Source organism: Niallia nealsonii (assembly GCF_002835805.1).
GTDB classification, from domain to species: Bacteria; Bacillota; Bacilli; order Bacillales; family Cytobacillaceae; genus Niallia; species Niallia nealsonii.
This window is the reverse complement of record NZ_PISE01000012.1, coordinates 1-56,945: the sequence shown is the minus strand read 5'-3', so window position 1 is coordinate 56,945 and position 56,945 is coordinate 1. Positions and strand designations below refer to the sequence as shown.

At 36.6% G+C, this 56,945-nt stretch carries 71 protein-coding genes and 2 other annotated features (1 of these 73 running past the window's edge); of the genes, 2 read left to right on the top strand and 69 right to left on the bottom strand.

Going from position 1 to position 56,945, the window contains the following annotated elements; genetic code table 11:
- Both pdaB and gerD read left to right on the top strand, forming a co-directional pair.
- A protein-coding gene (gene pdaB / locus CWS01_RS06305) for a polysaccharide deacetylase family sporulation protein PdaB (RefSeq protein ID WP_101176346.1) crosses the window boundary here: on the top strand, positions 1-587 show its 3' portion. 163 nt of this gene lie to the left of the window's left edge; 587 of the gene's 750 nt are visible here — the last part of the coding sequence; its start codon lies off the left edge, out of view; its stop codon occupies positions 585-587.
- Between the two features lie 128 nt (positions 588-715).
- Positions 716-1,291: a spore germination lipoprotein GerD gene (gerD, locus tag CWS01_RS06300; protein WP_235851988.1), complete on the top strand. Its 576-nt coding sequence runs from the start codon at positions 716-718 to the stop codon at positions 1,289-1,291.
- Positions 1,292-1,341: 50 nt separating this feature from the next.
- Here the strand turns inward: gerD and CWS01_RS06295 are convergent, their stop codons facing one another.
- The 69 genes from CWS01_RS06295 to CWS01_RS05955 form a co-directional block, all read right to left on the bottom strand.
- Positions 1,342-2,370 (bottom strand): Mrp/NBP35 family ATP-binding protein, encoded by a 1,029-nt coding sequence (locus CWS01_RS06295; protein ID WP_101176344.1) that lies wholly within the window; start codon positions 2,368-2,370, stop codon positions 1,342-1,344.
- Positions 2,371-2,528: 158 nt separating this feature from the next.
- Positions 2,529-3,248 (bottom strand): N-acetylmuramoyl-L-alanine amidase CwlD, encoded by a 720-nt coding sequence (gene cwlD / locus CWS01_RS06290; RefSeq protein ID WP_168714362.1) that lies wholly within the window; start codon positions 3,246-3,248, stop codon positions 2,529-2,531.
- Between the two features lie 138 nt (positions 3,249-3,386).
- Positions 3,387-3,827: a DUF2521 family protein gene (locus tag CWS01_RS06285; protein WP_101176342.1), complete on the bottom strand. Its 441-nt coding sequence runs from the start codon at positions 3,825-3,827 to the stop codon at positions 3,387-3,389.
- 374 nt (positions 3,828-4,201) lie between these two features.
- Complete coding sequence (locus tag CWS01_RS06280) at positions 4,202-4,357, bottom strand: hypothetical protein (RefSeq protein ID WP_157827576.1); 156 nt, start codon at positions 4,355-4,357, stop codon at positions 4,202-4,204.
- Positions 4,358-4,537: 180 nt separating this feature from the next.
- Entirely contained in the window at positions 4,538-4,930 is a 393-nt protein-coding gene (gene rpsI, locus CWS01_RS06275; protein ID WP_101176340.1) for a 30S ribosomal protein S9, read from the bottom strand.
- 21 nt (positions 4,931-4,951) lie between these two features.
- Positions 4,952-5,389, bottom strand: a complete 438-nt coding sequence (rplM, locus tag CWS01_RS06270; protein ID WP_101176339.1) for a 50S ribosomal protein L13 — start codon at positions 5,387-5,389, stop codon at positions 4,952-4,954.
- A gap of 216 nt (positions 5,390-5,605) precedes the next feature.
- Positions 5,606-6,343: a tRNA pseudouridine(38-40) synthase TruA gene (gene truA, locus CWS01_RS06265; protein WP_101176348.1), complete on the bottom strand. Its 738-nt coding sequence runs from the start codon at positions 6,341-6,343 to the stop codon at positions 5,606-5,608.
- 11 nt (positions 6,344-6,354) lie between these two features.
- The gene (locus CWS01_RS06260; protein WP_101176338.1) at positions 6,355-7,152 is read right to left on the bottom strand and encodes an energy-coupling factor transporter transmembrane component T family protein; all 798 of its coding nucleotides are present in this window, start codon (positions 7,150-7,152) and stop codon (positions 6,355-6,357) included.
- Positions 7,149-8,021: an energy-coupling factor ABC transporter ATP-binding protein gene (locus tag CWS01_RS06255; RefSeq protein ID WP_101176337.1), complete on the bottom strand. Its 873-nt coding sequence runs from the start codon at positions 8,019-8,021 to the stop codon at positions 7,149-7,151. The genes CWS01_RS06260 and CWS01_RS06255 overlap by 4 nt, the downstream gene beginning before the upstream one ends.
- A complete protein-coding gene (locus tag CWS01_RS06250) occupies positions 7,997-8,836 on the bottom strand; it encodes an energy-coupling factor ABC transporter ATP-binding protein (RefSeq protein ID WP_101176336.1) in 840 nt (279 codons plus the stop codon). The genes CWS01_RS06255 and CWS01_RS06250 overlap by 25 nt, the downstream gene beginning before the upstream one ends.
- Positions 8,837-9,244: 408 nt before the next feature.
- Positions 9,245-9,607 carry a 50S ribosomal protein L17 gene (rplQ, locus tag CWS01_RS06245; protein WP_101176335.1) on the bottom strand — a complete coding sequence of 121 codons (363 nt, stop codon included), beginning with the start codon at positions 9,605-9,607 and terminating at the stop codon, positions 9,245-9,247.
- Positions 9,608-9,664: 57 nt separating this feature from the next.
- A complete protein-coding gene (locus CWS01_RS06240) occupies positions 9,665-10,609 on the bottom strand; it encodes a DNA-directed RNA polymerase subunit alpha (protein ID WP_101176334.1) in 945 nt (314 codons plus the stop codon).
- A 172-nt stretch (positions 10,610-10,781) separates the two neighbouring features.
- Positions 10,782-11,171: a 30S ribosomal protein S11 gene (gene rpsK, locus CWS01_RS06235; protein WP_101176333.1), complete on the bottom strand. Its 390-nt coding sequence runs from the start codon at positions 11,169-11,171 to the stop codon at positions 10,782-10,784.
- A 21-nt stretch (positions 11,172-11,192) separates the two neighbouring features.
- Positions 11,193-11,558, bottom strand: a complete 366-nt coding sequence (rpsM, locus tag CWS01_RS06230) for a 30S ribosomal protein S13 (RefSeq protein WP_101176332.1) — start codon at positions 11,556-11,558, stop codon at positions 11,193-11,195.
- Positions 11,559-11,580: 22 nt separating this feature from the next.
- Complete coding sequence (gene rpmJ, locus CWS01_RS06225) at positions 11,581-11,694, bottom strand: 50S ribosomal protein L36 (RefSeq protein ID WP_000868344.1); 114 nt, start codon at positions 11,692-11,694, stop codon at positions 11,581-11,583.
- A gap of 37 nt (positions 11,695-11,731) precedes the next feature.
- Positions 11,732-11,950: a translation initiation factor IF-1 gene (infA, locus tag CWS01_RS06220; protein ID WP_016204578.1), complete on the bottom strand. Its 219-nt coding sequence runs from the start codon at positions 11,948-11,950 to the stop codon at positions 11,732-11,734.
- A gap of 881 nt (positions 11,951-12,831) precedes the next feature.
- The gene (locus CWS01_RS06215) at positions 12,832-13,482 is read right to left on the bottom strand and encodes an adenylate kinase (protein WP_101176331.1); all 651 of its coding nucleotides are present in this window, start codon (positions 13,480-13,482) and stop codon (positions 12,832-12,834) included.
- A 60-nt stretch (positions 13,483-13,542) separates the two neighbouring features.
- A complete protein-coding gene (gene secY / locus CWS01_RS06210; RefSeq protein ID WP_101176330.1) occupies positions 13,543-14,838 on the bottom strand; it encodes a preprotein translocase subunit SecY in 1,296 nt (431 codons plus the stop codon).
- Positions 14,838-15,278 (bottom strand): 50S ribosomal protein L15, encoded by a 441-nt coding sequence (gene rplO, locus CWS01_RS06205; protein ID WP_101176329.1) that lies wholly within the window; start codon positions 15,276-15,278, stop codon positions 14,838-14,840. The genes secY and rplO overlap by 1 nt, the downstream gene beginning before the upstream one ends.
- 32 nt (positions 15,279-15,310) lie before the next feature.
- Positions 15,311-15,493: a 50S ribosomal protein L30 gene (gene rpmD / locus CWS01_RS06200; RefSeq protein ID WP_101176328.1), complete on the bottom strand. Its 183-nt coding sequence runs from the start codon at positions 15,491-15,493 to the stop codon at positions 15,311-15,313.
- 13 nt (positions 15,494-15,506) lie between these two features.
- On the bottom strand, positions 15,507-16,007 hold the full coding sequence (rpsE, locus tag CWS01_RS06195) for a 30S ribosomal protein S5 (RefSeq protein ID WP_101176327.1): 501 nt from the start codon (positions 16,005-16,007) through the stop codon (positions 15,507-15,509).
- A 24-nt stretch (positions 16,008-16,031) separates the two neighbouring features.
- On the bottom strand, positions 16,032-16,394 hold the full coding sequence (rplR, locus tag CWS01_RS06190; RefSeq protein ID WP_101176326.1) for a 50S ribosomal protein L18: 363 nt from the start codon (positions 16,392-16,394) through the stop codon (positions 16,032-16,034).
- Between the two features lie 32 nt (positions 16,395-16,426).
- A complete protein-coding gene (gene rplF, locus CWS01_RS06185) occupies positions 16,427-16,963 on the bottom strand; it encodes a 50S ribosomal protein L6 (RefSeq protein ID WP_101176325.1) in 537 nt (178 codons plus the stop codon).
- A 31-nt stretch (positions 16,964-16,994) separates the two neighbouring features.
- A complete protein-coding gene (rpsH, locus tag CWS01_RS06180; RefSeq protein WP_101176324.1) occupies positions 16,995-17,393 on the bottom strand; it encodes a 30S ribosomal protein S8 in 399 nt (132 codons plus the stop codon).
- 29 nt (positions 17,394-17,422) lie between these two features.
- Entirely contained in the window at positions 17,423-17,608 is a 186-nt protein-coding gene (rpsN, locus tag CWS01_RS06175; protein WP_009499044.1) for a 30S ribosomal protein S14, read from the bottom strand.
- A gap of 25 nt (positions 17,609-17,633) precedes the next feature.
- Positions 17,634-18,173, bottom strand: coding sequence for a 50S ribosomal protein L5 (rplE, locus tag CWS01_RS06170; protein ID WP_101176323.1), 540 nt, complete (start codon positions 18,171-18,173; stop codon positions 17,634-17,636).
- 26 nt (positions 18,174-18,199) lie between these two features.
- Positions 18,200-18,511 (bottom strand): 50S ribosomal protein L24, encoded by a 312-nt coding sequence (gene rplX, locus CWS01_RS06165; RefSeq protein WP_101176322.1) that lies wholly within the window; start codon positions 18,509-18,511, stop codon positions 18,200-18,202.
- A gap of 35 nt (positions 18,512-18,546) precedes the next feature.
- Complete coding sequence (gene rplN, locus CWS01_RS06160) at positions 18,547-18,915, bottom strand: 50S ribosomal protein L14 (RefSeq protein ID WP_101176321.1); 369 nt, start codon at positions 18,913-18,915, stop codon at positions 18,547-18,549.
- A gap of 41 nt (positions 18,916-18,956) precedes the next feature.
- Complete coding sequence (gene rpsQ, locus CWS01_RS06155) at positions 18,957-19,220, bottom strand: 30S ribosomal protein S17 (protein WP_101176320.1); 264 nt, start codon at positions 19,218-19,220, stop codon at positions 18,957-18,959.
- 20 nt (positions 19,221-19,240) lie between these two features.
- Positions 19,241-19,444, bottom strand: a complete 204-nt coding sequence (gene rpmC, locus CWS01_RS06150) for a 50S ribosomal protein L29 (RefSeq protein ID WP_003351417.1) — start codon at positions 19,442-19,444, stop codon at positions 19,241-19,243.
- Positions 19,434-19,868, bottom strand: a complete 435-nt coding sequence (gene rplP / locus CWS01_RS06145; protein ID WP_101176319.1) for a 50S ribosomal protein L16 — start codon at positions 19,866-19,868, stop codon at positions 19,434-19,436. The genes rpmC and rplP overlap by 11 nt, the downstream gene beginning before the upstream one ends.
- Before the next feature lies 1 nt (position 19,869).
- Positions 19,870-20,526, bottom strand: a complete 657-nt coding sequence (gene rpsC / locus CWS01_RS06140; protein ID WP_101176318.1) for a 30S ribosomal protein S3 — start codon at positions 20,524-20,526, stop codon at positions 19,870-19,872.
- Between the two features lie 3 nt (positions 20,527-20,529).
- Positions 20,530-20,871: a 50S ribosomal protein L22 gene (rplV, locus tag CWS01_RS06135; protein ID WP_101176317.1), complete on the bottom strand. Its 342-nt coding sequence runs from the start codon at positions 20,869-20,871 to the stop codon at positions 20,530-20,532.
- Positions 20,872-20,889: 18 nt separating this feature from the next.
- Entirely contained in the window at positions 20,890-21,168 is a 279-nt protein-coding gene (gene rpsS, locus CWS01_RS06130; RefSeq protein ID WP_101176316.1) for a 30S ribosomal protein S19, read from the bottom strand.
- A 60-nt stretch (positions 21,169-21,228) separates the two neighbouring features.
- Positions 21,229-22,059, bottom strand: a complete 831-nt coding sequence (rplB, locus tag CWS01_RS06125; RefSeq protein WP_101176315.1) for a 50S ribosomal protein L2 — start codon at positions 22,057-22,059, stop codon at positions 21,229-21,231.
- Positions 22,060-22,087: 28 nt separating this feature from the next.
- On the bottom strand, positions 22,088-22,372 hold the full coding sequence (gene rplW / locus CWS01_RS06120) for a 50S ribosomal protein L23 (RefSeq protein ID WP_101176314.1): 285 nt from the start codon (positions 22,370-22,372) through the stop codon (positions 22,088-22,090).
- Positions 22,372-22,995, bottom strand: a complete 624-nt coding sequence (rplD, locus tag CWS01_RS06115; RefSeq protein WP_101176313.1) for a 50S ribosomal protein L4 — start codon at positions 22,993-22,995, stop codon at positions 22,372-22,374. The genes rplW and rplD overlap by 1 nt, the downstream gene beginning before the upstream one ends.
- Before the next feature lie 25 nt (positions 22,996-23,020).
- Positions 23,021-23,650: a 50S ribosomal protein L3 gene (rplC, locus tag CWS01_RS06110; RefSeq protein ID WP_101176312.1), complete on the bottom strand. Its 630-nt coding sequence runs from the start codon at positions 23,648-23,650 to the stop codon at positions 23,021-23,023.
- Positions 23,651-23,690: 40 nt separating this feature from the next.
- Positions 23,691-23,999 carry a 30S ribosomal protein S10 gene (gene rpsJ, locus CWS01_RS06105; RefSeq protein ID WP_009336571.1) on the bottom strand — a complete coding sequence of 103 codons (309 nt, stop codon included), beginning with the start codon at positions 23,997-23,999 and terminating at the stop codon, positions 23,691-23,693.
- A gap of 479 nt (positions 24,000-24,478) precedes the next feature.
- Positions 24,479-25,666 carry an elongation factor Tu gene (gene tuf, locus CWS01_RS06100; RefSeq protein WP_101176311.1) on the bottom strand — a complete coding sequence of 396 codons (1,188 nt, stop codon included), beginning with the start codon at positions 25,664-25,666 and terminating at the stop codon, positions 24,479-24,481.
- Positions 25,667-25,780: 114 nt separating this feature from the next.
- Positions 25,781-27,856 carry an elongation factor G gene (gene fusA, locus CWS01_RS06095; protein WP_101176310.1) on the bottom strand — a complete coding sequence of 692 codons (2,076 nt, stop codon included), beginning with the start codon at positions 27,854-27,856 and terminating at the stop codon, positions 25,781-25,783.
- Positions 27,857-27,904: 48 nt separating this feature from the next.
- Positions 27,905-28,375 (bottom strand): 30S ribosomal protein S7, encoded by a 471-nt coding sequence (rpsG, locus tag CWS01_RS06090; RefSeq protein WP_101176309.1) that lies wholly within the window; start codon positions 28,373-28,375, stop codon positions 27,905-27,907.
- Between the two features lie 37 nt (positions 28,376-28,412).
- Complete coding sequence (rpsL, locus tag CWS01_RS06085) at positions 28,413-28,835, bottom strand: 30S ribosomal protein S12 (RefSeq protein WP_101176308.1); 423 nt, start codon at positions 28,833-28,835, stop codon at positions 28,413-28,415.
- Between the two features lie 99 nt (positions 28,836-28,934).
- Positions 28,935-29,183, bottom strand: a complete 249-nt coding sequence (locus tag CWS01_RS06080; RefSeq protein ID WP_101176307.1) for a 50S ribosomal protein L7ae-like protein — start codon at positions 29,181-29,183, stop codon at positions 28,935-28,937.
- A gap of 158 nt (positions 29,184-29,341) precedes the next feature.
- Positions 29,342-32,941, bottom strand: coding sequence for a DNA-directed RNA polymerase subunit beta' (gene rpoC / locus CWS01_RS06075; protein ID WP_101176306.1), 3,600 nt, complete (start codon positions 32,939-32,941; stop codon positions 29,342-29,344).
- Positions 32,942-33,068: 127 nt separating this feature from the next.
- The gene (rpoB, locus tag CWS01_RS06070; RefSeq protein WP_101176305.1) at positions 33,069-36,626 is read right to left on the bottom strand and encodes a DNA-directed RNA polymerase subunit beta; all 3,558 of its coding nucleotides are present in this window, start codon (positions 36,624-36,626) and stop codon (positions 33,069-33,071) included.
- Positions 36,627-36,876: 250 nt separating this feature from the next.
- Complete coding sequence (locus CWS01_RS06065) at positions 36,877-37,479, bottom strand: class I SAM-dependent methyltransferase (RefSeq protein WP_101176304.1); 603 nt, start codon at positions 37,477-37,479, stop codon at positions 36,877-36,879.
- 117 nt (positions 37,480-37,596) lie between these two features.
- Complete coding sequence (rplL, locus tag CWS01_RS06060) at positions 37,597-37,959, bottom strand: 50S ribosomal protein L7/L12 (RefSeq protein ID WP_101176303.1); 363 nt, start codon at positions 37,957-37,959, stop codon at positions 37,597-37,599.
- 60 nt (positions 37,960-38,019) lie between these two features.
- Positions 38,020-38,517 carry a 50S ribosomal protein L10 gene (rplJ, locus tag CWS01_RS06055; protein WP_101176302.1) on the bottom strand — a complete coding sequence of 166 codons (498 nt, stop codon included), beginning with the start codon at positions 38,515-38,517 and terminating at the stop codon, positions 38,020-38,022.
- 30 nt (positions 38,518-38,547) lie between these two features.
- Positions 38,548-38,699: a sequence feature (ribosomal protein L10 leader region), on the bottom strand.
- 55 nt (positions 38,700-38,754) lie between these two features.
- A complete protein-coding gene (gene rplA, locus CWS01_RS06050; RefSeq protein WP_101176301.1) occupies positions 38,755-39,444 on the bottom strand; it encodes a 50S ribosomal protein L1 in 690 nt (229 codons plus the stop codon).
- Positions 39,445-39,556: 112 nt separating this feature from the next.
- Entirely contained in the window at positions 39,557-39,982 is a 426-nt protein-coding gene (rplK, locus tag CWS01_RS06045; RefSeq protein ID WP_141434103.1) for a 50S ribosomal protein L11, read from the bottom strand.
- 170 nt (positions 39,983-40,152) lie between these two features.
- On the bottom strand, positions 40,153-40,686 hold the full coding sequence (gene nusG / locus CWS01_RS06040; protein ID WP_101176299.1) for a transcription termination/antitermination protein NusG: 534 nt from the start codon (positions 40,684-40,686) through the stop codon (positions 40,153-40,155).
- A gap of 231 nt (positions 40,687-40,917) precedes the next feature.
- A complete protein-coding gene (secE, locus tag CWS01_RS06035; RefSeq protein WP_101176298.1) occupies positions 40,918-41,100 on the bottom strand; it encodes a preprotein translocase subunit SecE in 183 nt (60 codons plus the stop codon).
- 53 nt (positions 41,101-41,153) lie between these two features.
- Entirely contained in the window at positions 41,154-41,297 is a 144-nt protein-coding gene (gene rpmG, locus CWS01_RS06030) for a 50S ribosomal protein L33 (RefSeq protein WP_101176297.1), read from the bottom strand.
- Between the two features lie 109 nt (positions 41,298-41,406).
- Complete coding sequence (gene sigH / locus CWS01_RS06025; protein ID WP_101176296.1) at positions 41,407-42,066, bottom strand: RNA polymerase sporulation sigma factor SigH; 660 nt, start codon at positions 42,064-42,066, stop codon at positions 41,407-41,409.
- A gap of 70 nt (positions 42,067-42,136) precedes the next feature.
- The gene (locus tag CWS01_RS06020; protein WP_101176295.1) at positions 42,137-42,646 is read right to left on the bottom strand and encodes an NYN domain-containing protein; all 510 of its coding nucleotides are present in this window, start codon (positions 42,644-42,646) and stop codon (positions 42,137-42,139) included.
- 2 nt (positions 42,647-42,648) lie between these two features.
- Entirely contained in the window at positions 42,649-43,392 is a 744-nt protein-coding gene (gene rlmB / locus CWS01_RS06015; protein ID WP_101176294.1) for a 23S rRNA (guanosine(2251)-2'-O)-methyltransferase RlmB, read from the bottom strand.
- A complete protein-coding gene (locus CWS01_RS06010; RefSeq protein ID WP_101176293.1) occupies positions 43,389-43,811 on the bottom strand; it encodes a Mini-ribonuclease 3 in 423 nt (140 codons plus the stop codon). The genes rlmB and CWS01_RS06010 overlap by 4 nt, the downstream gene beginning before the upstream one ends.
- Before the next feature lie 3 nt (positions 43,812-43,814).
- The gene (gene cysS / locus CWS01_RS06005; RefSeq protein WP_101176292.1) at positions 43,815-45,215 is read right to left on the bottom strand and encodes a cysteine--tRNA ligase; all 1,401 of its coding nucleotides are present in this window, start codon (positions 45,213-45,215) and stop codon (positions 43,815-43,817) included.
- On the bottom strand, positions 45,215-45,865 hold the full coding sequence (gene cysE / locus CWS01_RS06000) for a serine O-acetyltransferase (protein ID WP_101176291.1): 651 nt from the start codon (positions 45,863-45,865) through the stop codon (positions 45,215-45,217). Before cysE ends, cysS begins: the two co-directional genes overlap by 1 nt.
- 226 nt (positions 45,866-46,091) lie before the next feature.
- Positions 46,092-46,382 (bottom strand) — a binding site (T-box leader).
- Positions 46,383-46,421: 39 nt separating this feature from the next.
- Positions 46,422-47,879, bottom strand: coding sequence for a glutamate--tRNA ligase (gene gltX / locus CWS01_RS05995; RefSeq protein ID WP_101176290.1), 1,458 nt, complete (start codon positions 47,877-47,879; stop codon positions 46,422-46,424).
- Between the two features lie 79 nt (positions 47,880-47,958).
- Positions 47,959-48,441 (bottom strand): 2-C-methyl-D-erythritol 2,4-cyclodiphosphate synthase, encoded by a 483-nt coding sequence (ispF, locus tag CWS01_RS05990; RefSeq protein WP_101176289.1) that lies wholly within the window; start codon positions 48,439-48,441, stop codon positions 47,959-47,961.
- 5 nt (positions 48,442-48,446) lie between these two features.
- Positions 48,447-49,145, bottom strand: coding sequence for a 2-C-methyl-D-erythritol 4-phosphate cytidylyltransferase (ispD, locus tag CWS01_RS05985; RefSeq protein WP_101176288.1), 699 nt, complete (start codon positions 49,143-49,145; stop codon positions 48,447-48,449).
- Between the two features lie 17 nt (positions 49,146-49,162).
- Complete coding sequence (locus CWS01_RS05980) at positions 49,163-50,242, bottom strand: PIN/TRAM domain-containing protein (protein ID WP_101176287.1); 1,080 nt, start codon at positions 50,240-50,242, stop codon at positions 49,163-49,165.
- 262 nt (positions 50,243-50,504) lie between these two features.
- The gene (radA, locus tag CWS01_RS05975) at positions 50,505-51,884 is read right to left on the bottom strand and encodes a DNA repair protein RadA (RefSeq protein ID WP_101176286.1); all 1,380 of its coding nucleotides are present in this window, start codon (positions 51,882-51,884) and stop codon (positions 50,505-50,507) included.
- Positions 51,885-51,975: 91 nt separating this feature from the next.
- Positions 51,976-54,429 (bottom strand): ATP-dependent protease ATP-binding subunit ClpC, encoded by a 2,454-nt coding sequence (gene clpC, locus CWS01_RS05970; RefSeq protein WP_101176285.1) that lies wholly within the window; start codon positions 54,427-54,429, stop codon positions 51,976-51,978.
- Between the two features lie 26 nt (positions 54,430-54,455).
- Positions 54,456-55,520: a protein arginine kinase gene (locus tag CWS01_RS05965; protein WP_101176284.1), complete on the bottom strand. Its 1,065-nt coding sequence runs from the start codon at positions 55,518-55,520 to the stop codon at positions 54,456-54,458.
- A gap of 3 nt (positions 55,521-55,523) precedes the next feature.
- The gene (locus CWS01_RS05960) at positions 55,524-56,072 is read right to left on the bottom strand and encodes a UvrB/UvrC motif-containing protein (protein WP_101176283.1); all 549 of its coding nucleotides are present in this window, start codon (positions 56,070-56,072) and stop codon (positions 55,524-55,526) included.
- A 24-nt stretch (positions 56,073-56,096) separates the two neighbouring features.
- Entirely contained in the window at positions 56,097-56,558 is a 462-nt protein-coding gene (locus CWS01_RS05955) for a CtsR family transcriptional regulator (protein ID WP_101176282.1), read from the bottom strand.
- Between the last annotated feature and the right edge of the window lie 387 nt (positions 56,559-56,945).

Genomic DNA, 56,945 nt, shown 5'->3' with positions numbered 1-56,945 from the left:
ACATCGCACTTACTTTTAACATTGGCTGGGGTGATGAAAAAGCGGAACCTATCCTTAATATTCTTAAAAAAGAGAAGGTTAGTGCTACGTTCTTTCTTGCGGGCTCTTGGGCAGAAATACATCCAGATATAGTCAACAGAATTGTAAAAGAGGGACACGAAATTGGTATTCTTGGTTATGACTACATTGACTACTCAGAAATAAAAAAGGAAAAAGTTGCTCAAGATCTTTCTAAAGCCAAAACAGCCTTTGACAAATTAAATATAAAAGATATATCTCTTGTTAGAGCACCAACCGGTCACTTCAACCAAGAAACTTTAGATATAGCTAATCAATACAACTATACACTTGTCCATTGGAGCATTGATTCTAAAGATTGGACAAATCCAGGCAAAAAGAAAATCATTAAAAACTTATCCCACACAAAAAAAGGAGACATCATACTTCTGCACGCTTCCGATTCTGCTAAACAAACAGCAAGTGCACTTCCGACCATCATCGAAAATCTGAAAGATAAACATTTAAATTTTGTAACTGTTTCTTCGATGATATCAAATGCACATTCAAAATCTAAAGAAATTAATTAATAGGATAAAACATGCGAAAAGTTAGCTCGACTAAACTTTTCGCATGTTTTATTTTTTTATGTGAAATACTATAGATAATTAGCAGGCATAATACATCTAGGATATATATATCACGAAAGGGGCAGTTAATGATGTTAAAAAAAGGAGTGGTAATTCTTCTTTTACTGATCGGAATTTTAAGTGGATGTTCTGATAGTGATTCCTCTTCTCAAATGGATTATGATCAAACAAAAAAAATGATCGTTGATATATTAAAAACAGACGATGGAAAAAAAGCTATTCGTGACGTTATTAGTGATGAAGAAATAAAACAAAACTTAGTTATGAATGAAAAAACAATAAATGAAACGATTGAAAAAACTTTAACTTCAGATAAAGCAGCTGAATTTTGGAAAGAGAATTTTAAAGATCCAGAATTTGCCGAAACAATGGCTAAAAGTATGAAAACGGAAAATGAAAAGTTACTGAAAAACTTAATGAAAGACTCGGAATATAGAAAAATGATGGTAGAGCTTTTGCAAGATCCATCAATAGAATCCGAAATAAAAAAAGTATTAAAGAGTACAGAGTACCGGGAACATTTAGAAAAAATCATGCAAGAAACAATGGATACCCCCACTTTTAAAAGTAAGTTTCAAGAACTTTTAGATAAAGCAGCAAAAGAAGCAGCGTCTAACCAAGACACTACAAACAGCAAATCTTAGCAGAAACAAAAAGGAACTTCTATAAAATAAGCAGTTCCTTTTTGTTTCTATCATTTCAGTACATTGATTATATGCTCTGCTATTTCTTTATATTTTTCACCTAACATGTGGTTCTCTTGATAAACTGATGGAGCAAAATCTTCTGTATTCCAGTCCGGTTGTGCTAATGGAAGCTGTCCTAAAAGTGGAACTTCTAAATCCTCTGCTAGTTTAATTCCTCCACCCTTACCAAATACATATTCTTTTTCACCAGTAACTTTGCTTTCAAAATAAGACATATTTTCAATGACACCCAATATATCATGTTCTGTCTTTAAGGCCATCGCCCCCGCTCTTGCCGCAACAAAAGCAGCAGTCGGATGTGGTGTGGTTACAATAACCTCTTTACTCGCAGGGAGCATTGTATGGACGTCTAAAGCGACATCTCCTGTTCCTGGAGGCAAGTCTAAAATGAGATAATCTAACTCTCCCCATTGTACTTCCTCTAGAAAACTAGTTAACATTTTACCAAGCATTGGCCCTCTCCATATAATCGGGGCATTATCCTCTACAAAGAAACCCATTGAAATTACTTTTACTCCAAAACGTTCCACCGGTATAATTTTTTCATTTTCGACAAGAGGACGCTTAGAGATTCCCATCATATCTGGAACACTAAATCCGTATATATCAGCATCCATTATTCCAACCTTTTTCCCTAATCTCGCAAGGGCTACTGCAAGGTTTACAGAAACAGTTGATTTTCCCACTCCTCCTTTTCCACTTGCAATAGCTATATACACAGGGTTTCCACTATCTTTCTTATTCTCAAGCATTTCATTTACTAATCCACTTGGTAGCTCGCTAAATCGCAACCCCACACTCTCTACACCATTTCCTTTCAAAAGGGAAACGATATTTTCTTGTAACTCCAATTGAGCTTGCGTGCCTAACTGTGCAACCGCAATCTTTATACTGACATGTTTTTTCTCTTCATCCCATTTTAAATCTTTAATGGAATTTAATTCTAATAATGTCTTATGTAAAAAAGGATCTATCATACTCTCTACTAGATTTTCTATTTCATCTTTTGTTATCATGACAATCCCCCTCATTTTACCAAATATTATAGCATATATTTTTATAACGTTTACATTAAAGACTTCACTAAACCGCAAAACTATTCTTCACAATATATCTACATAGAAAAAAAGAGAGTATTCTATCTCTCTTAGCTCACCCTATCATTCTCAATCATTTAATCCTCGACTTTAATTTCTTCTTCATTTGTGAAATAACGATTAATTCCTTTATAAACAGAAGCAGCTACTTTATTTTGATAACTCTCATCCATTAGATTTAACTTTTCAGTCCGATTAGATAAAAAACCAATTTCTACAAGAGCTCCTGGCTTTTCAGCATATTTTAATATATACACACTTCCGAGAGGCTTTGCTTTTCTCGTTGTATTTTCTAAATTTTCTATTAACTCATCTTGAATAAATTTAGCAGCTACTTCATTTTCTTTAATATGCGGAGCATAGAACGTTTGTGCCCCGCTCCACTTAGAGGAAGGAATTGCATTTAAATGAACACTTAAAAAGAAATCCGCGTCCGATTTGTTAATGATATTCAATCTTTCTTTTAAATCTTCCACTTTACGATTACGATAGCCCCTTGTATTTTCGCTCGCTAAATCCTTATCCTCTTCCCTAGTCATAATAACTAGTGCCCCTTGTTCCTGTAAATAATCTCTTATTTTCAAAGACACATTTAAGGCAACATCCTTTTCTAAAACATCTTTATCTCCTGCTCCGCCATCTGGGCCACCATGACCTGGGTCAATGACAATAATCTTTCCAGTTAAAGGTAGATTCCACGCATCCCATGAATCATCATTTGAAAAGTCATATTGCAAAATAAAAAACAGGAGCATCAATCCTATTGTAAATATACTTATTTTCATTTTCTTATTCACGACTCTAGTCAATCCTCCCTACCTGCTCGTCCTTAACAATACTATATGGGACAAGGAAATCGTTTAGAACTGAAAGTACAACTAAATAGGCAGCCAGCTCGCTAACTTTACGTTAGAAAACCAACTGCCCTATTACACTTAATGAAGTTTTAATTTTCTTCTTTTATTCGCCTTCTCAAACCCTTCATTCCACCACTCGTCCACAAATTGCTCACATAAATAAAGAAGAGATTCATTTTTGCTGCTTTCTTTGCTTCCCCAATATAATAAAAAATGAAATAAAGTATCCTTCAGATGTCTATCTTCATTTATACATCTCTGCTTTACCTCTTGTTCACTTTCACCATACATATTGAATTTGCTAAAATTTGCTCCAAGTAAAAATGCTTCAATCGCTACATCATAACAAGCCTCTTCAATTCCCGAGGTCATAATCATACTAGAAGTTAAATTAGAAGATCCAAAGCACCTTGCTACTTTTTCTTTTAAGTCCTTAATAGAAATGTCCCGTAGTATAGATCTTTCATATTTAATTTGTTTTTCTCTTTTTTTTAAATCAAAATTTGTAATAACTGTCACTATGTGTCTCACCCCTTAATTTAGTTTTTTCTAAGATTAACGAGTGATACTAACACCTTTAAAATTTCCATATCCAATATATATGATTATTGCTAAGAATGGAGAAATTTACTTATCCTGCTTCTCATACCACCATTGAAATCCATAAATAATAATACTTACAGTCAACATGATAAGCAATGTTGCAAAAGGCTTTATTATTGCTGAGGATACCAACCATAAACATAAAAACTATCTAGTAAAGCATTTAAACAATATAGCTTAAAACGTCTAAACGTATACGTAAAAATCCAAATAGTCGCAATCGGATAAGCAACAAACACCCAGTGTATAGGAATTATATTATCCTAATTAAAAAGCCCAATTTCCCTCCATCAATTATAATGCCACGGGGCCAAGTACATAATTGAATTTATAATTGTAACAAAAAGAGAAACAGATAAATATTTTCTAAACGCTCCTTTTTGCAGAAAAAACAAAGAAATAATAGGAATTATTAGCATAGCCCATTCAATTATTTCTTGAAACACTATCATTACTCCTTTTATAAATACTATCCAATAGTAGGCAGACTTTATTCTCACCAACTTATGCATTATTTTTCCTTCTTCTCACAAAATGATATATAAAGAAACTAAAAGAGTATCATATCTGGAATATAAAAAAGACCCCCAAGCAAAAAGCTTGAGAGCCTTCGAAACGTATAATAATTAACGTTTTGAGAACTGAGGTGCACGACGAGCGCCTTTAAGACCGTATTTTTTACGTTCTTTCATACGAGCGTCACGAGTTAATAATCCTGCACGTTTTAATGTTGGACGGAATTCAGGATCTGCTTGAAGTAAAGCACGAGCGATACCATGACGGATAGCTCCAGCTTGACCAGTATATCCTCCACCGCTAACATTTACTAGAATATCGTAGCTTCCAGTTGTTTCAGTAGCTACTAATGGTTGTTTAACAACTTCACGTAAAGCTGCAAACGGAATATAAGTTTCGATTTCACGACCATTGATGATGATTTTACCGTCGCCTGGAACTAAACGAACACGTGCAACGGAGCTTTTACGACGACCAGTACCGATATATTGAACCTGTGCCATTTCTTTTACCTCCCTTAATAATTATCCGCGAAGTTCGTAAACTTCTGGTTGTTGTGCTTGGTGCGGATGCTCGCTACCAGCGTATACATGTAATTTTTTAAACATTTGACGACCAAGAGAATTTTTAGGAAGCATGCCTTTAATAGCAAGTTCCAACATTTTCTCAGGGTAGTTTGTGCGCATTTCTAATGCTGTTCTTGATTTTAATCCACCTGGGTGCATTGTATGACGGTAGTAAATTTTGTCAGTTAATTTTTTACCAGTCAATTCGATTTTTGAAGCATTTAAGATAATAACATTATCACCAGTGTCCACATGTGGTGTGAAAGTTGGTTTATGTTTACCACGTAGTATTGATGCCACTTCACTAGAAAGACGACCTAAAGTTTTGCCTTCAGCATCAATAACGTACCATTTACGATCAACAGTATTTGAATTAGCCATAAACGTTGTACGCATTAGTTTTCCCTCCTGAAATTGAAATTTTTTCAATAAATTAATTTAAGTTTTATTACGTCTATATGTTCACACAATTAAGTTCCGGGGCTTAATGTGGGGTTAAAATACATACCATATTATGATATATCCTAGAATTGTATATGTCAAGGAAATGTTACACCAGGATTAGTTGTTATGAGTTTTTTTTTGAAAAACAAAAAAACTCTATTCTTTTCTCTAATAATGCACTTTCCATAAATACAAACCATTAGCAGAAGCCGTTTTACCAGCAAGTTTTCGATCTTTTCCTGCAATGATAGCAGGGATAGAATCGGGACGTTTTTTCCCTCTTCCAACATCTAAAAGAGTGCCAATAATAATACGTACCATATTATACAAAAAACCATTTCCTTTAAAGCTAAATATTAACATATTCTCTTCTTCTATTAACTCCATGGAGGTAATTTTTCTTATTTTATCTTCTTTATCCGTTTTTGCTGAACAAAAACTGGTGAAATCAAATTCTCCAACAAAATAATTCATTGCCTCTCTCATGGCATCAAGATTTAATGGATATGGATAATAATAAGCATAATTACGTTTAAAGGGATCTCTTCTTTCGCCTAGCTGAATAAAATAGCGATATTCCTTACCAGTAACATTATATCTAGCATGAAAATTATTACTAACAGCTTCTGTTTTAGCTACCACAATCTCATGCGGCAAAAGCGTATTTAACGCTAGCTCCCATTTTCCTATAGGAATATCTAAATCTGAATCAAAATGAATAACTTGTCCCACTGCATGTACGCCTGCATCCGTTCGCCCAGAGGCTTGGATTTTAACATCTACGCCTTTATGCAGCTTCTTTAATGCTCTTTCTATCTCTCCTTGTACAGTTCGGTCTTTCGGTTGAATTTGAAAGCCACAATAAGCAGAGCCATCGTAGATTATTTCACATTTATATCGTTGCATATTTTTCTCCATTATCCTCTTAATAACAGAAGGAATGCAGTAACTAGAAGCAATATAATAATCATTACAGTATCTGTCATTTGCCATGTTAGCTGCCTATACTTAGTGCGTCCTTCTCCACCCTGGTATCCCCTAGCTTCCATTGCAATAGCCAATTCTTCAGCTCGTTTAAATGAATTAACAAACAACGGGATAAAAAGAGGGACAATTGCCTTTATACGATTCTTTATTGGCCCACTAGAGAATTCTACACCCCTTGCAATTTGAGCTTTCATAATTTTTTCTGTTTCATCCATCAAGGTAGGAATGAACCTCAGTGAGATGGACATCATTAAAGCAAGCTCATGAACAGGAAATTTCACCTTTTTTAATGGTGCTAATAAAGTTTCAATAGCATCCGTCAATTCAATCGGCGTTGTAGTTAAAGTGAGTAGCGATGTCATAATAATAAGCAAAAAGAACCGAATCGATATAAGAATACCCATTCGTACCCCTTCTTCATATATACTAATCCAGCCATAATGAAAGAACAAATCTCCTTCTTTAGTAAAAAAAAGATGAAGAAAAAAAGTAAATAGTATTAACCATAATACTGGCTTCAATCCAATATATATATATTTAATAGGCACTTTGGAAAGAATCGTCATAAAAAGTACATATGCTATTAAAAGCAAATAGCCCCAACTGTTCGTTGCAAAAAAAACAATACAGATAAATAAAAAAACTACAATTAGTTTGGCTCGTGGATCCATACGGTGCAAAGTTGAATCAAGAGGCACAAATCGGCCAATCAGCATTTTCCCCATCATGTGCTTTCTACGCCCTCTCTCAAATAACTTACAAACTCTAATATAAAACTTTCCATATTTAAATGAACTTGTTTCATCTTTCTTCCAAATCTAGCTTCTATCTTTTGTTGAAAACGCACAACCTCCGGAAGATTCAATCCAATTTCTTGCAATTCATCAGCTTTAGAAAATATTTGTTCTGGTGTTCCACTTTTATATACTTTTCCCTTATTCATAATCACTATTTTCTCCGCATATAAAGCAGCATCTTCCATACTATGTGTAACAAGCACAGTTGTTAGGTTTCTTTTTTTATGCAGGTCATAAAACATATCCATGATTTCTTTTCGGCCTTTTGGATCAAGGCCAGCTGTAGGTTCATCAAGGACTAGCACATCTGGTTCCATAGCTAACACCCCAGCAATCGCCACTCTTCGCATTTGTCCTCCTGATAGGTCAAAAGGAGACTTTTGAAGCACGTCCTCTGATAGACCAACCTCAGCTAACGCTTTTTTAGCACGCAGTTTTGCATCATTTTCTGAAATCCCAAAATTCAAGGGACCAAAACATATATCTTTTTCTACCGTTTCTTCAAATAACTGTTGTTCCGGAAATTGAAAGACAATCCCTACTTTTTGACGAATAGTCCGCAAGTTTTTATGCCTTTTTTTAGCTTCAAGTCTTCTATCACCGATAATAACTATACCTTCAGAGGGAATCAATAGTCCATTTAAATGCTGTAATACGGTAGACTTCCCTGAACCTGTATGTCCAATAATCGCCATATATATTCCTTTTGATATATCTATATCTACATTTTGAATAGCTAATCTTTCAAAAGGCGTATTAACTTGATAACGATAATCTACTTTTTGAAGTGAGATGTCCATAATTCTGTCACCAACTCTTCTTCTGATAAATATACATTCATAAGATTTATTCCTTTATTAGCTAATTCACTTTTTAACTTAATTGTAAAAGGAATATCTAAGCCTATCTCTATTAGTTCTTTATCTAATTGAAATATTTCCGCTGGCGTTCCTACTGCATATACTTTTCCTTTATTCATTACAATAATTTTATCAGCTTTGGATGCCTCATCTAAATCATGAGTGATCGAAATAACGGTCATTTTCTGTTCTCTCAATTCTTTAATAAGCTGCAATACTTCTTCTCTACCTTGTGGATCTAACATAGATGTAGCTTCATCTAAAACGATGACAGCAGGTTTTAGTGCTATAACGCCTGCAATTGCAACCCTTTGTTTTTGCCCCCCCGATAGATGGTGCGGCTCTTGATCGAGAAAAGATAACATCTTTACTTTACTTAAAGCATACTCCACTCTTTTTATCATGTCTTCTCTTGGAATCCCATTATTTTCTAAACCAAAAGCCACATCATCCTTTACAGTTGTGCCGACAAACTGATTATCAGGATTCTGAAAAACCATCCCTATTTTTTTTCTCGTTTCCCATACAGAATCCTCTGATAATACATTATGATCAATTATAATAGAACCCTCATTAGGAAAATACAAACCATTTAATAACTTAGCAAGAGTAGATTTTCCAGAGCCATTATGACCGACAATGGCCACCCATTCCCCTTCTTTGACCTGAAAAGAAACGTCATCCAAAGCCTTATCCCCTTCTTCATTATATCGGAAGGATACATTTTCAACAGATACCAGTACTTTTTGGTTCATCTATTTTCCTCCACGTCTTTTTAAATAAAAAGAAAACCCGCCAATTGGGCGAGCTTTGAATTGGTTTAACATAAGATTATTGAGTGATAATCCCCATTATACTTCTCTACATTATTCTACCTAAGGTTAATCTGTTTTCTCTTATGCTATCCATCTCGTAGCACCCAGCAAAGTTCATTAAAAAATACAAAAAAGCCCGCACCTCTATTTATAATATTAATATAAATGAGGTGCACGAGCTAGACGAGTCATTAACATTATTTTATTTCTTCTTTCATTAACGCTCATCGTAACACTCTATAGGTGGCCTGTTAATAATAGTTTAATCCAATTAAAGAAAAAGGGTACTCGAACAAGTTTCATATCAATATAAACTGTCCCGCACCCTTGTTGTCTTTTAAGTGTCTATTAAACTAACTCGATGATTACCATTGGTGCTCCGTCTCCACGACGAGGTCCCAATTTCATAATGCGTGTGTATCCGCCTTGGCGTTCATTGTAACGACCAGCAACATCACTGAATAGTTTTTGAACTGCATCTTGGTTTGTTTCAGCATTAGCAACTTCATGACGAATGTATGCAGCAGCTTGACGACGAGCATGAAGATCTCCACGCTTACCAAGTGTAATCATTTTTTCTACAACAGAACGAAGTTCTTTTGCACGAGCTTCAGTTGTTTCAATTCGCTCATTGATGATTAAGTCTGTTGCTAAGTCGCGTAACATAGCTTTACGTTGTGCACTAGTACGTCCTAACTTTCTGTAACCCATGTGAGATTCCCTCCTTTTGTTGAAATTCTAAGATGACTGTTATCATTAAATGTTCAATCAGTCGTCTTTTCTTAGGCCTAAGCCAAGTTCTTCTAACTTATGTTTAACTTCTTCAAGAGATTTTCTACCTAGATTTCGAACTTTCATCATATCTTCTTCTGTTTTATTAGCTAGCTCTTGTACTGTATTAATACCAGCACGTTTTAAGCAGTTATAAGAACGAACAGATAAATCCAATTCTTCAATCGTCATCTCAAGAACTTTTTCTTTTTGATCTTCTTCTTTTTCAACCATAATCTCAGCATTTTGCGCTTCATCAGTTAAACCAACAAAGATATTCAAATGCTCCGTTAAGATCTTTGCACCAAGTGCAATTGCATCTTGAGGACCTGTACTACCGTCAGTCCAAACGTCAAACGTTAATTTATCATAATTAGTCAATTGACCAACACGAGTATTCTCAACTTGATAAGATACTCTAGATACAGGTGTATAAATAGAGTCAATAGGAATTACACCAATAGGCTGATCCTCACGCTTATTTTGTTCAGCAGGAATATAACCACGTCCGCGCTTAGCTGTTAAACGCATACGCATATTCCCATTTGAACCTAATGTAGCAATATAAAGATCCGGATTTAAAATTTCTACGTCACTATCATGTGTAATATCAGCTGCTGTAACTACACCTTCACCTTGAATATCTATTTCTAAAGTTTTCTCATCATCAGAATAGATTTTCAATGCTAGTTTTTTGATGTTTAATATGATAGATGTTACATCTTCTACGACGCCTTCAATTGTTGAGAACTCATGAAGTACCCCATCAATTTGAATGGATGTGATAGCGGCACCAGGGAGTGAGGATAATAGAATACGACGTAAGGAGTTACCCAAAGTAGTACCATATCCGCGCTCAAGTGGCTCTACGACGAATTTGCCGTATTTGGCCTCATCGTTGATCTCAACCGTTTCGATTTTTGGTTTTTCTATTTCGATCATCAAAATATACCCTCCTTCAAAACGTCGAAACCTCAGCTAAATTATTAGCCGAAATTCCCCATGTTTACGTTCCCGCATTGTGCACAACAACTGGAAAAATTTTTCTGTAATCATTTAAAAAGCTTCAGTCATATCCCATTATAGACAAGGATATAAATTTTATACAGAAAAATTAAACTCGGCGACGTTTTGGTGGTCGGCAGCCATTATGAGGAACTGGAGTTACATCTCTAATTGCCGTAACTTCTAGACCTGCAGCTTGAAGAGCACGAATTGCAGCTTCACGGCCAGCACCTGGTCCTTTAACTGTTACTTCAAGAGTTTTCATACCATGTTCCATAGAAGTTTTTGCAGCAGTTTCTGCAGCCATTTGTGCAGCAAATGGAGTAGATTTACGAGAACCTCTAAATCCAAGAGCTCCAGCACTTGACCAAGAAAGAGCATTTCCATGAACATCAGTAATTGTAACTATTGTATTGTTGAATGTTGAACGAATGTGAGCAATACCTGCTTCTATATTCTTTTTAACACGACGTTTACGTGTATTAGTTTTACGTGCCATTTATAGTACCTCCTTTACTGATTATTTTTTCTTGTTAGCTACAGTCTTACGAGGACCTTTGCGTGTACGAGCGTTGTTTTTCGTATTTTGTCCACGAACCGGTAAACCGCGACGGTGACGAAGACCACGATAACATCCAATCTCCATTAAACGTTTAATGTTTAAAGAGATTTCACGACGAAGATCACCTTCAACTTTTAATTTGTCAATGATATTACGGATTTTGTTTAATTCATCTTCCGTTAAATCACGCACACGAGTATCTTCAGAAACTCCTGCTTCAGCTAAAACTTTTTGTGCAGTATTTTTTCCAATACCATAAATGTATGTTAATGAAATTACTACACGCTTTTCACGTGGAATATCCACACCAGCAATACGTGCCATCTATATGCGCACCTCCTTTTTATTAACCTTGTTTTTGTTTATGTTTAGGGTTTTCACAGATAACCATAACTTTCCCACGTCTGCGGATAACCTTACACTTTTCGCAGATTGGTTTTACAGATGGTCTAACTTTCATTATCCTAACCTCCTTGATAGTACGGAGTGCAATCAGATTATTTAAAGCGGTAAGTAATTCTTCCGCGAGTTAAGTCATATGGAGATAACTCAACCGTTACTTTATCACCAGGTAAAATACGAATAAAATGCATACGAATTTTACCAGAAACGTGAGCCAATACAGTATGACCATTTTCTAATTCTACTTTAAACATGGCGTTCGGCAAAGTTTCAGTTATTGTGCCTTCTATTTCGATTACATCGTCTTTAGCCATCGAATATGTCTCCCTTCCTTATTTAAATACGAAATCACGTTTATCTTACTATAGTAAAGTGCAACTTTTCGCTTAAAACACGATCCGTTTACATCAAACTAATCTGAACTCTTCTTATAATATAATGAATTGCCATTTGACAGCAACCAAATAATTATAACATATAATAAGCAATTTCGTCCGCTATAATTTACAATATTATTGTAAAAGTTTACGAAATATTATTCAGAATTAATTAATGCTACCGCATTACTATAGGCATTAGTTAGAAACTTTGTTGTAGATAGTATGTCAGAGAACTAACATTATACTTTCTTCCAGCAATATTCTATCATTAGCTAGTGTAATATCTTACCGAATCTTTTAATAACATTCCAGTATTATGTGCAGATAGAAAATAACCATTAAAGGATAATCTTCCCTTAGAGTGTATCCCTATTTTTATAAGCACATACCTTATACACTCAAAAAAGTCACTTAGATTCCGCATCTAATATAATAAATAGGAGTTATCAATAGCGCACACCTGGTACAATACCGTATGTCCATAATAGAAAGAATAATAGTTACATTACCTTCTTCACTACTAGATAAAAAAGCAAGTCAAGCGGAGCTACCATGAAATCCAAAATACTCTGCACCAATTATCTAAATTGATTAATCTTTTAAACGAAGATAAACATGTTTAAACAACATGGTTATACTTTATTTGTTACAGATATAACCATAAAAATTATTATACCTTTTGAAAAAAGGAAATGCATCATGTTTAGGAATAAACTCCTTAGCCATTTCATCCCAATTCTTCTATTTGTTAACTCTGATTTAAGTCCATGCTAGATTCAGATTAGTCTAAGCAAAAGTATGGAATAAACGATTGTTTATTTTAAAGTACTTAGCAAAACATCAAGATCTAAAAATACTTTTTGAATATCTTGTTGGCCATCAACATCTTTTAGATAACCTTTTGCTCCATAGAAATCAAGTAATGGCTGAGATTGTTTAATATTAACCTCTAAACGATTATTAACAGTTGCTTCATTATCATCAGCACGTTGATATAACTCGCCACCACAACGATCACATACATCAGATTGTGCTGGTGGGTTAAATACTAAATGATATGTTGCCCCGCAACTTTTGCAAATGCGGCGACCTGTTAATCTTTCCATTAAAATATCTTTATCTACTTGAACATTGATAACATAATCTAGTTTCTTTCCTAAATCAAACAAGATACCCTCTAAAGCATCAGCTTGTGGTACTGTACGTGGGAATCCATCAAGAAGAAAACCTCTCTTGCAGTCTTCCTTACTAAGTCTTTCGTGAACAATACCAATTGTAACTTCATCTGGTACTAATTCACCTTTATCCATAAATGATTTTGCCTTTAGCCCAAGCTCTGTTTCATCTTTCATTGCAGCACGAAACATATCACCAGTTGAGATATGAGGGATGCCATATTTATCGACAATCTTCTCGGCTTGTGTACCTTTACCTGCGCCAGGGAGTCCCATTAAGACCAAATTCATGCGTATTCCCCCTAAAGTCTTTAACATATAATTCAAGGGACATATGTCCCCTAAATTACTCTATTTAATAAAACCTTTATAGTGACGTTTAACTAGTTGCGTCTCTAATTGCTTCATTGTTTCTAAAGCGACACCGACTACAATTAGTATACTTGTTCCACCAATTTGAGCAGATTGTGGTAAATCTGCTATCTTAATGAAGAAAACAGGTAAAATTGCAATAGCGGATAAGAAGAGTGCACCTACTAATGTTAAACGAGATAGAACACGTGTTAAATATTCTTGCGTATTTTTACCTGGTCTTATACCTGGAATATATCCACCTTGTTTATTTAAGTTCTCTGCCAATTGTTCTGGGTTAACTTGAATAAACGCATAAAAATAGGTAAATGCAAAAATAAGTACTGTATATATAATCATTCCAATTGGATGAGTATAATCAAATACATTTTGAATCCAAGTTGTTACATCATTTTGCTCAAAGAATGAAGCAATCGTTCTTGGAGTTACAAGAAACGAAACTGCAAAGATAACTGGAATAACACCAGCAGAGTTTACTTTCAACGGCAAATGCGTTGATTGTCCACCAGCTGCGCTATTGCCATTAACCATTCTTTTAGCATACTGGATAGGTATTTTTCTAAGTGCTTGTTGTATAAATATAACTCCTACAACAATTGCAACAATTGCCACTAAAAGTAGAAGCATTGTTGCTATGCGCAAGAAAAGTTGATCACCAGGATTATCAAATTGCTGAGCATAAATTTGGTTAGCAATAGATGGAATTCCTGCTGCGATACCTGCAAAGATAATAATCGAGATACCATTTCCTACCCCTTTTGCTGTGATTAGTTCACCTAACCACATAAGAAAAGAAGTTCCAGCTGTTAATACAACAGCTATAACCAAGTAAGAAGTTATACCCGATTTTGTTATCAATGCTCCACCTGCAAGATTATTAAAGCCATATGACATTCCAAAAGCTTGTATGAACCCTAAAACAATTGTAAAGTAGCGTGTAAACTGCGTTAATTTACGGCGGCCAACCTCACCTTGTTTAGACCATTCTGTGAACTTCGGAACAACATCCATTTGCAATAAGCTTACGATAATAGATGCTGTAATATATGGCATAATCCCCATTGCAAGAATGGAAAAGTTCTTCAATGCACCGCCGCCAAAGGTATTTAAAATCCCAAAGGCACTAAATGCATCTTGTGACTGTAAGTAATCCGCATTAACGTATGGAACCGGTATAAAGGTTCCAATACGAAATATAATCAACATTAATAGGGTGAATATGATTTTACGTCTTATTTCACCCACGCGCATAAAATTGGAGATTGTCTGAAACATTAGATCACCTCAGTTTGACCGCCGGCAGCTTCAATAGCTTCCTTTGCAGCAGAGGAGAATTTATGTGCTTTGACTGTAAGCTTTTTCTCTACTTTGCCTCTTGCAAGAATTTTGATTCCTGCTTTTTCGTTACTAACGATTCCTGTTTCGATAAGAAGTTCTGGAGTAACTTCTGCTCCATCTTCAAAACGATTTAGAACGTCAAGGTTAACAACTGCATATTCTTTACGGTTGATGTTTGTAAAACCACGTTTTGGTAAACGACGGAATAAAGGAGTTTGACCACCTTCGAATCCTGGTCTTACACCTCCACCCGAACGTGCGTTTTGACCTTTATGACCTTTACCAGCAGTTTTACCATTACCTGAACCGATACCGCGTCCTTTGCGTTTACGTTCTTGACGAGACCCTTCTGCAGGTTTTAATTCATGAAGTTTCATATTGGCACCTCCTTCTTGAAGAAGAATGAATTTTAGTTTTCTTTAACACTTACAAGATGAGAAACTTTATTGATCATGCCACGGATTGCAGCATTATCTTGTTGCTCAACTGTTTGGTTTACTTTACGTAACCCTAAAGCTTTAACTGTTTCGCGTTGGTCTTGCGGACGACCAATTACGCTTTTAGTGAGGGTAATTTCCAATTTGTTTGCCATTTAATTTCCCTCCTTATCCTAACAGTTCTTCCACTGATTTACCACGTAACTTAGCTACGTCTTCAGCACGTTTTAATTGTTTTAAACCGTCTAAAGTTGCACGAACCATGTTAATTGGTGTGTTAGAACCTAAAGATTTAGATAGAATATCAGCTACACCAGCTAATTCAAGTACAGCACGCACTGGACCACCAGCGATAACACCAGTACCTTCAGAAGCAGGCTTTAATAAAATTTCACCAGCACCAAAATGTCCGATTACTTGGTGTGGTATTGTAGTGCTAACCATAGGCACTTCAATTAGATTTTTCTTCGCATCTTCAACCGCTTTGCGAATTGCATCAGGTACTTCTTGTGCTTTACCAGTACCAAAACCAACGTTACCATTTTTGTCCCCAACTACTACTAGAGCAGAGAAACGAAAACGACGTCCACCTTTAACAACTTTCGCTACACGGTTAACTGTAACTACGCGTTCTTCTAGTTCAAGTTTGTTTGGATCAATACGACGCATCTTTTTATGTCCCTCCTTTATCTATTAAAATTCTAGGCCGTTCTCACGAGCAGCATCAGCTAAAGCTTTTACGCGACCATGGTATAAATACCCTCCGCGATCAAAAACAACTGCTTTAACACCTTTTTCTACTGCACGTTTAGCTACTAATTCACCGATCTTAACAGCAGCATCTAAGTTGCTAGCAGAATCTAAGTTCAGTTCTTTATCTAATGTAGAAGCGTTAGCAATTGTAACGCCGTTTACATCATCGATAAGCTGAGCGTAAATGTGTTTATTTGAACGGAACACGTTTAAACGAGGACGAGCTTGAGTACCGCTAAGTTTAGAACGCACACGTGCATGTCTTTTTCTGCGGACTTGATTTTTATCAGCCTTTATAATCATTTAGGTCACTCCTTTCGTTTACCTATGCGGCATTACTTACCTGTTTTACCTTCTTTTCTACGTACAAATTCGCCTTCATAACGAATACCTTTGCCTTTATAAGGTTCTGGTGGACGAACATCACGAATGTTAGCAGCAAGAGCACCAACACGTTCTTTATTTGTACCTCTTACAACTATTTTAGTTGCTGATGGTACTTCGATTTCAAGACCAGCTTCTGGTTCGATTTCAACTGGGTGAGAGTAACCTACGTTCAAGACAAGTTTAGTTCCTTGTTTTTGAGCACGATAACCAACCCCGATTAATTCAAGACCTCTTTCGAAACCTTTTGATACTCCCTCCACCATGTTTGCTAACAAAGCACGAGTTGTACCGTGTAGAGCACGATGCTCCTTTGCGTCAGATGGACGAGAAATATTAATCACGTTACCCTCTAATTCGATTGCAATATCTGAATTAAAAGTACGAGTTAATTCACCTTTAGGACCTTTAACCGTTACAGTACTTTTATCAATAGTAACTGTAACGTCTGCTGGTACTTCAATTGGTTTTTTACCTACGCGAGACATTTAGTTGCACCTCCATTCAATTAAAACTATATTACCAAACGTATGCTAAAACTTCTCCGCCAACTTGTTTAGCGCGAGCTTCTTTATCAGTAATTACTCCTTGAGAAGTAGAAACTAATGCAATACCAAGACCGTTTAATACACGTGGCACTTCTGTAGCTTTCGCATAAACACGAAGTCCAGGTTTACTAATACGTTTAAGTCCAGTAATTACACGCTCGTTGCTAGAACCGTATTTTAGGAAAATGCGGATAATTCCTTGTTTGTTATCTTCAATATATTCAACATCACGCACGAAACCTTCACGCTTTAAAATTTCAGCGATTTCTTTTTTCATGTTAGAAGCAGGTACTTCTAATTTTTCGTGACGAACCATATTCGCATTACGGATTCTTGTAAGCAAATCTGCAATTGGATCTGTCATAACCATTGTTTTAACCTCCTTCCCAAAATGGGGTTTTACCAGCTAGCTTTTTTCACACCAGGAATTTGTCCCTTATATGCTAATTCACGGAAACAAATACGGCAAAGCTTAAATTTACGGTACACAGAATGTGGACGTCCACAACGTTCGCAACGTGTATATTCTTGTACTTTGTATTTAGGCGTGCGTTTTTGTTTCGCAATCATTGACTTCTTAGCCACATCTTCGCCTCCCTCTAATTAGAGATTACTTTTGGAACGGCATTCCAAATTGAGTTAAAAGTTCACGAGCTTCTTCATCAGTATTTGCAGTTGTAACAATAACAATATCCATTCCTCTTACTTTGTTTACTTTATCGTAATCAATTTCAGGGAAAATTAATTGTTCTTTTACACCTAAAGTGTAGTTACCACGACCATCAAACGATTTTTTAGATATACCACGGAAGTCACGTACACGTGGAAGAGATACAGATACTAATTTATCAAAAAATTCATACATGCGTTCTCCACGAAGTGTAACTTTTGCACCGATTGGCATTCCCTCACGTAGACGGAAACCTGCAATAGATTTTTTTGCGCGAGTAATTACTGGTTTTTGACCAGTTATTATTGATAATTCTTCAACAGCAACGTCTAGAGCTTTTGCATTTGCAACAGCATCGCCAACACCCATGTTGATTACGATTTTTTCAAGTTTCGGAACTTGCATTACTGATTTATAATTGAACTTGCTCATAAGAGCAGGAGTAGTTTCTTTAACAAATTTTTCTTTTAGGCGGTTCATTCATTGTACCTCCCTTCTTCATTGAACTATTTATCTAGAATTTCACCGGATTTTTTCGCTACGCGTACTTTTTTACCATCAACCGTTTTTGTACCTACACGAGTAGGAGTACCAGTTTTAGGGTCGATAGGCATAACGTTGGATACATGAATAGCTGCTTCCTGGTCATTGATTCCACCTTGTGGATTCAATTGGGATGGCTTAGAGTGTTTTTTTACAATGTTGATTCCTTCAACAACCACACGGTTTTTCTTAGGAAACGCTGCAATAACAACACCAGTTTTGCCTTTATCCTTACCAGAGATGACCATTACTTTGTCACCTTTTTTTACATGCATCTTTTCGCACCTCCTTAAAGGCAATTAGATTTATATTATAGTACTTCTGGAGCTAATGATACAATTTTCATAAAGTTGTTATCGCGAAGTTCACGTGCAACTGGTCCAAAGATACGTGTTCCACGTGGACTTTTATCGTCACGGATAATTACACATGCGTTTTCATCGAAACGAATGTAAGTACCGTCTTTACGACGAACACCACTTTTAGTTCTTACAACTACTGCTTTAACAACGTCACCTTTTTTAACAACGCCACCTGGTGTTGCTTGCTTTACAGTAACAACGATAACATCACCGATGTTTGCAGTTTTGCGGCCTGAACCACCAAGAACTTTAATTGTAAGTACTTCACGAGCACCAGAGTTGTCAGCAACTTTCAAACGTGATTCTTGTTGAATCATGTGTGTAACCTCCCTTCGGGATGAAGCTTATTTCCGAACAATTAGATAATAACTGCTTTTTCTACTACTTCTACAAGACGGAAACGTTTTGTAGCGGATAATGGACGAGTTTCCATAATACGGACTACATCGCCGATTTTTGCTGCGTTTTGCTCATCGTGAGCTTTATACTTCTTAGAGTATTTCACGCGCTTGCCGTATAATGAATGTTTTTTATATGTTTCAACAACAACAGCTATTGTCTTATCCATTTTGTCTGAAACAACACGTCCAGTATAGACTTTGCGTTGATTGCGTTCGCTCATTGTACGAACCTCCTCTCACGTTATCGATTGTTGACGCCGATTTCTCTTTCACGAATGACTGTTTTCATTCGAGCAATCGCTTTGCGTACTTCACGAATGCGAGCTGTATTTTCAAGTTGTCCAGTCGCTAATTGAAAGCGAAGGTTGAAAAGCTCTTCTTTTAAGGATTTAACTTTTTGTTCAATTTCTGCAGTGGTAAGGTCACGAATTTCATTAGCTTTCATTAGTTTCACCACCAATTTCTTCACGTTTTACAAACTTACATTTAACTGGAAGTTTGTGCGCTGCAAGACGAAGTGCTTCACGAGCGATCTCTTCAGATACACCAGCAACTTCAAACATTATTTTACCAGGCTTAACAACTGCTACCCAACCTTCTGGAGCACCCTTACCGGAACCCATGCGGACTTCAAGAGGCTTTGCAGTGTAAGGCTTATGTGGGAATATTTTAATCCAAACTTTACCGCCACGTTTCATATAACGAGTCATCGCAATACGAGCTGATTCAATTTGTCGGTTTGTAATCCAAGATGCTTCTAAAGATTGTAAACCATATTCACCGAAAGTAACTTCAGTACCGCCTTTTGCTTGACCGCGCATTTTCCCACGGTGTACACGACGATATTTTACACGTTTAGGTAGTAACATATTATTTGCCTCCTTCCACAGTTTTCTTCTTAGCTGGAAGGATCTCTCCACGATAGATCCATACTTTAACGCCTAATTTACCATAAGTAGTATCGGCTTCTGCAGCAGCATAATCGATATCTGCGCGTAAAGTATGAAGAGGAACTGTACCCTCACTGTAAGACTCTGAACGAGCGATATCTGCTCCGCCTAAGCGACCTGATACCATTGTTTTAATACCTTTAGCACCAACACGCATTGAACGTTGGATAGCTTGTTTTTGTGCACGACGGAATGAAACACGGTTTTCTAATTGACGAGCAATATTCTCAGCAACTAGTTTTGCATCCATATCCGCTTTTTTAATTTCAAGAATATTGATGTGTACACGTTTGCCAGTAAGTGAGTTTAAAGCTTTACGTAAAGCTTCAACTTCAGTACCACCTTTACCAATTACCATACCAGGTTTAGCAGTGTGGATTGTAACATTTAAACGATTAGCTGCACGCTCGATTTCTACTTTAGAAACAGATGCATCGTTTAAACGTTTAGTGATATACTCACGAACTTTAAGGTCTTCGTGTAAAAGATCAGCATAGTCTTTACCTGCGTACCATTTTGATTCCCAATCACGAATGATTCCGACACGCAAACCGACTGGATTTACTTTTTGACCCACTGATTATCCCTCCTTCTTTTCTGATACAACGATAGTGATGTGACTAGTACGTTTGTTGATTTGACTTGCACGTCCCATCGCACGAGGACGGAAACGTTTAAGTGTTGGTCCTTCATTTACGTATGCTTGTTCAACCACTAAGTTATTAATATCCATTTCGTAGTTATGCTCTGCGTTAGCGATAGCAGATTTTAATACTTTTTCTATGATTGGTGAAGCAGCCTTTGGAGTTAGCTTTAAAATTGATACTGCTTCGCCTACTTGCTTACCTCGAATTAAATCTACGACTAAACGAGCTTTACGAGGAGCAATACGAACTGTATTAGCAACAGCTTTTGCTTGCATTGGAATGCCCTCCTCTCATTAACGTCTTGTTTTCTTATCGTCACTTGCATGACCTTTATAAGTACGTGTTGGAGCAAATTCTCCAAGTTTGTGACCTACCATATCTTCAGTGACATAAACCGGTACATGTTTGCGACCATCATAAACAGCGATTGTTTGACCGATGAATTGTGGGAAGATTGTAGAACGGCGAGACCAAGTTTTAACAACCTGTCTTTTTTCCGTTTCGCTTAACTTCTCGATCTTTGATAATAAATGATCATCAACAAAAGGTCCTTTTTTTAAGCTACGACCCATGATTGAACCTCCCTTCGTGATTGTTCTACGGTTCTTACGATGAACCGTAGTTCAACCCCGTTATTTTTTACGGCTACGTACAATGAATTTATCTGATTTGTTTTTCTTGCTACGAGTTTTGTATCCAAGAGTTGGTTTACCCCATGGAGACATTGGTGATTTACGTCCGATAGGTGAACGTCCCTCACCACCACCGTGTGGATGGTCATTAGGGTTCATTACAGAACCACGAACTGTTGGGCGTTTACCTAACCAACGAGAACGACCAGCTTTACCGATGTTGATAAGTTCATGTTGTTCATTACCTACTTGACCGATAGAAGCACGGCAAGTTGCAAGAATTAAACGAACTTCACCAGAGTTTAAACGTACAAGTACATATTTGCCCTCTTTACCAAGTACCTGTGCAGATGTACCTGCAGAACGAACTAATTGTCCGCCTTTTCCTGGTTTTAACTCGATATTATGGATAACTGTACCTACTGGAATGTTTGCTAAAGGAAGTGCATTACCTGGTTTAATATCAGCCTCAGGTCCTGACATAACTTCTAAGCCAACTTCTAGATTTTTTGGTGCAAGAATGTAGCGTTTTTCTCCGTCTACATAATTAATTAACGCGATGTTTGCAGATCTGTTTGGATCATACTCGATTGTAGCAACGCGTCCTGGAATGCCATCTTTATCACGTTTAAAATCGATGATACGATATTGACGTTTATGACCTCCACCTTGATGACGAACTGTTAACTTACCTTGGTTATTACGGCCACCTTTACGTGTTAAAGGAGCAAGCAATGATTTTTCTGGTGTACTTGTAGTGATCTCACTAAAGTCAGAAGAAGTCATGTTGCGTCGACCGTTGGAGGTAGGTTTATACTTCTTAATCGCCATATCTGTTCCCTCCTCTTTTTTCTATATTTTATGCTTCAAAGAATTCAATTTCTTTGCTTTCAGCAGTTAATTTAACAATTGCTTTACGACGTTTGTTTGTGTATCCTCCGAAACGTCCTACACGTTTGAACTTACCTTTGTAGTTCATGATGTTAACTTTTTCAACTTTAACGCCAAAGATTTCTTCTACAGCATCTTTAACTTGAGTTTTATTCGCTCTTACATCAACTTCAAACGTATATTTTTTGTCAGCCATTAAATCAGTAGAACGTTCAGTGATAACGGGGCGCTTAATCGTTTCGCGTGCATCCATTATGCAAGCACCTCCTCTACTTTTTCAACCGCTGCTTTCGTCATGATTAATTTATCATGATTTAAAACATCTAAAACTGTGATGCCAGAAGCAGTAATAACTGTTACACCTGGGATGTTACGAGCAGATAATGCTACGTTTTCATCTAAGTCAGCAGTAACGATTAATGCTTTTTTCTCAACAGATAGATTTCCTAAGAACCCTTTGAAATCTTTTGTTTTAGGTGCTTCGAAAGCAAGGCTTTCAATTACTAAGATATTTTCTTCTAATACTTTAGAAGATAATGCAGATTTGATTGCTAATCTACGAACTTTTTTAGGAAGTTTATAGCTGTAGCTGCGAGGAACCGGTCCGAAAACTGTTCCACCACCACGCCATTGTGGAGATCTGATAGATCCCTGACGAGCACGTCCTGTACCTTTTTGGCGCCATGGCTTACGTCCACCACCAGCAACCTCAGAACGAATTTTAGTTTTATGTGTTCCTTGACGCAAAGAAGCTCTTTGCATAACAACTGCTTCAAATAGAACGTGGTTGTTAGGCTCAATACCGAATACTGTTTCTTTTAATTCGATATCTCCAGCTTGAGTACCGTCTTGGTTGAATAATGCAACTTTAGGCATTCTTATTTCCTCCTTTCTAGATTAATTACTTCGCCTTAACAGCAGTTTTAATTTTTAATAATGCTTTTTTAGATCCAGGAACATTCCCTTTAATTAATAGAAGGTTACGTTCTACATCTACTTTTACGATTTCTAAGTTTTGAACAGTAACTTGTTCTCCACCCATGCGTCCCGGTAATGCTTTACCTTTGAATACGCGGTTTGGTGCTACAGGTCCCATTGAACCTGGGCGACGATGATAACGAGATCCATGGGCCATTGGTCCACGAGATTGTCCATGGCGTTTAATTGAACCTTGGAAACCTTTACCTTTAGAGATTCCTGTTACATCTACAATATCGCCTTCAGCGAATACATTTACTTTGACTTCTTGACCAACTTCATACTCTTCTAAGCTTACCTCTCTCAATTCACGAACGAAGCGCTTAGGAGCAGTGTTTGCTTTTGCAACATGTCCTTTTTCAGGTTTGTTAGCCAACTTTTCACGTTTATCTTCAAAACCGATTTGAACAGCTTCATAACCGTCTGTTTCAACAGATTTCTTTTGAAGAACTACGTTTTGAGCAGCTTCAACTACTGTTACTGGTATCAAGTTACCATTTTCAGCAAAAACTTGAGTCATACCTACTTTTCTTCCTAAGATTCCTTTGGTCATTTCAGTCACACCTCCTGATAATCTTAATATTTATTAAAAATTATAATTTAATTTCAATATCTACACCTGATGGTAAGTCTAAACGCATTAATGAATCAACTGTTTGTGGAGTTGGATTAACGATATCGATTAGACGTTTATGCGTACGCATTTCAAATTGTTCACGAGAATCTTTATATTTATGAACTGCACGTAAGATAGTGTAAATTGATTTCTCTGTCGGTAATGGAATCGGACCAGAAACAGCTGCACCAGAACGTTTTGCAGTTTCAACAATTTTCTCAGCAGATTGATCAAGAATTCTATGATCATACGCTTTTAAACGGATACGAATTTTTTGTTTTGCCATTATTTTCCCTCCTTTTCGCCTATTTTAAAATAGACATTCTCCGCGGAAATTTCCCACACACTCGCCATGGCAAAGCGGCCGGGTGTGTCAGCAACCTTCCACATCATCGCAGTCAAAGACCAACATTGTCTATTATACATAAACATTATAAGAAAAGCAACACTTTTATTATTTTTCTTTTAAGTTGTTTTTGTACACTCAAATTATTATACATACATTATATCAGGATTACAAGTCGTTAAGTAATAATCAAAAAATTTACTTCACTTATCAATGTTTTAAAATAGAAATGCTTATTTATTAATTACTCTTCTTATATTAATGCTCTTTCATCATAACTACAACATCTCAAATACTGGTAAAAAAATATAAGTTACAACAAGTTTTATAATCTGTTATGAAGCACTCTTATTCTACTTTATTGAAAACAAAAAAAAGAACAGACCAGTAATTGGCCTGTTCTTTTTCAAGCATTATTATTACTCAACGATTGTAGCAACTACTCCAGCGCCTACAGTACGTCCACCTTCACGGATAGAGAACTTTGTACCTTCTTCAATAGCGATTGAAGAAATAAGTTCAACGTCCATTTCGATGTTATCTCCAGGCATTACCATTTCAACGCCTTCTGGAAGGTTACAAATACCAGTTACATCAGTTGTACGGAAGTAGAACTGAGGACGGTAGTTTGTGAAGAATGGAGTATGACGTCCACCTTCTTCTTTTGATAATACGTAAACTTCAGCTTTGAATTTTACGTGTGGAGTGATAGTACCTGGTTTAGCTAATACTTGTCCACGTTGGATATCTTCACGAGCAACCCCACGAAGAAGTGCACCAATGTTGTCACCAGCTTCAGCATAGTCAAGTAATTTACGGAACATTTCAACACCAGTTACAGTAGTTGATTTTTTCTCTTCAGCTAAACCGATGATGTCTATAACGTCACCAACTTTAACTTGTCCACGCTCAACGCGTCCTGTAGCAACTGTTCCACGTCCAGTGATTGAGAAAACATCCTCAACAGGCATCATGAAAGGTTTTTCAGTGTCACGTGCTGGAGTTGGGATATACTCATCTACCGCAGCCATAAGTTCAGTGATTTTTTCTTCCCATTCTGCTTCGCCTTCTAGAGCTTTAAGAGCAGAACCTTTGATTACAGGAATATCGTCACCAGGGAACTCATATTCAGAAAGAAGGTCACGAACTTCCATTTCTACTAATTCTAATAATTCTTCGTCGTCTACCATATCACATTTGTTTAAGAAAACAACTAAGTGAGGTACACCAACTTGACGTGATAAAAGAATGTGCTCACGAGTTTGTGGCATTGGACCATCAGTTGCAGAAACAACTAGGATACCGCCGTCCATTTGAGCAGCACCAGTGATCATGTTTTTAACATAGTCAGCATGTCCTGGGCAGTCAACGTGTGCATAGTGACGAGTTTCAGTTTCATACTCAACGTGTGCAGTTGAGATAGTGATTCCACGCTCACGCTCTTCTGGAGCAGCGTCGATTTGATCATAACCGCGAGCTTCAGCTCCACCTGCTTTAGCAAGTACAGTTGTGATAGCAGCTGTTAAAGTAGTTTTACCATGGTCAACGTGACCAATTGTTCCAATATTTACGTGTGGCTTTGAACGATCGTATTTAGCTTTTGCCATTAGGAAAATCCTCCTTTTATTTGAAAAAATTAAGTATTTGGAGCTGTGATTATATATCACAGCTTTTAAGCCTACATAGTAAGTTATACTCGATTAAAAAGGTAAAATCAACAATTACCCTTTATTTTTTTTGATGATCTCTTCAGAGATTGATTTTGGTACTTCTTCGTAGTGATCAAACGTCATAGAGAATACTCCACGACCTTGAGTACTTGAACGTAAAGTAGTTGCATATCCAAACATTTCTGAAAGTGGAACCATCGCACGAACAACTTGAGCATTACCACGAGCTTCCATACCTTCTACACGTCCACGACGAGAAGTGATGTTACCCATGATATCACCCATGTATTCTTCAGGAATGATAACTTCTACTTTCATAACAGGTTCAAGGATTACAGGACTACATTTTGAAGCAGCATTTTTTAGTGCCATAGAAGCAGCAATTTTAAACGCCATTTCAGATGAATCAACATCATGGTATGATCCATCAAATAATTTAGCTTTGATGTCAACAAGAGGGTAACCAGCAAGTACTCCTCTGTTCAATGCATCTTCAAGTCCAGCTTGAACAGGAGCGATATATTCACGAGGAACAACCCCACCTACGATACCATTTTCAAATTCAAAACCTTTACCTTCTTCGTTTGGTGAGAATTCAATCCAAACATGACCATACTGACCACGTCCACCAGATTGACGTGAGAACTTACCTTCTACTGATGCAGAAGAACGGAATGTTTCACGGTAAGCAACCTGTGGCGCACCAACATTAGCCTCAACCTTAAATTCACGACGCATGCGGTCTACTAAAATGTCTAAGTGAAGCTCACCCATACCTGCAATAATTACTTGGCCAGTTTCTTGGTTAGTATGTGCACGGAATGTTGGATCTTCTTCTTGTAATTTTTGAAGAGCAGTAGTCATTTTATCTTGGTCAGCTTTAGATTTAGGTTCAATAGATAACTCAATAACCGGCTCAGGGAAGTCCATAGATTCTAGTATAACTAGATTTTTGTCATCGCATAGAGTATCTCCAGTTGTAGTATCTTTTAAACCTACTGCTGCAGCGATATCCCCCGCATGTACTTCTGAAATCTCTTCACGGCTGTTTGCATGCATTTGTAGAATACGCCCTACACGCTCACGCTTACCTTTAGTAGAGTTTTGCACGTAAGAACCTGAACTTAACGTACCAGAATATACACGGAAGAATGTTAATTTACCAACATAAGGGTCTGTCATAACTTTAAATGCAAGTGCAGCAAATGGTTCTTCATCACTAGATGGTCTTGTTATTTCTTCATCTGAATCAGGAACAGTACCTTTAATAGATGGTACATCTAATGGAGATGGCAAGTAATCAATAACAGCATCTAACATTAATTGAACACCTTTGTTTTTAAATGCAGAACCACAGATAACTGGATAGAATTCAACATTCACTGTACCTTTACGGATAGCAGCTTTTAATTCATCAGTAGTGATTTCTTCACCACCAAGATATTTTTCCATTAAGTCTTCATCAAGCTCTGCTACTGCTTCTACTAACTTCTCGCGGTATTCATCTGCAAGATCTTGATACTCTTCTGGAATTTCACGTTCTTGAATATCTGTTCCAAGGTCATTTCCGTAGAAAGTTGCTTTCATTTCAACTAAATCGATGATTCCTTCAAATTGATCTTCAGCACCAATAGGAAGTTGAATTGCATGAGCATTAGCTTGTAGACGGTCATGTAACGTACCTAATGAATAAAGGAAATCTGCTCCTATTTTATCCATTTTATTAACAAATACTACACGAGGTACACCGTAAGTTGTCGCTTGACGCCAAACAGTTTCTGTTTGTGGCTCAACACCAGATTGTGCATCAAGTACAGCTACAGCACCATCAAGTACACGCAATGAACGTTCAACTTCAACTGTGAAGTCTACGTGTCCTGGGGTATCGATGATGTTTACACGGTTACCTTTCCATTGTGCAGTCGTTGCAGCTGATGTGATCGTAATACCACGCTCTTGTTCTTGCTCCATCCAGTCCATTTGTGATGCACCTTCATGAGTTTCACCAATTTTGTGGATACGACCAGTGTAGTAAAGTACACGCTCAGTTGTAGTCGTTTTACCTGCATCAATATGTGCCATGATACCGATATTACGAGTGTTTTCCAAGGAGAACTCTCTAGCCATTTGGTATTTCTCCTTCCATAAGAAAGTATTTTTATTAGATAGCTAATCCTACCAACGGTAGTGAGCAAACGCTTTGTTCGCTTCAGCCATTTTATGAGTATCTTCACGTTTTTTCACAGATGCACCAGTATTGTTAGCTGCATCTAGGATTTCGTTAGCTAATCTTTCTTCCATAGTTTTTTCTCCACGAAGACGAGAATAGTTAACTAACCAACGTAGACCAAGTGTAGTACGTCTATCTGGACGAACCTCCACTGGAACTTGATAGTTAGAACCACCAACACGGCGAGCTTTAACTTCTAGAACTGGCATAATGTTCTTTAATGCTTGATCGAAAATTTCGATAGCATCCTTTCCAGAACGTTCTGCAACGATTTCAAAAGCTGAATATAAGATAGCTTGAGATTTACCTCTCTTGCCATCGATCATCATTTTATTAATTAAACGTGAAACAAGTTTAGAATTATAAATTGGATCTGGTAAAACGTCTCTTTTTGCTACAGGACCTTTACGTGGCATTTGATTTCCTCCTTTCAATCATGCTGTTAATTTATTTTTATTTTTTTGCTGCTTTTGGTCTTTTTGTACCGTATTTTGAACGACCTTGCATACGGTTGTTAACACCAGCTGTATCAAGTGCACCACGAACAATGTGATAACGTACTCCTGGTAAGTCTTTTACACGTCCTCCACGGATTAGAACAACACTATGTTCTTGCAAGTTATGTCCAATACCAGGAATGTATGCAGTAACCTCAATTCCATTCGTCAAACGTACACGAGCATATTTACGTAACGCTGAGTTTGGTTTTTTTGGAGTCATTGTACCAACACGAGTACATACACCACGTTTTTGAGGTGAAGATACGTCTGTTTGTGTTTTTTTGAAGCTGTTATAACCTTTGTTTAACGCAGGTGACTTCGACTTTTCTTTTTCAGAACGACGAGGTTTGCGTACTAATTGGTTAATTGTAGGCATTTCTTTTTCCTCCCTTCTTTTATGTTTAAAGCCCACACATCCAGGTGGTTCATATTAGGGCAAAAACAAAGTTTTTATGGTTAATTCCATAAAAACAATTTAATTAATTATGGCAACAGTTGCTGCGCCTACTTCTATTCCACATGATTGGCCAAGCTTCCTCATGGATTCAACAAGTATAAAAGGTACATTAACTTCTCTAGCTGCTTCAATTACCTTTCCAATTATAACTGGATCTGCATCTTTTGCAACTATTATTTCCGTTACGCTACCCGATTTTAACGCTTTGACTGTTTGCTTTGTTCCTACTACAAAATTATTAGCCTGTATTACTTTATCATAAGACATGTTATATCCTCCAAAGCAACAGGTGAATAGTAGCACCTTTGATATAGTAACATCTTAAAATATTAATGTCAAATACTTTCACAAAAACTTTTTTATATTTACGAATCTATCTCTAATCCCAAAAATGGATTAGAGATAGATTCAGTATTCATTTATTGCTATTCTACCGTTACTGATTCCTCTGACAATTCATCTACTGTTATAGGCTCTGCATGACGATATCTCGGCATACCTGTTCCTGCTGGTACAAGTTTACCTATGATAACATTCTCTTTTAATCCTAGCAATTCGTCACGTTTACCCTTGATCGCTGCATCAGTTAGAACTCTCGTTGTTTCTTGGAATGATGCTGCCGATAAGAATGAATCAGTTTCAAGAGAAGCTTTTGTAATACCTAATAATACAGGTCTTCCAGTTGCCGGCAATCTCCCTGCTTTTAGTGCTTTTGCATTTGCATCAGTGAATTGGTGGATATCAAGTAATGTACCTGGTAATACATCTGTCTCACCAGCGTCTACTACACGAACTTTACGAAGCATTTGGCGGACCATAACTTCAACGTGTTTGTCACCAATTTCAACACCCTGCATACGATATACTTTTTGCACTTCGCGAAGAAGATATTCTTGAACTGCAGTTACACTCTTCACTTTTATTAATTCTTTAGGATCAATTGAACCTTCCGTTAACTCTTGACCCTGTTCTACTACATCATCAATAGCAACCTTTAGGCGTGCTGTATATGGAGCCATGTATGTTCTAGTTTCTAATTCAGCTTGAACAACAATCTCATGTTGACGGTCTCTACCTTCGTTAATGCCTACTACAACCCCTGCCATTTCAGTAATAACGGCTTGCCCTTTTGGATTTCGGGCTTCAAAAATCTCCTGAATACGAGGTAAACCTTGTGTAATATCATCTCCAGCAACCCCACCTGTATGGAAAGTACGCATTGTTAACTGTGTACCTGGTTCACCAATAGATTGAGCCGCGATAATTCCGACAGCTTCCCCTACTTCGACTTCTTGACCTGTTGCCAAGTTTCGACCATAACATTTTTTACAAACTCCATGACGTGTGTTACATGTGAAAGCAGAACGAATCCACACTTCTTCGATATTAGCTTCTATCACTTCCACAGTAAGATCTTCCGTTATCAATCCATTTTCAGGAACTATTACTGCTTGAGTTTCTGGATGTCTAATTGCTCTTCTAGCATAACGACCGAGTAAACGCTCATCTAAAGGTTCAATAATTTCTGTTCCTTCTTTAAGCGCTGCAACTAATAAACCTCTATCCGTTCCACAATCATCTTCACGAATGATAACGTCTTGCGCAACATCTACAAGGCGACGAGTTAAGTAACCAGAATCAGCTGTTTTTAGTGCTGTATCAGCAAGACCTTTACGAGCTCCATGCGTAGAGATAAAGTACTCTAATACTGTTAATCCTTCACGGAAACTTGAAATGATTGGCAATTCGATAATTCTACCAGCCGGGTTGGCCATCAGACCGCGCATACCAGCAAGCTGCGTAAAGTTAGAAGCGTTACCACGGGCCCCAGAGTCACTCATCATAAAGATTGGATTTCTTTTATCGAGTGATTTCATCAGTTTAGCTTGAATCACATCTTTAGCAGCACTCCAAATAGAAATAACTCTATCATAACGTTCTTCTTCGGTAATTAATCCGCGTCTAAATTGCTTTAATACGTTATCAACTTTCTTTTGTGCTTCATCAATAATTTCTCGTTTTTCACCTAATACTACGATATCCGCAACACCAACAGTGATACCAGCTTTTGTTGAGTGTCTAAAACCTAGATCCTTCATTCTGTCTAGCATTTTGGATGTTTCAGTAATTTTAAATCGTTTAAATACCTCAGCAATAACGTTACCTAAAATTTGCTTTTTAAACGGATCAATTATTGACATTTCTTTTATAACTGCAGGTATATCTGTGCCTTGCTTAACAAAGAATCTTTCTGGTGTTTTCTCTTCCAGATTAGCCTTTGTAGGTTCATTAATGTAAGGGAAAGATTTAGGCAAGATTTCATTAAAGATTAACTTACCAACTGTCGTAATAAGCAATTGTTTATTTTGCTCTTCTGTAAACGTCTCATTATTTAACGAACTTGCGCGAACAGCTACACGAGTGTGTAAATGAACATACCCATTTTGATATGCTAATATTGCTTCGCTAGTGTCATTAAACACCATTCCTTCACCAACAGCATTTTCTCTTTCTAAAGTTAAGTAATAGTTACCTAATACCATATCCTGTGAAGGTGTAACTACTGGTTTACCATCTTTAGGGTTAAGGATATTTTGTGCTGCTAGCATTAGAAGTCTTGCTTCTGCTTGCGCCTCTGAAGATAAAGGAACGTGAACAGCCATTTGGTCACCATCAAAATCTGCATTGTATGCAGTACATACTAGTGGATGTAGACGTATTGCACGCCCTTCAACTAATGTTGGTTCAAACGCTTGAATTCCCAATCTATGAAGAGTAGGTGCACGGTTAAGCAATACCGGGTGTTCTCTAATAACTTCTTCTAATACATCCCAAACTTCCGGTTGTACTCTTTCAATTTTACGCTTAGCAGATTTAATATTATGAGCTAAACCTTTTTCAACCAACTCTTTCATTACAAAAGGTTTAAATAACTCTAAAGCCATTTCTCTTGGTAATCCGCATTGATACATCTTTAAGTTTGGTCCTACTACAATTACCGAACGGCCAGAATAGTCAACACGTTTTCCTAGTAAGTTTTGACGGAAACGCCCTTGCTTCCCTTTAAGCATATGAGATAATGATTTTAAAGGTCTGTTTCCTGGTCCTGTTACTGGACGACCACGACGACCATTATCAATCAGTGCATCTACAGCTTCTTGAAGCATACGTTTTTCGTTTTGCACGATAATACTTGGTGCACCTAAATCTAATAATCTTTTTAAACGATTATTACGATTAATGACACGGCGGTATAAATCATTCAAATCAGAAGTGGCAAAACGGCCCCCGTCTAATTGAACCATCGGACGCAATTCTGGAGGAATGACAGGTAGTACATCCAAAATCATCCAAGAGGGCTCATTGCCTGATCCACGAAACGCTTCTAATACTTCTAAGCGTTTAATTGCACGAGTACGTCTTTGTCCTTGCGCTGTTTTTAATTCTTCTTTTAATCCTTCTACATCTTTATTTAGATCAATATCTGACAATAGTTTTTTAATTGACTCAGCTCCCATGGAAGCTTGAAATTTAGAACCATATTTATCTCGATATGCTCTATATTCCTTTTCAGATAGAAGTTGTTTCTTTTCTAATGCAGTATCACCAGGATCAGTAACAACATATGAGGCAAAATAAATAACTTCTTCTAACGCACGTGGAGACATATCTAGAACAAGCCCCATACGGCTAGGAATCCCTTTAAAATACCATATATGTGATACAGGTGCTGCTAATTCAATATGTCCCATACGTTCACGGCGGACTTTTGCACGAGTTACTTCAACACCACATCGATCACAGACAACACCTTTGTAGCGAACACGTTTATATTTTCCACAATGACATTCCCAGTCTTTTGTAGGACCAAAAATACGCTCGCAAAACAAGCCGTCTTTTTCCGGTTTTAATGTCCGATAATTAATAGTTTCTGGTTTTTTTACTTCACCGTATGACCATGAACGAATCTTGTCTGGTGAAGCAAGACCTATTTTCATAAATTCAAAATTGTTTACATCCAACAAGGGTCCTACCTCCCTTTTGATCTTGAGGCATTCCAAAAAATTGCCACATAATAAAAGATTAAGTATATATACTTTAATGAAGGCTGACCCTTTTCTTTAGTGTCAGCCTTCATCTAAATGCTTAAAATTACTCTTGTACGCCTACTTTTTCTGACTCAGGCTCTTGTGTATCAGGTGCTATAGTGAGAGATTCAGCTTGTTGAATATCATCATCATCTGTATCTCTCATCTCAATTTCTTCTTCAGTACTTGAAAGAATTTTAACATCCAAGCCTAAACTTTGCAGTTCTTTCATTAATACACGGAAAGATTCTGGGACTCCAGGTTCTGGAACATTTTCACCTTTAACAATTGCTTCATATGTTTTTACACGACCAACAACATCGTCCGATTTAACAGTTAGAATTTCTTGTAAAGTATAAGCTGCCCCATAAGCTTCAAGTGCCCAAACTTCCATCTCTCCAAAACGTTGTCCACCAAACTGCGCTTTACCGCCCAGTGGTTGCTGCGTTACAAGAGAGTAAGGTCCAGTAGAACGAGCATGAAGTTTATCATCAACCATGTGAGCAAGTTTGATCATATACATAACTCCAACGGAAACACGGTTATCAAATGGTTCTCCAGAACGTCCATCATATAAAACAGTTTTAGCATCTTGGGCCATTCCAGCTTCGCGAATTGTTTCCCATACATCTTCTTCCCTTGCTCCATCGAATACTGGTGAAGCAACATGGATATTTAGACTTCTTGCAGCCATCCCAAGATGTAGTTCAAGTACCTGTCCGATATTCATACGTGAAGGTACCCCTAAAGGATTTAACATGATATCTACTGGTGTTCCATCTGGAAGATACGGCATATCTTCTTCTGGTAATAGACGAGAAATAACCCCTTTATTACCATGGCGTCCCGCCATTTTATCTCCCTCATGGATTTTACGCTTTTGAACAATATATGCACGAACAAGCTGGTTAACACCCGGTGGCAATTCATCTCCATCTTCACGATTAAATACTTTTACATCATGAACAATTCCGCCGCCGCCATGTGGAACACGCAAACTAGTGTCACGTACTTCACGAGCTTTTTCACCAAATATAGCATGAAGTAAGCGTTCTTCAGCTGTTAGTTCCGTTACCCCTTTTGGAGTTACTTTACCAACTAGAAGATCTCCGTCTTTTACTTCTGCTCCAATTCGGATGATTCCACGATCGTCAAGATTGCGTAGTGCATCTTCTCCGACATTTGGAATATCACGAGTTATTTCTTCCGGTCCAAGCTTTGTATCACGAGACTCTGATTCATATTCTTCTATATGAATAGAAGTGTATACATCATCTTTAACAAGACGCTCACTCATGATAATAGCATCTTCATAGTTATATCCATCCCATGTCATAAATGCAACAAGGACATTCCTACCCAATGCCAACTCCCCTAATTCCATAGAAGGGCCATCTGCTAAAACTTCACCTTTTTTCACTCTATTTCCAACCGCCACAATTGGACGTTGGTTATAGCAAGTTCCTTGGTTGGAACGGATAAATTTAAGCATTTTATATTTATCTAGATTACCCTTTACTTCTTGGCCATCTATCACTTTAACTCTTCTGACTAAAACTTCACGTGCTTCAACATGTTCAACAATACCATCATGTTTACAAATAACCGCAGCACCAGAGTCTTTACCTGAAACATACTCCATTCCAGTCCCTACTCTTGGAGCTTCTGGCTGCATTAAAGGCACTGCTTGACGTTGCATGTTTGCACCCATTAGTGCACGGTTGGAGTCATCGTTTTCTAAGAAAGGAATACATGCTGTCGCTGCAGATACAACCTGCTTAGGTGATACATCCATGTAATCAACACGATCACGGCGTACCACTGTATTTTCCCCTCTAAAACGAGCAACAACGTCCTCATCTAAAAATGCACCATCGTCTCCTAAACGCACATTCGCTTGGGCTACAACGTAGTTATCTTCTTCATCTGCCGTTAGGTAGTCAATTCGGCTTGAAACTAATCCAGTCTCCGGATCAACTCGGCGATACGGAGTTTCAATAAATCCAAAACGATTTACTTTAGCAAAAGAAGAAAGAGAGTTGATTAGACCAATGTTTGGTCCCTCAGGTGTTTCTATTGGACACATACGACCGTAGTGAGAATAGTGAACGTCACGCACTTCCATCCCCGCACGTTCTCTTGTTAATCCCCCAGGTCCTAACGCTGATAGACGACGCTTATGCGTTAACTCAGCAAGAGGATTGGTTTGATCCATAAACTGTGATAATTGAGAACTACCGAAGAATTCTTTAATGGATGCAATAACAGGACGTATATTGATAAGTTGCTGCGGCGTAATCGTATTAGTATCTTGAATAGACATTCTTTCACGAACTACACGTTCCATTCTTGATAAACCAATTCTAAATTGATTTTGCAACAATTCGCCTACAGAACGTAAACGTCTGTTACCTAAATGGTCGATATCATCCGTTAAACCAACACCATGCAGAAGGTTAAAGAAATAACTAATAGACGCAATAATATCTGCAGGAGAAATATTTTTTACTTCTTCTTCTACATACGCATTGCTAATAACATTAATTTCTTTATCTCCTTCATCAAGAGGAGAGTAAATTTTCACAGATTGAACAATAACATCATCTTCTAATACACCGCCATACGGGCTAAGCGTTTTAAAACCAATATTATTTTCTAAGTTTGGTATAATACGATCCAATGCACGACGATCTAAGAGCGTGCCTTTTTCTGCTATTATTTCTCCTGTTTCTGGATCAACAAGAGTCTCTGCTAAACGTTGACCAAACAATCTATTTTTTATATGAAGCTTTTTATTAATTTTATAACGTCCTACATTTGCAAGATCATATCTTTTAGGATCAAAAAATCTTGAAACTAATAAACTCTTAGCATTTTCAACTGTAGGAGGCTCACCTGGGCGCAAGCGTTCATATATTTCTAGCAACGCTTTTTCTGTGCCCTCGGTATTATCTTTTTCTAATGTATTGCGCAAGTATTCGTTGTCTCCGATTAATTCAAGAATCTCTTGGTCTGAGCCGAATCCTAGTGCGCGTAAAAGAACCGTTACTGGAAGTTTACGTGTACGGTCAATACGTACATAAACAACATCTTTTGCATCGGTTTCATATTCTAGCCAAGCACCACGGTTTGGAATTACAGTTGCTGTAAACCCTTTTTTGCCGTTCTTGTCTAACTTGCCATTGTAATATACACTCGGAGATCTTACTAACTGAGAAACGATAACACGTTCAGCCCCGTTAATAACGAAAGTACCTGTTTCAGTCATAAGTGGGAAATCACCCATGAATACATCTTGGTCCTTTACTTCTCCTGTTTCTTTATTTACAAGACGAACTTTCACACGCAAAGGCGCTGAATATGTAACATCTCGCTCTTTTGATTCTTCTACTGAATATTTTGGATCACCTAAGCTATAATCAATAAACTCAAGCAATAAGTTGCCAGTAAAGTCCTCAATTGGTGAAATATCTTGGAACATTTCACGTAATCCCTCATCTAAAAACCATTGATAGGAAGAGGTTTGGATTTCTATTAGATTTGGTAATTCTAAAACTTCACTAATTCGTGCATAGCTTCTTCGCTGGCGGTGTCGTCCATACTGAACAAGTTGACCTGTCAACTGATTCACCCCTCAAATCAAACGTTATAGTACATCTATTATCATCCTATAAAAACTTTTAACGCGTTATTTATAAGACAAAAAGAAAAAGGGTTTTCAAATCAAAAAAAACCACATTTTCATATTTCTGGTATTATTTTGTTAGTTTTTCCGAATTAATCCTTTTTTATACTTTTTTTGCATAAAAAAATGCTTATCAGAAAAATAATATATTGGCATTATACAATGCTATCACAACGTTTTCGACTAGTCAATCTTTTTTTGCTCTGATTATAAAATAACCTTTTTTCTTTATCTTCACTTCTACTTCTTGAAACAACTGCTCTAATTTAGCAATAGCCGATGGCGCGCCTTGTTTTTTTTGAATGACAACCCAAAGCTCTCCACCCGCTGCCAGATGATCGAAACTTTGTTCAAAAATATCATGAACTATATTTTTCCCTGCCCGAATCGGCGGATTTGTTACGATAGATGCAAATATTTTATGTTCTACTTGCAAGAGTCTATCACTTTCATATATAGCAACATTATTGACTTCGTTTAGCACAGCATTTTCTTTTGCAAGTTCTAACGCTCTTTGATTAACATCAATCATATGGATTTTTCTATCACTATTATCTTTCGCAATAGAAAGGCCTATTGGTCCGTAGCCACAACCAACATCCAAAATATCACCAGAAACCATAGGTGCTTCATATGTTTCAATCAATAATTTCGATCCGAAATCCACTTCCTTTTTAGAGAAAACACCATTATCAGTTTTAAAGCGGAAGCTTCTTCCATTTAAAGGATAGTTCCAATAGCTTGGATCACTACTTACATTTTGAGTACGGGAATAATAATGTTCCGTCAAATCAACCACCTCCATTGGGGAATATAATCGAAGTATCACAGAGGATTACATTTTTGATGCAAATTATTTTGAAGAGGAAAAAAGCCCGCTTATAAAGCGAGCTTTTTGAATCTAACATTACTTAACTTCAACGTTAGCTCCAACTTCTTCAAGTTTAGCTTTGATTTCTTCAGCTTCTTCTTTAGAAACTCCTTCTTTAACAGCTTTAGGAGTGTTATCAACAAGTTCTTTTGCTTCTTTAAGACCAAGACCAGTGATTTCACGTACAGCTTTGATAACTTTGATTTTTTGATCTCCAGGAGATGCAAGAACTACATCAAATTCAGTTTGTTCAGCTACAGCTTCTCCACCAGCAGCACCAGCAACAGCTACAGGAGCTGCAGCAGTTACACCAAATTCTTCTTCAATAGCTTTTACTAAGTCGTTTAATTCTAAAACAGTCATTGCTTTAACTGCTTCTAAGATTTGTTCTTTAGACATTATAATTTTCCTCCTTGTTTTTTATAAGTTTATTAAGATACGTTACAGTAACGTATTTTATTATGCACCTTGTTCTTCTTTTTGTTCTGCAACTGCTTTTGTTGCAAGAGCAAGGTTGCGGATTGGTGCTTGTAGCACACTAAGCAACATAGAAAGTAAACCTTCGCGTGAAGGAAGTTCAGCAAGAGCTTTAACATCTTCAACTGAAGCAACGTTACCTTCAATAACACCTGCTTTAATTTCAAGCGCTTCATTTTTCTTAGCGAAGTCATTAAGAATTTTCGCTGGTGCAATAACATCTTCCGTACTGAAAGCAATTGCGTTAGGACCAGTTAAAGCATCATTAAGACCAGCCAAATCCGCAGCTTCAGCAGCGCGGCGTGTTAATGTGTTTTTGAATACTTTAAATTCAACGCCAGCTTCACGAAGTTGTTTACGAAGTTCAGTTACTTCAGAAACAGTTAGACCGCGGTAATCAACAACGATTGTTGATTTACTTGCTTTGAATTTATCAGCAATATCTTGTACTTTTTGTTTCTTTTGTTCAATTACACTCATCTTTACACCTCCTGTAGAATATACATTTATACCGGAAAGTAAAAACCCCCACATCAAGCTAGACATGGAGGGATATACAATAGTTGATTAAACAACTGATTAAAATCTATCGTATTACCTCGGTAGGACATTAAGCTCGATATTAGAGCACCTACTGTCTATGGTACAAATGTTATTTATTTTTAACAACAAGATGTAGTATATGCTATCATTCTTGTTTTGTCAAATACTTTTATATTAAACAGTAGCAGGATCTACTTTTACCCCAGGACCCATTGTAGAAGTTACAGCAACATTCTTCATGTAAGTTCCTTTTGCAGCTGCTGGTTTAACTTTTTGCATTGTTTCAAAAATAGTTTTGAAGTTTTCAACAAGTTTAGTTTCTTCGAATGAAACTTTACCGATTGGAACATGGATGTTTCCAGCTTTATCAACACGGTATTCAACTTTACCTGCTTTAATTTCATTAACTGCTTTTGTAACATCAAAAGTTACTGTACCAGTTTTAGGGTTTGGCATTAAACCTTTAGGTCCTAATACGCGACCAAGTTTACCAACTTCACCCATCATGTCTGGAGTTGCAACGATTACGTCAAAGTCAAACCAACCTTGTTGGATTTTGTTGATATACTCAGCATCTCCAACATAATCTGCACCTGCAGCTTCTGCTTCTTTGATTTTTTCACCTTTAGCAAATACTAATACACGTTGAACTTTACCAGTACCATGCGGAAGAACAACCGCTCCACGAATTTGTTGGTCAGCTTTCTTAGGATCTACTCCTAAACGGAAAGCAACTTCAACTGATGCATCAAATTTTGCAGTACTTGTTTTTTGAACTAATTCTACTGCTTCTTGAATTGAGTAAGCTTTAGTGCGATCAACAAGTTTGATAGCTTCTAAATACTTCTTACCTTTTTTAGCCATAACGATATTTCCTCCTTGAATTGTGGTTTTAGCGGAATTACCTCCCACGAATTAAGGTTGCGACTTTTGATTACTCGTTGTCGCAACCTTAATCAATAAACCTTAAAACGGTTTAGTCTTCAATAACAATACCCATGCTGCGGGCAGTACCTTCAACCATGCGCATAGCTGCTTCAACGCTAGCTGCATTTAAATCAGGCATTTTCGTTTCAGCAATCTCGCGTACTTTATCACGCTTAACAGTTGCCACTTTATTACGGTTTGGTTCACCAGAACCTGACTCAATCCCAGCCGCTTTTTTAAGTAAAACAGCAGCAGGTGGAGTTTTTGTAATAAATGTAAATGAACGGTCTTCAAAAACCGTAATTTCAACAGGAATAATTAAACCAGCTTGTTCAGCTGTACGAGCATTAAACTCCTTACAGAATCCCATGATATTAACACCTGCTTGACCCAAAGCTGGACCAACTGGTGGTGCCGGATTTGCTTTAGCTGCTGGAATTTGCAATTTAACAACTTTAATTACTTTTTTAGCCACGAGACACACCTCCTTAAAGTCCGTGATGTGGTAATAGGGGGATACCCCTCCCACTCATCTGATCGTCTTTATATGAATAAAGAAATTTGACAATATCTCATCTCTTTTAATAAGAAATACTGACCTTTGAAATCTTAACACTTTTTCACATTCATTTCAAGTTTTTCAGGTTAAAATTTTTCAATTTGTGTAAAATCAAGCTCTACTGGGGTATCTCGACCGAACATATTTACTAATACTTTTACTTTTGCTTTATCTTTATCAATTTCTTCTACACTGCCTGTAAAGTTCGCAAAAGGTCCTTCTGTTACTTTAACTGTTTCTCCCAATTCAAACTCAATCTCCACACGCTGTTCTTCAACGCCCATTCTTTTCAAGATAACTTCTACTTCTTCTGGAAGAAGCGGAGTTGGTTTAGATCCAGATCCAGCTGAGCCAACAAAACCAGTTACTCCTGGGGTGTTTCGAACAACATACCAAGAGTCATCTGTCATGATAATTTCAACCAAAACATAACCTGGGAATACTTTTCTTTTTACTACCTTTGTTTTTCCATTTCTAATATCTGTTTCTTCTTCTTCAGGTACTACAACGCGAAAGATCTTATCTTGCATCGCCATTGTTTCTACCCGTTTTTCTAAGTTTGCTTTTACTTTATTTTCATATCCAGAGTACGTATGCACCACATACCAATTTTTTTCCATAAAAGAGGACTGTTTCGTCCTTCCCTCCCCGCACGTATTAATAAATATATTGCAAATAATATCCCCATCAAAGGTTTTCCTTCAATGAAAACAGTTTATTTGGTCTATATATAACGAACTTTACGTTTATCAATATCGACCACTTTTTATTTTAAAGCAATGAAAAAACCCGTTACCGGGCTTTGTAGATGTTTGTTATCGTTTTACCATTATACCATGAGTTAATAACAGTTATTCAAGTATTAAACGAATTAGTTCAGAAATTCCCAGATCAACAAGTGCGAAGAAGAGAGCAAAGAATGTGACTGTTACAATAACAGTAATGGTATAGTTAGTCAGTTCTTTTCTTTTTGGCCAACTAACTTTCCTTAACTCTCTGCCTACTTCTTGAAAAAAGTTAACAGTGCGTTGCATTTCGTTACCTCCATATTTAAAACGGGTATCCTATCATCAACTAATAATACCAATCATTTTGTTTCTTTATGAACAGTATGGGCATTACATTTTTGGCAAAACTTTTTAACTTCTAAACGTTCTGCTCCATTATTGCTCATTGTAGAATAATTTCTTGAGCCGCATTTTTCACATGCCAAAACTACTTTCTTTCTCATACCCAGCACCTACTACGTCCTTTTTATCTTTACCAAACTGTACCATGGACATGTATCGATGTCAATATAACCCAATATAGAAAATAGTTTTCTAAAATAATTAAAGAGTTTAAAGAGAAAACTCTCTAATTTCTAAATATCTTTCTAGTTTTCTTTTTACTCTTTGAAGCGCATTATCGATTGATTTAACATGTCTATTAAGCTCTTCTGAAATTTCTTGATACGATTGTCCATCTAAGTATAAAGCTAAAACTTTTCTTTCTAAATCACTCAATAACTCCGACATCTTTATTTCAATGTGATCAAATTCTTCTTGATTAATAATAAGCTCTTCTGGATCTAAAACCTTTGCTCCAGAAATAATATCCATTAAGGTGCGATCAGATTCCTCATCGTAAATTGGTTTATCAAGAGAGACATATGAATTCAAAGGAATATGCTTTTGTCTTGTTGCTGTTTTGATTGCTGTAATAATTTGCCTAGTTATACATAACTCAGCAAATGCCTTAAAAGAAGAAAGCTTGTCCTCTTTAAAATCACGAATTGCTTTATACAGACCAATCATGCCTTCTTGTACAATATCTTCCTTATCTGCACCAATTAGGAAATAGGATCTGGCTTTGGCACGTACAAAGTTACGGTATTTATGAATAAGATAATCTAATGCATCACTTTCACCTTTATGCACTAATTCAACAATTACTTCATCTTCAAGTTCTAAATATTTGTCAACACTTTCGTTACTTTTAGACCAGTTGTCAGCACTCATTCAGATCCCCCCGACTGTGCATTCATGGATAAAACCATTATACAGTAGGCTTTTTTTTAGCGTCAACTGCTCATTTCTCTCCACGGCGCCATTTTTCGAATATTTCTTCCATTTCTTTTGTTAGCGGTATCTTAGCTACAGGTTTTTTTTCTTTGATTTTTTTCACTTTTTTCTCGATGTTGACTTCTATGTTTTCCATTTCCAACTGAAGTTCTCTAGCAGATATTCTTAAAGCGCCTTGTCCAAAAATAGCCCATTGCTCCGTAAAATCCGATGTTGCTACATGAACTTGTGTTACCCGATTATTTAGTTCTTGAGCTAATTTTTCTATTCTTTCATCTGCGGTTTCATTTTCTCTTGTAAAAATTACTTCCACCTTGTAATTTTTATACTTTGTCTCTGTTCCTCTGACATAATAAGCGTCAAATACCACAATAACACGGTAGCCAGAATATGCTTGATATTCTGCCATTTTTTCGACTAAGCTGTCTCTGGCAGCGGATAAATCACTTACTTTCAGTTTATTCAGATCAGACCAAGCACCAATTATGTTATAACCGTCGACAATTAGAATATCCATTATCATCCCTCAATTGGATAACGTTTCCGATATACCTCATACATTAAAATTGCTGCTGCAACTGAAGCATTTAAAGACGTAACAGAACCTGCCATCGGCAAATTTATAAGAAAATCGCATTTCTCACGAATTAATCTTCCCATCCCTTTTCCTTCACTGCCAATTACTAAACCTAAAGGCATTGTGCCATCAAATTTGCGATAATCTTCACTTCCTGATGCATCCGTTCCTGCAATCCAAATTCCTCTCTCTTTTAATTCATCAATTGTTCTAGCCATATTCGTCACCCTTACTACAGGGATATACTCGATAGCTCCTGTAGAAGCCTTCGCAACTGTAGCAGTCAAACCCACCGCTCTTCTTCGGGGAATAATAATCCCATGAGCTCCAACAGCATCTGCTGTCCTCATAATAGACCCTAAATTATGGGGATCTTCTATTTCATCCAACAAAAGAAAAAATGGCGCTTCGTTTTTTTTCTCTGCTGATTTAAACAAGTCATCTATCTCGCTATATTGATAAGCTGCAACTTGTGCTACAACTCCTTGATGATTAGCATCCACAAGACTTTCTAATTTCTTTTTTGGTACAAATTGCACAAGAACATTCGCATTCTTAGCCAATGCAATCACTGTCTGCATTTGCCCCTTTTGCGACCCTTCTGCAATTAAGATCTTATTTACATCTCGCTCTGACTTTAATGCCTCTATCACAGCGTTTTTTCCTACAATATAATCACTACTCACTGTTTGCTCCTCCAACTGTTTTCAATGATAGATAAAGCCGCTTTAATAATTTCTTCAAGCCGCTCTTCCCTATTAGCTAAATATAAATATCCTAAAACCGATTCAAATCCAGTACTGTAACGATATGTCTGCACATCTGTATTTTTAGGAATAGATCCAGACTTTGCATTTCTTCCACGTTTTAGTACAGCATATTCTTCTTCCGTAAAAAATTCATCCGCCATCAGCTGATGAACAACTTTTGCCTGCCCTTTTGCAGATACATATTTTGTTGCCTCTCTATGAAGCAAATTAGGTTTTACCTTCCCATTATACAACAAATGCCTTCTTACATATATTTCAAGAACAGCATCGCCCATATAGGCAAGGGCTAAGCTGTTCAACTGTTTTTCATCTACTCTCTTTTCATAGAGGATCATGCTTTATCCTCTCTTCCAACGGATACCTTGTGCTGTATCTTCTAAAATAATATTCATCACTTTTAATTGATCTCTTATTTCATCAGCTAATTGAAAATTGCGGGCCTTTCTTGCTTGAGTTCTTTTTTCAATTAATGCTTCAATCTCATCATCAAGCAACTCTTTTTTTATTGATAAAGACAAGCCTAATACACCAAACAATTCTTCAAATTCTTTCAAAAATGCACGAATAACAGCTGCTGATGTTGTTTTTTCAAGCAAGTAATAATTTGCTTGTTTTGATAATTCGAATAATACAGAAATGCCATTAGCTGTATTAAAATCGTCGTCCATATCTGTTACAAATTGTTCATGAAGCTCCGTGACTTTCCCTAACCAATTATCATTTGTATCAGTTAAATCAGTGCTAGAAGCTATTCTATGCTGTAGATTCTCATAGGAAGTTCTAATTCTTTCAAGACCAGCACGAGTATTCTCTAACACTTCTTCACTATAATTAATAGGATTTCGATAGTGAACAGATAACATAAAGAATCTAAGTACTTGCGGGTCATGAATTTTTAAAATATCATTCACTGTTATAAAATTCCCAAGAGACTTAGACATTTTCTCATTATCTATATTAATATATCCATTATGCATCCAATAACGAGCAAAAGTTTTGCCTGTCAGTGCTTCAGATTGTGCAATTTCATTTTCATGATGCGGAAATGTCAGATCCTGACCACCTGCATGGATATCAATGGTATCACCTAAATATTTTTTTACCATAGCAGAGCATTCAATATGCCATCCCGGACGGCCTTTTCCCCATGGACTCTCCCAAGAGATTTCTCCCTCTTTTGCATTTTTCCATAAAGCAAAATCTAAGGAGTCTTGTTTTTTCTCTCCTATCGCTATTCTTGCACCAGAACGTAATTCATCAATAGATTGATGAGACAATTTCCCATATGTGTCAAAACTTCTTGTATGATAATAGACATCGCCATTAGATTCATATGCAAAGCCATTCTCCACTAACGCCTCAATAAAATCAATAATAATATCCATATTTTCCGTCACACGAGGATGGATTGTTGCTCTTTTGCAGCCCAACGCCTCCACATCCTCAAAATATGCCTGTATAAAACGATCCGCAATGACAGGAACTTCTTCTCCTAACTCATTTGCTGCTTTAATTAACTTATCGTCCACATCCGTAAAATTAGAAACGTATTGAACATCGTAGCCGCGATATTCTAAATAGCGTCTAACCGTATCAAAAACAAGAGCTGGTCTTGCGTTCCCAATATGAATATAGTTATATACAGTTGGACCGCATACATACATTTTCACTTTACCCTCTTCTAGTGGGTTAAAATCTTCCTTCGATCTTGTTAATGTATTATAAATTTGTATAGCCATTATTTATAGCTCCTTTCTTCCTGTATCTCCATTAGTTGCTGTTTTAATGTTAACATTTCAGCTTCCATCTCTTTTATACGATCTGATAATGGATCCGGCAGGTCACAATGATTTAAATCTTTATCTATTTTAACACCATCTTGCACCTTCACTCTTCCAGGTATACCAACAACCGTAGAATTTGGAGGCACATCTTTTAGCACAACCGAACCAGCACCTATTTTAGCATTTTCTCCAATTTCTATAGATCCTAAAACTTTAGCGCCTGTTGCGATAAGGGCATTATCTCTAACTGTAGGATGACGCTTTCCTTTTTCTTTACCCGTACCCCCTAATGTTACCCCCTGATATATCGTAACATTATTTCCAATTTCACAAGTTTCTCCAATTACAATTCCCATGCCATGATCTATAAAAAGACGGTTTCCAATTTTTGCTCCAGGATGAATTTCGACCCCTGTCATAAATCGACTAAATTGTGAAATAACTCGCGCTAAAAAAAAGAATTTACGTTTGTAGAAAGCATGCGCTATTCTGTGATACCAAATTGCATGTAAACCAGAATAGGTGAGAATAACTTCTAAAGAGCTTCTTGCAGCTGGATCTTGTTCAAATACAACAGATATATCTTCTTTTATACGTCGAAACATTGTACCCCTCCCCACAAACACTACTTTCCTTTTAACTTCTCTTTATTTTTTATTGTTATTGTTTTACCTAGTGAAAATAAATGCAAAAACATGTAATCCTTGTTTTTTTAATAATGGCTCTGTTAAACTTGCTTGTTGATTGCAGCGAGAGGCGTTCGCTCCGATCAATACAGTGTCAAAATCAACAATGAGCTTTAACATATAAAAAAAGCGTCTCTGTCTAAAAGACAGAGACGCTTTTAACGCGCGGTTCCACTCTGTTTAGATTATTAATTGCTAAATAATCTCCACTCTTCCTTGTTAACGGATAGGTTCCGCCTAATCTACTAAAAAGCACATGGAAGCAGTCAACTATTAACGACTTTTTCCCTTTGCATCTCCCTTTCGAAAAAAAGAGCTGTTCGATATCGGACTCAGAGGGGCACTTCAAAAAAGGAGCGGCATAAATCACTTTCAGCCAGTGGTGATTCTCTCTAGTATGCTTCCTTTTTTTACTTTTCCTCTTCTACGTTTTACATCATTCTTTTTATTACTATATTACATTTTTTATAATCTGTTAACCTATAATCGATAATAATCTTTTTTCTATTTTAGCTTGTCCTAATAATGCAATAGCCTTTGGCAAATCCGGACCATGTGTTTGGCCTGTAGCCGCAACACGAATAGGCATAAATAAATTTTTTCCTTTTTGGCCTGTTGCTTTTTGAACTCTTTTTATAGCTGCTTTAATATTATCAGCATTCCACTCATCCATGTTCAGCAACTCTTCTCTAAATGATCGAATCACTGCCGGAACTTGTTCTCCCGCCAATACTTCAGCTGCTTCCCCTTCGTAGCTGATTTCATCACTGAAAAACAATGTAGAAAGTTTAACAATCTCTGCCCCATAACTCATTTGGTCTTGATAAAGGTCAATTAGGCTTTCAACCCAATTTTTTTCTTCTTCTGTCGGCTGTTTACTTAATAAATCGGCGTTCACTAAATGTGGAGTTGCCAATTCTACTACTTTGCTTAATTCAGCTTTTTTAATGTATTGGTTATTCATCCATGCTAATTTTTGTTGATCAAACAACGCAGGAGATTTCGATAGACGAGTGGCATCAAAAATATTAATAAATTCATCCTTAGAGAAAAGCTCATCTTCCCCTTCTGGAGACCATCCTAATAATGTTATAAAGTTAAATAATGCATCCGGCAAGTAGCCCAACTCTTCATATTGTTCAATAAATTGAATAATGGACTCATCTCGTTTGCTTAATTTTTTTCTATTTTCATTCACAATTAATGTCATATGTCCAAAAATCGGTCTTTCCCAACCAAATGCATCATATACCATTAACTGTTTCGGTGTATTGGTAATATGATCATCACCTCTTAGTACATGAGAGATTTTCATTAGGTGATCATCAATTGCCACAGCAAAATTATATGTTGGAGTGCCATCCTTTTTAATCATTACATAATCACCAATTGTTTCGGCATCAAAAGAAACGGAACCTTTTACCATATCTTCAAATTCATATACCACATTTTCAGGAACCTTTATGCGAATGCTTGGTTTCCTTCCTTCTGCTTCAAGTTTTTCTTGTTCTTCTTTAGTCAGGTGACGGCATTTACCTGAGTATTTGGGAGTTTCATTGTTTTTCAGCTGCTCTTCTCGCTCAGCTTCTATTTCTTCTTCTGTACAATAGCATTTATAGGCAAGTTCTTTTTCTAATAGCTCTGTATAGTATTTTTTGTAAATATCAGTGCGTTCTGATTGTCTATATGGGCCATATTCACCGCCTACATCTACACTTTCATCCCAATCCATTCCAAGCCATTTTAGATATTTTAATTGACTTTCTTCTCCACCTTCAATATTTCTTTTTTTGTCTGTATCTTCAATGCGGATAATAAATTTTCCGCCTTTATTTCTTGCAAATAAATAATTAAATAGTGCAGTACGTGCATTCCCAATATGCAGATGTCCCGTTGGACTTGGGGCATAACGAACACGGATTTCGTTGGTCATGCTATTGCCTCCTCGATTTCAATCATTGAATTTTCACCTAATCTATTCTATCATTACATTTTTTTCTTTAAAAGAGTGTTTATCTTACTTTTTTCTGCAATAGAACAACTGCTTGTGAAGCAATTCCTTCTCCTCTTCCAGTAAATCCTAATTTTTCTGTTGTAGTTGCTTTCACATTTACATTACTTTTTTCTGTTTCTAATAAAGATGCGATTTTTTCCTGCATACTCGTTATATGAGGAGCCATTTTAGGCATTTGCGCCATAATTGTACAATCCGCATTTACCAGTTCATAGCCTTTTGACTTTACTATTTCCCAAACACGTTCCAGCAATTTGGCAGAATCTGCATCTTTGAATGCCTCATCTGTATCTGGGAAATGTTTCCCAATATCACCCTCGCCTATTGCACCAAGGCAGGCATCCGCTATTGTATGTAAAAGTACATCTGCATCAGAGTGACCTAATAGTCCTTTTTCAAAAGGGATTTCTATTCCTCCTATAATAAGTGGTCTTCCCTCCACAAGCTGATGCACATCAAAACCTTGTCCTATTCGAAACATCTAGTTTACTCCTTTTCATTAACTTTTTTCTTTTTTTGTATAATGGCCTCTGCAAAATATAAGTCCTCTGGGGTTGTTAACTTAATATTATCATAATCCCCCAATACAATTTTCACTTCTTTCCCAAGACGTTCCACTAAACTTGCGTCATCCGTACCAAGAAAACTATCTTTAAATGCTTGCTCATACGCTTCCTTTAAGATGGAAATACGAAAAGCTTGTGGGGTTTGAATAGCCCACAAGCTTGAACGGTCAACTGTCTCATCTACTATATCACCAGAAACTTTTTTCACCGTATCCTTTATAGGAACAGCTAAGACAGCTGCACCGTTTTCTTTTGCAACTTCTGTTAATTGTTTTATTTGATTTTCATTAATAAAAGGTCTAGCCGCATCATGTACTAATACTATAGCGCTGTTTCCTAGCAATTTTATTGCATTATAAATGCTATATTGTCTTTCTATTCCTCCAGCAACAAGACCAGCAATTTTTTGGATATCAAAGTTAGCTATCCATTCCTGCATTTGCTGTTTTTCTTCAGGATTTATCACTAGCCAAATACGGCTACAGTTGGAATCCTGCTCAAAAACCTTTAATGTATGAATGAAAATAGGCGCCTCATCTATTGTCAGAAACAACTTATTTTTTCCCGCCTGCATTCTTTTCCCTTGTCCTGCTGCTGGTATAATGACTTCATAAGTCATAAAACAATCTCCTATTCCTACAATGCTTTTTCTAATAATTTAGGTTTTGCAAATATCATTCTTCCTGCAGATGTTTGCAACACACTAGTAACAAGTACATCAATATGTTTACCAATATAATTGCGGCCTTCTTCTACTACAATCATTGTTCCATCATCTAAATAAGCAATTCCTTGATTATGTTCTTTTCCATCTTTAATAATCTGAATCTTCATTTCTTCACCTGGAAGAACTACTGGCTTTACTGCATTTGCTAAATCATTGATATTTAATACAGAAACCTTCTGAAGTTCACAAACCTTGTTTAAGTTAAAATCATTTGTTACAACAACACCATTTGTCAACTTGGCCAGTTTAACAAGTTTGCTGTCTACTTCTTGAATATCCTCAAAATCTCCTTCATAGATTTCGACCTTAATGGCCAATTCTTTTTGAATGCGATTAAGAATATCCAATCCTCTTCTTCCTCGATTACGTTTTAAAGCATCTGAGGAATCCGCAATATGCTGCAATTCACCCAACACAAATTGGGGAATAACAATTGTCCCTTCTAAAAACCCTGTTTGGCATATATCAGCGATTCTTCCATCAATAATAACACTAGTATCAAGGATTTTTAAATTATTTTTTTCCGTTTTAGGAGCATCTTCTTCCGTGCCTTTTTTCTTTTTAGCGGTAAAAAGCGTTAATAATTCATCTCGTTTCTTGAAACCAACTTGAAAACCTAAATAACCAAAAAGTAACGTTAATAGTATGGGTGCAATTGTATTAAGAATTGGTACTTTTATAGCTGTTAATGCGTACCCTATTAAAAAAGCTAATATAAGACCAAATGCTAATCCTACACTTCCAAATATAATGTCAGTTATTGGAGCCCTTACAAGAGATTCTTCCATTAACTTAACAAAATTAACAACATAGTCAACCGCCCAAAATATTATAAGATAAAAAATAATGGCACCAAGTATTGCAGAAACATAAGGATTATTTATAAGATTCGATTCGAATGTCAATGATTTCAATAAATCCGGAATAAAAAATATTCCAAGCGTTCCTCCAATAATTATGAAACCAGCTTGAACAATGCGTTTTAACAATACTTTCACCTCCTCTTTCACATTATAAACAAATTCTAGAATTTAAAACCTGTTATTACAGAGAATTTGTTCATTTGTAATGAAAAAGTTATTTTCGTTAATTATTACATATTATCTTTAAGAATAAATTTAGCGTAGCATTATTAACAATAAAATGTCAAATATAAACAGTACATTTTAACATACATGCCACTTAGCATCAATTTATTTTTTCATTTTTCCAAAATTATTCTTCACAAAAATTATTGCTATTATCCTTTTATTAATCTTCTAATGCTACTTTTAATGCCTCTCCTACAGAGTTCACTCCTATAAGTTTTACTCCACTCGGCGCCTTTAAGCCACTTAAGTTATTAGACGGAAGGATAACTCGCTCGAAGCCCAATTTTACTGCTTCTTGTACCCTTTGCTCTATTCTAGATACTCTTCTTACTTCACCTGTTAATCCCACTTCACCAATTATACAATCGGTTGCTTTTGTTGGCTTATCTCTAAAACTTGATGCAATGCTCACCGCAATGGCTAAATCAATTGCTGGCTCATCCAACTTTACTCCTCCAGCTACCTTTAAATATGCATCTTGGTTTTGCAACAATAACCCCACTCTCTTTTCCAAAACTGCCATTAATAATGGAACTCTGTTATGATCAATGCCAGTAGCCATTCTCCTAGGATTTCCGAAACTTGTTGGTGAAATAAGTGCTTGTATCTCTACTAGTACAGGACGAGTCCCTTCCATAGAAGCAACAACCGTTGATCCAGCGGCCCCCTGGGATCGCTCTTCTAAAAATATCTCAGAAGGATTCTCGACTTCCTCTAATCCAAATTCCTTCATTTCAAAAATTCCCATTTCATTTGTAGAACCAAAACGATTTTTTACAGCTCTTAATATTCGATATGTATGATGTCTTTCTCCCTCAAAATACAAAACCGTATCTACCATATGCTCTAACAGTCTTGGTCCTGCAATGGAACCTTCTTTTGTAACATGTCCCACAATAAAGATTGCAATCCCTTTTGTTTTGCCAATTCTCATTAACTCTGCTGTACATTCCCTTACTTGGGAAACACTTCCTGGTGCTGAGGTTACCTCAGGATGATAGATTGTCTGAATAGAATCTATTACTACAAATTGAACATTTGAATTTTCAATTGTTTTGCTTATTTCCTCTAAATTTGTTTCAGAATATACGAGAAGATGTTCTGTAGTAACACCTAATCGATCCGCTCTTAATTTAGTTTGTTTTTGTGACTCTTCTCCAGATACATATAAAACATTATGTTTTTTATTTGCCAATTGAGATGATACTTGAAGAAGCAGAGTAGATTTTCCTATTCCAGGATCTCCACCAATTAATACAAGCGAACCTTGCACTACTCCACCGCCTAATACGCGATTAAGCTCTCCAAGATCGGTTAAAACTCTTGGTTCATTTACAGTTTCTATACTTGTAATAGGAATAGGCTTGGCAAGAATAGTAGAACTTTGAGTATGAGCGAAGGCTCCTTTTCGCTGCGATTGGCTTTTCTCTACTTCTTCGACCATTGTATTCCAATTGCCACATCCAGGACACCTCCCCATCCATTTGGCTGATTCATAGCCACATTCTTGACAAAGAAATTTTGTTTTGCGCTTCGCCATTTTTCCTCATTTCCTCCTTGCTTTTATACTCTAAAAAAAATAGCACACGTATAATAGTAACACGTGTGCCCATTTTATTTTTACTTCCTTATTATTTCTGCAGATTAGGTGTTGGCTCATTTATTTCTTTAACCTTTACAACAAAGGCACCATCTTCTATATCTAAGTCAATATTTTGTCCAGTTAAAACAGTTCCTTTTAACAATTCTTCTGACAAACGATCTTCAATATGTTTTTGAATCGCTCTACGAAGTGGTCTTGCCCCATATTCCGGATCATAACCTTCATCAGCAATTTTTTCTTTTGCAGCCTCTGTAATAGTTAAACGTATATCCTGTTCTGCCAACCTTTTTACTAACTGATCTGCCATTAATGTAACAATTTCTTTTAAATGTTTTTTCACTAAAGAATGGAAAACGATGATTTCATCGATACGATTTAAAAACTCTGGGCGGAATGCTCTTTTTAATTCTTCCATTACTTTACCCTTCATATCTTTGTAATCAGCTTCTCCATCTTGGATATTAAAGCCTACGTATTTATTGCGTTTTAATGCAGATGCACCAACGTTAGAAGTCATAATTAAAACTGTATTTCGAAAATCAACTGTTCTTCCTTTAGAATCTGTTAAACGACCATCCTCTAATACTTGCAATAGTATATTAAAAACATCTGGATGTGCTTTTTCAATTTCATCTAATAAAACAACAGAATATGGCTTTCTTCTAACCTTTTCTGTCAGCTGTCCACCTTCTTCATACCCTACATACCCTGGAGGCGAACCTACAAGTCTAGAAGTCGAATGCTTTTCCATATATTCTGACATGTCAATGCGAATCATTGCATCTTCGTCACCAAACATGGATTCAGCCAGCGCTCTAGCAAGTTCAGTTTTTCCTACACCTGTAGGTCCTAGGAAAATAAAGGAGCCAATTGGACGTTTAGGATCTTTTAATCCCGCCCTTGCACGTCTAACGGCTTTTGAAATTGCAATAACCGCTTCTTCTTGCCCAATAACACGATTATGAAGAATGGATTCCATGTTAAGCAATTTGTCTGTTTCTGTTTGAGCTAGTTTTGAAACAGGTATACCAGTCCAGCTAGCTACCACACTTGCAATATCTTCCACTGTAACTTCTGAATTTTCTTGACCCTGCTTCTCTTTCCAATTCTTTTTCGTTTCTTCTAGCTGTTCTCTTAATCTTTGCTCTGTATCACGTAAAGATGCAGCCTTTTCAAATTCTTGACTTTGAACAGAAGCATCCTTTTCTTTTCGTACTTCTTCTAGTTTCACTTCTAGTTCTTTTAAGTTCGGAGGAGTTGTATAAGATCTTAATCGCACCTTCGAACCTGCCTCATCTATTAAATCAATTGCTTTATCCGGTAAGAAACGGTCTGAGATATAACGATCTGATAATTTCACCGCAGCTTCAATTGCCTCATCTGTAATGGATACGCGGTGATGTGCTTCATAACGATCTCGCAGCCCTTTAAGAATTTGTACAGATTCCTCCGCTGTCGGTTCATCCACTGTAATAGGTTGAAAACGTCTTTCTAGTGCAGCATCTTTTTCAATATATTTTCTATATTCATCTAATGTTGTCGCTCCAATACATTGCAACTCTCCCCTTGCTAAAGAAGGTTTCAATATATTAGATGCATCGATTGCTCCTTCTGCACCACCTGCACCGATTAAAGTGTGCAACTCATCGATAAACAAGATAATATTTCCTGCTTGGCGAATTTCATCCATTACCTTTTTCAAACGATCTTCAAATTCACCACGATATTTTGTTCCAGCAACAACCGTTCCCATATCTAATGTCATTACCCTTTTATCTCGTAAAATTTCCGGCACTTCATTTTGAACAATTTGTTGTGCTAATCCTTCTGCAATAGCAGTTTTACCAACCCCTGGTTCCCCTATTAACACTGGATTGTTTTTTGTTCTTCTACTTAGCACTTCAATTACACGTTGTATTTCTTTGCTTCTTCCGATGACAGGATCTAAGCTTCCTTCTCTAGCAATTGCAGTTAAATCTCTAGCTAAGCTATCTAATGTAGGCGTATTTGCACTAGCCGCTGATCCACCTTGATGACTACTAGATTCACTGCTTCCCAATAATTGAAGCACTTGTTGTCGAGCTTTATTAAGACTGACTCCTAGATTATTTAATACTCTAGCTGCAACTCCTTCACCTTCACGGATGAGCCCTAATAAAATATGCTCTGTGCCGACATAGGAATGACCTAATTTCCTTGCCTCATCCATAGATAGTTCAATTACCTTTTTAGCTCGTGGCGTATAATGAATAGTTTGGGAAGCATCCTGCCCACGCCCAATTAGATTTTCTACTTCTTCTTGGATCTTTTCTGGTCCTAGCCCTAGCGCTAATAAAGCTTTAGCAGCTATCCCTTCACCTTCACGCACTAAACCAAGTAAAATATGCTCTGTACCAATATTATTATGTCCTAATCGAATTGCCTCTTCTTGTGATAAAGCCAGTACTTTTTGCGCTCTTTCTGTAAATCGACCAAACATCATGCTTTCATCCTCCCTATTCCTTTTATTTATTTTACTTCCATTTGAAGTCTTTCTCTGATTAGAGTAGCGCGACGAATGTCACGTTCATTAGGAGTCATTTGCTCTCCTGCATAAAGCTGTAAAAAACCTGGCTGTGTTAAAATTAAAAGTTCATTTAAAATGTTTTTAGAAATGTTTTTAATATATTCCATATCTATACCTAAACGGACATCTGATAGGCATTGTGCCGCTTCCTTTGTTTCAATTATTCTACTATGGCACAATGTTCCATAGGATCGATAAATCCTGTCTTCTAATTCTATGTTTGAAGATTCTACTAATACCTTTCTTGCTTTTTTTTCCTGTTCAATTAATTGATGGACAACACTTATTAATTCTTCTACAATATCCTTTTCTGATTTTCCTAATGTGATTTGATTGGATATCTGAAAAATATTCCCTTGAGCTTCACTGCCTTCTCCATACATTCCTCTAACAACTAGACCTAAATGGTTAATAGCAGGTATTATTCGTTTCATTTGTTGTGTTAACACCATTCCTGGCAAATGAAGCATAACAGAAGCTCTTAGACCCGTACCAATATTAGTAGGACAGCTTGTTAGATAACCCATTTCCAAATGATAAGCATAATCAATCTCCTGTTCTAACCAGTCATCAATTTTATCTGCTAGGTTTAAAGCTTCCAACAACTGCAATCCTGGTTTAATACACTGAATTCGAATATGATCTTCTTCATTTAACATTATGCTTATCTCTTCGTTTTCTGAAATTATACAGGCACTCTGTTCTGATTCTACCAATTGGGGACTAATTAAGTGCTTTTCGACAAGTACTCGTTTTTCTAGCTGTTGAAGATTATCCATTTTTAGTAATTCTAATTTTTCTAGTTCCAAGGTTTCCTGATTTTGAAGTCTTTTGTTCAATATTTCTATAATTTCAGAAGCATCTTCCTTAGAAAATATAGTAGGAAATTGAATTTTTTTTATATTTCTTGCTAGTCTAATACGAGAGGTTAAGACAATGTCAGAATCAGGGCCCTCTGAACACATCCAGGATGTTTTTGCCTTATTTATAAAGTTTTCTACAGACACCCTTTACTCTCCTCCCTCATGAAAAGCTAAAAGTTGCTTTTCCTTTCTTCTAATCTCATCACGAACTTCTGCTGCTTTTTCAAATTCCTCTTTATTAATAAGTTCTTTAAGGTCCTCTTTTAATTTGCCAATATCTTTTTTAATTAATATATGGCCTCCTATTCTTTCAGGAACTTTACCTTTATGCTCAATATTTCCACCATGAAGCCTTTTAAGTACTGGCTGAAGTTGTTCCTTGAATGTTTCATAGCAACTAGGACATCCAAACCTGCCAACTTCTAAAAATTGAGAAAATGTCATAGAACACTCTTTGCATTGGAGAACATCTTCCTTTTTATAAGGATTTTGTTTAATTTGTTGGAAACTTGGTTCAATATTTAGCAAATTTGCTAATAAACTATTGAACGAAAAACCTGAAGACCCATTGAGCATGAACAATTCGCCTTTTTCAGCTGCACATTGTTCACAAAGATGAAATTCAGTTTTTGTTCCATTAATAATCTTCGAATAATGTAGTGTTGCCGGTCTTTGATTACATTCAGAACAAAGCATTTTACCACCTCAAAACTACTGCGTTTATTTATATTTTAATGTAGTTAACATTGCCTTTAATATCCTTGCTCTTAGTTCATCTCTATAGGGTAAATCAAGATATAAGACAGAGCGATCAATTACACTAAGCATTATTTTTGCTTCTCTATCATTAATCACTTTTTCTTCCACCAGACGATAAATAACATCCTCTGCGCTGCTTTGAGGAATTCGTGTTTGTATAAGGGATAGTAATTGATCAATTAAATGGGCATAATCATGAGACTGAACTTTCATGATTCGAATAAATCCTCCGCCGCCACGTTTACTTTCTACTACGTAGCCCTTTTCTATCGTAAACCTTGTATTTATAACATAATTAATTTGGGAGGGTACACATTCGAACTTGTCGGCGACTTCGCTTCGTTTTATTTCAACAAGTGACTTTTCACTCATTTTTAAAACTTCCTTTAAATAGTTCTCAATTATATCCGAAATATTCTTCACCAAGCCTCCCCCTTCTGACTTTGACTATATTTGACTATAATTATACATGAAACAACCGTTTTATCGCAACGTTGACGTTTTATTAATTTTCCCAATTTCTTTCCTTTCCAAACGTGAACATTTATTTATATGTGTTGAAAATTCTAAAGGGGGAGTTTTTAGGTTACATTAAATATAGTCTGATTTTTCTAACTTTTCAAGTAAGAAGGTATTTCATTTATACTTTCTTAATTTTATGAGTTTATAAAATTTCGAGGGAGCGACTTTCTTTTCCTTTGTCTAACTAACAATTTATTAACATTTTATAATTTTTATTCCGATGAAATGCAAAAAAAGATACCCGAATGGATATCTTTTTTCTTTTATTCGCCTGGCGACGTCCTACTC

What these genes read in the sequence shown, in the direction of transcription:
- gerD (WP_235851988.1), top strand. Translation starts at nt 716, where the DNA reads ATGATGTTAAAAAAAGGAGTGGTAATTCTTCTTTTACTGATCGGAATT.
- CWS01_RS06295 (WP_101176344.1), bottom strand. Translation starts at nt 2,370, where the DNA reads ATGATAACAAAAGATGAAATAGAAAATCTAGTAGAGAGTATGATAGAT.
- rpsI (WP_101176340.1), bottom strand. Translation starts at nt 4,930, where the DNA reads ATGGCACAGGTTCAATATATCGGTACTGGTCGTCGTAAAAGCTCCGTT.
- rplM (WP_101176339.1), bottom strand. Translation starts at nt 5,389, where the DNA reads ATGCGTACAACGTTTATGGCTAATTCAAATACTGTTGATCGTAAATGG.
- truA (WP_101176348.1), bottom strand. Translation starts at nt 6,343, where the DNA reads ATGCAACGATATAAATGTGAAATAATCTACGATGGCTCTGCTTATTGT.
- CWS01_RS06260 (WP_101176338.1), bottom strand. Translation starts at nt 7,152, where the DNA reads ATGATGGGGAAAATGCTGATTGGCCGATTTGTGCCTCTTGATTCAACT.
- CWS01_RS06255 (WP_101176337.1), bottom strand. Translation starts at nt 8,021, where the DNA reads ATGGACATCTCACTTCAAAAAGTAGATTATCGTTATCAAGTTAATACG.
- CWS01_RS06250 (WP_101176336.1), bottom strand. Translation starts at nt 8,836, where the DNA reads ATGAACCAAAAAGTACTGGTATCTGTTGAAAATGTATCCTTCCGATAT.
- rplQ (WP_101176335.1), bottom strand. Translation starts at nt 9,607, where the DNA reads ATGGGTTACAGAAAGTTAGGACGTACTAGTGCACAACGTAAAGCTATG.
- CWS01_RS06240 (WP_101176334.1), bottom strand. Translation starts at nt 10,609, where the DNA reads ATGATCGAAATAGAAAAACCAAAAATCGAAACGGTTGAGATCAACGAT.
- rpsK (WP_101176333.1), bottom strand. Translation starts at nt 11,171, where the DNA reads ATGGCACGTAAAACTAATACACGTAAACGTCGTGTTAAAAAGAATATA.
- rpsM (WP_101176332.1), bottom strand. Translation starts at nt 11,558, where the DNA reads ATGGCACGTATTGCTGGTGTGGATATTCCACGTGAAAAGCGTGTAGTA.
- rpmJ (WP_000868344.1), bottom strand. Translation starts at nt 11,694, where the DNA reads ATGAAAGTTAGACCATCTGTAAAACCAATCTGCGAAAAGTGTAAGGTT.
- infA (WP_016204578.1), bottom strand. Translation starts at nt 11,950, where the DNA reads ATGGCTAAAGACGATGTAATCGAAATAGAAGGCACAATAACTGAAACT.
- CWS01_RS06215 (WP_101176331.1), bottom strand. Translation starts at nt 13,482, where the DNA reads ATGAATTTGGTCTTAATGGGACTCCCTGGCGCAGGTAAAGGTACACAA.
- secY (WP_101176330.1), bottom strand. Translation starts at nt 14,838, where the DNA reads ATGTTTCAGACAATCTCCAATTTTATGCGCGTGGGTGAAATAAGACGT.
- rplO (WP_101176329.1), bottom strand. Translation starts at nt 15,278, where the DNA reads ATGAAACTTCATGAATTAAAACCTGCAGAAGGGTCTCGTCAAGAACGT.
- rpmD (WP_101176328.1), bottom strand. Translation starts at nt 15,493, where the DNA reads ATGGCAAACAAATTGGAAATTACCCTCACTAAAAGCGTAATTGGTCGT.
- rpsE (WP_101176327.1), bottom strand. Translation starts at nt 16,007, where the DNA reads ATGCGTCGTATTGATCCAAACAAACTTGAACTAGAAGAACGCGTAGTT.
- rplR (WP_101176326.1), bottom strand. Translation starts at nt 16,394, where the DNA reads ATGATTATAAAGGCTGATAAAAATCAAGTCCGCAGAAAAAGACATGCA.
- rplF (WP_101176325.1), bottom strand. Translation starts at nt 16,963, where the DNA reads ATGTCTCGCGTAGGTAAAAAACCAATTGAAGTACCAGCAGACGTTACA.
- rpsH (WP_101176324.1), bottom strand. Translation starts at nt 17,393, where the DNA reads ATGGTTATGACAGATCCAATTGCAGATTTGCTTACAAGAATCCGTAAT.
- rplE (WP_101176323.1), bottom strand. Translation starts at nt 18,173, where the DNA reads ATGAACCGCCTAAAAGAAAAATTTGTTAAAGAAACTACTCCTGCTCTT.
- rplX (WP_101176322.1), bottom strand. Translation starts at nt 18,511, where the DNA reads ATGCATGTAAAAAAAGGTGACAAAGTAATGGTCATCTCTGGTAAGGAT.
- rplN (WP_101176321.1), bottom strand. Translation starts at nt 18,915, where the DNA reads ATGATTCAACAAGAATCACGTTTGAAAGTTGCTGACAACTCTGGTGCT.
- rpsQ (WP_101176320.1), bottom strand. Translation starts at nt 19,220, where the DNA reads ATGAGCGAACGCAATCAACGCAAAGTCTATACTGGACGTGTTGTTTCA.
- rpmC (WP_003351417.1), bottom strand. Translation starts at nt 19,444, where the DNA reads ATGAAAGCTAATGAAATTCGTGACCTTACCACTGCAGAAATTGAACAA.
- rplP (WP_101176319.1), bottom strand. Translation starts at nt 19,868, where the DNA reads ATGTTACTACCTAAACGTGTAAAATATCGTCGTGTACACCGTGGGAAA.
- rplV (WP_101176317.1), bottom strand. Translation starts at nt 20,871, where the DNA reads ATGCAAGCAAAAGCTGTTGCTAATACAGTTCGTATTGCTCCTCGTAAA.
- rpsS (WP_101176316.1), bottom strand. Translation starts at nt 21,168, where the DNA reads ATGGGTCGTAGCTTAAAAAAAGGACCTTTTGTTGATGATCATTTATTA.
- rplB (WP_101176315.1), bottom strand. Translation starts at nt 22,059, where the DNA reads ATGGCGATTAAGAAGTATAAACCTACCTCCAACGGTCGACGCAACATG.
- rplW (WP_101176314.1), bottom strand. Translation starts at nt 22,372, where the DNA reads ATGGATGCACGCGAAACGATTAAGCGCCCCGTTATCACTGAACGTTCT.
- rplD (WP_101176313.1), bottom strand. Translation starts at nt 22,995, where the DNA reads ATGCCTAAAGTTGCATTATTCAACCAAGACGGTACTCAAGCTGGAGAT.
- rplC (WP_101176312.1), bottom strand. Translation starts at nt 23,650, where the DNA reads ATGACCAAAGGAATCTTAGGAAGAAAAGTAGGTATGACTCAAGTTTTT.
- rpsJ (WP_009336571.1), bottom strand. Translation starts at nt 23,999, where the DNA reads ATGGCAAAACAAAAAATTCGTATCCGTTTAAAAGCGTATGATCATAGA.
- tuf (WP_101176311.1), bottom strand. Translation starts at nt 25,666, where the DNA reads ATGGCAAAAGCTAAATACGATCGTTCAAAGCCACACGTAAATATTGGA.
- fusA (WP_101176310.1), bottom strand. Translation starts at nt 27,856, where the DNA reads ATGGCTAGAGAGTTCTCCTTGGAAAACACTCGTAATATCGGTATCATG.
- rpsG (WP_101176309.1), bottom strand. Translation starts at nt 28,375, where the DNA reads ATGCCACGTAAAGGTCCTGTAGCAAAAAGAGACGTTTTACCAGATCCA.
- rpsL (WP_101176308.1), bottom strand. Translation starts at nt 28,835, where the DNA reads ATGCCTACAATTAACCAATTAGTACGCAAACCTCGTCGTTCTGAAAAA.
- CWS01_RS06080 (WP_101176307.1), bottom strand. Translation starts at nt 29,183, where the DNA reads ATGTCTTATGATAAAGTAATACAGGCTAATAATTTTGTAGTAGGAACA.
- rplL (WP_101176303.1), bottom strand. Translation starts at nt 37,959, where the DNA reads ATGTCTAAAGAACAAATCTTAGAAGCAGTTAAAGCAATGACTGTTTTA.
- rplJ (WP_101176302.1), bottom strand. Translation starts at nt 38,517, where the DNA reads ATGAGTGTAATTGAACAAAAGAAACAAAAAGTACAAGATATTGCTGAT.
- rplA (WP_101176301.1), bottom strand. Translation starts at nt 39,444, where the DNA reads ATGGCTAAAAAAGGTAAGAAGTATTTAGAAGCTATCAAACTTGTTGAT.
- nusG (WP_101176299.1), bottom strand. Translation starts at nt 40,686, where the DNA reads ATGGAAAAAAATTGGTATGTGGTGCATACGTACTCTGGATATGAAAAT.
- secE (WP_101176298.1), bottom strand. Translation starts at nt 41,100, where the DNA reads ATGCAACGCACTGTTAACTTTTTTCAAGAAGTAGGCAGAGAGTTAAGG.
- rpmG (WP_101176297.1), bottom strand. Translation starts at nt 41,297, where the DNA reads ATGAGAAAGAAAGTAGTTTTGGCATGTGAAAAATGCGGCTCAAGAAAT.
- sigH (WP_101176296.1), bottom strand. Translation starts at nt 42,066, where the DNA reads ATGAGTGCTGACAACTGGTCTAAAAGTAACGAAAGTGTTGACAAATAT.
- CWS01_RS06020 (WP_101176295.1), bottom strand. Translation starts at nt 42,646, where the DNA reads ATGGATATTCTAATTGTCGACGGTTATAACATAATTGGTGCTTGGTCT.
- CWS01_RS06010 (WP_101176293.1), bottom strand. Translation starts at nt 43,811, where the DNA reads ATGATCCTCTATGAAAAGAGAGTAGATGAAAAACAGTTGAACAGCTTA.
- cysS (WP_101176292.1), bottom strand. Translation starts at nt 45,215, where the DNA reads ATGGCTATACAAATTTATAATACATTAACAAGATCGAAGGAAGATTTT.
- cysE (WP_101176291.1), bottom strand. Translation starts at nt 45,865, where the DNA reads ATGTTTCGACGTATAAAAGAAGATATATCTGTTGTATTTGAACAAGAT.
- gltX (WP_101176290.1), bottom strand. Translation starts at nt 47,879, where the DNA reads ATGACCAACGAAATCCGTGTTCGTTATGCCCCAAGTCCAACGGGACAT.
- ispF (WP_101176289.1), bottom strand. Translation starts at nt 48,441, where the DNA reads ATGTTTCGAATAGGACAAGGTTTTGATGTGCATCAGCTTGTGGAGGGA.
- ispD (WP_101176288.1), bottom strand. Translation starts at nt 49,145, where the DNA reads ATGACTTATGAAGTCATTATACCAGCAGCAGGACAAGGGAAAAGAATG.
- radA (WP_101176286.1), bottom strand. Translation starts at nt 51,884, where the DNA reads ATGGCGAAGCGCAAAACAAAATTTCTTTGTCAAGAATGTGGCTATGAA.
- clpC (WP_101176285.1), bottom strand. Translation starts at nt 54,429, where the DNA reads ATGATGTTTGGTCGATTTACAGAAAGAGCGCAAAAAGTACTGGCTTTA.
- CWS01_RS05960 (WP_101176283.1), bottom strand. Translation starts at nt 56,072, where the DNA reads ATGCTTTGTTCTGAATGTAATCAAAGACCGGCAACACTACATTATTCG.